The organism is Clostridium sp. OF09-36, assembly GCF_003481985.1.
Classification (GTDB): domain Bacteria; phylum Bacillota; class Clostridia; order Lachnospirales; family Lachnospiraceae; genus Brotaphodocola.
In genome coordinates, this window is the sequence record NZ_QUMD01000025.1 from 1 (window position 1) to 53,324 (window position 53,324).

Annotated in this window: 42 protein-coding genes, 9 pseudogenes and 1 riboswitch; of the genes and pseudogenes, 43 read left to right on the forward strand and 8 right to left on the reverse strand. The window is 47.7% G+C overall.

Annotation, left to right across the window (positions count from 1 at the left end; all coding sequences use genetic code 11):
- Positions 1-212: 212 nt before the first annotated feature.
- Entirely contained in the window at positions 213-608 is a 396-nt protein-coding gene (locus tag DXA97_RS15440) for a VOC family protein (RefSeq protein WP_118720991.1), read from the forward strand.
- Between the two features lie 163 nt (positions 609-771).
- Here the strand turns inward: DXA97_RS15440 and DXA97_RS22365 are convergent, their stop codons facing one another.
- Positions 772-894, reverse strand: coding sequence for a hypothetical protein (locus DXA97_RS22365; RefSeq protein ID WP_347561650.1), 123 nt, complete (start codon positions 892-894; stop codon positions 772-774).
- 83 nt (positions 895-977) lie between these two features.
- A complete protein-coding gene (locus DXA97_RS15445; protein ID WP_347561651.1) occupies positions 978-1,874 on the reverse strand; it encodes a DUF362 domain-containing protein in 897 nt (298 codons plus the stop codon).
- A 217-nt stretch (positions 1,875-2,091) separates the two neighbouring features.
- Positions 2,092-2,202: riboswitch (TPP riboswitch) on the forward strand.
- A gap of 191 nt (positions 2,203-2,393) precedes the next feature.
- Between DXA97_RS15445 and thiD the strand changes: the two genes are divergently transcribed.
- The 17 genes and pseudogenes from thiD (at position 2,394) to DXA97_RS15530 (ending at position 20,100) form a co-directional block, all read left to right on the forward strand.
- Complete coding sequence (gene thiD / locus DXA97_RS15450) at positions 2,394-3,203, forward strand: bifunctional hydroxymethylpyrimidine kinase/phosphomethylpyrimidine kinase (protein ID WP_118721018.1); 810 nt, start codon at positions 2,394-2,396, stop codon at positions 3,201-3,203.
- Positions 3,200-3,868 (forward strand): thiaminase II, encoded by a 669-nt coding sequence (tenA, locus tag DXA97_RS15455; RefSeq protein WP_347561652.1) that lies wholly within the window; start codon positions 3,200-3,202, stop codon positions 3,866-3,868. Before thiD ends, tenA begins: the two co-directional genes overlap by 4 nt.
- Position 3,869: 1 nt before the next feature.
- Positions 3,870-4,622, forward strand: coding sequence for an ABC transporter ATP-binding protein (locus tag DXA97_RS15460; protein ID WP_118720993.1), 753 nt, complete (start codon positions 3,870-3,872; stop codon positions 4,620-4,622).
- An 8-nt stretch (positions 4,623-4,630) separates the two neighbouring features.
- Positions 4,631-5,379: pseudogene (locus tag DXA97_RS15465) on the forward strand (ABC transporter permease).
- Between the two features lie 108 nt (positions 5,380-5,487).
- Entirely contained in the window at positions 5,488-6,600 is a 1,113-nt protein-coding gene (locus DXA97_RS15470; RefSeq protein WP_243107708.1) for an ABC transporter substrate-binding protein, read from the forward strand.
- Positions 6,601-6,713: 113 nt separating this feature from the next.
- Entirely contained in the window at positions 6,714-7,583 is an 870-nt protein-coding gene (locus DXA97_RS15475) for a DegV family protein (RefSeq protein WP_118720994.1), read from the forward strand.
- Positions 7,584-7,720: 137 nt separating this feature from the next.
- Complete coding sequence (locus tag DXA97_RS15480) at positions 7,721-7,978, forward strand: hypothetical protein (RefSeq protein ID WP_118720995.1); 258 nt, start codon at positions 7,721-7,723, stop codon at positions 7,976-7,978.
- A gap of 348 nt (positions 7,979-8,326) precedes the next feature.
- Positions 8,327-9,543, forward strand: a pseudogene (locus DXA97_RS15485) (iron-containing alcohol dehydrogenase).
- 188 nt (positions 9,544-9,731) lie between these two features.
- The gene (locus DXA97_RS15490) at positions 9,732-10,976 is read left to right on the forward strand and encodes an SLC13 family permease (protein WP_182436927.1); all 1,245 of its coding nucleotides are present in this window, start codon (positions 9,732-9,734) and stop codon (positions 10,974-10,976) included.
- 130 nt (positions 10,977-11,106) lie between these two features.
- On the forward strand, positions 11,107-13,026 hold the full coding sequence (locus tag DXA97_RS15495) for a DNA gyrase subunit B (RefSeq protein ID WP_118720997.1): 1,920 nt from the start codon (positions 11,107-11,109) through the stop codon (positions 13,024-13,026).
- Positions 13,027-13,046: 20 nt separating this feature from the next.
- Positions 13,047-15,280: pseudogene (locus DXA97_RS15500) on the forward strand (DNA topoisomerase (ATP-hydrolyzing)).
- A gap of 278 nt (positions 15,281-15,558) precedes the next feature.
- On the forward strand, positions 15,559-16,644 hold the full coding sequence (gene asd, locus DXA97_RS15505; protein WP_118530707.1) for an aspartate-semialdehyde dehydrogenase: 1,086 nt from the start codon (positions 15,559-15,561) through the stop codon (positions 16,642-16,644).
- 173 nt (positions 16,645-16,817) lie between these two features.
- Positions 16,818-17,878: pseudogene (locus DXA97_RS15510) on the forward strand (aldose epimerase family protein).
- 188 nt (positions 17,879-18,066) lie between these two features.
- Entirely contained in the window at positions 18,067-18,273 is a 207-nt protein-coding gene (locus DXA97_RS15515; protein ID WP_118540501.1) for an alpha/beta-type small acid-soluble spore protein, read from the forward strand.
- Positions 18,274-18,453: 180 nt separating this feature from the next.
- The gene (rsmD, locus tag DXA97_RS15520; RefSeq protein ID WP_118720998.1) at positions 18,454-19,008 is read left to right on the forward strand and encodes a 16S rRNA (guanine(966)-N(2))-methyltransferase RsmD; all 555 of its coding nucleotides are present in this window, start codon (positions 18,454-18,456) and stop codon (positions 19,006-19,008) included.
- A 1-nt stretch (position 19,009) separates the two neighbouring features.
- Positions 19,010-19,492, forward strand: coding sequence for a pantetheine-phosphate adenylyltransferase (gene coaD / locus DXA97_RS15525; protein ID WP_118720999.1), 483 nt, complete (start codon positions 19,010-19,012; stop codon positions 19,490-19,492).
- 23 nt (positions 19,493-19,515) lie between these two features.
- A complete protein-coding gene (locus DXA97_RS15530) occupies positions 19,516-20,100 on the forward strand; it encodes a vacuolar family H+-ATPase subunit H (protein ID WP_118721000.1) in 585 nt (194 codons plus the stop codon).
- Here the strand turns inward: DXA97_RS15530 and DXA97_RS15535 are convergent.
- Entirely contained in the window at positions 20,051-21,154 is a 1,104-nt protein-coding gene (locus DXA97_RS15535) for a hypothetical protein (protein ID WP_118721001.1), read from the reverse strand. The genes DXA97_RS15530 and DXA97_RS15535 overlap by 50 nt on opposite strands.
- Positions 21,155-21,259: 105 nt before the next feature.
- Here DXA97_RS15535 and DXA97_RS15540 point away from each other — a divergent pair, with 105 nt between their 5' ends.
- The 8 genes and pseudogenes from DXA97_RS15540 to DXA97_RS15575 all read left to right on the forward strand — a co-directional run bounded on the left by DXA97_RS15540 (position 21,260) and on the right by DXA97_RS15575 (position 29,390).
- Positions 21,260-22,642: an RsmB/NOP family class I SAM-dependent RNA methyltransferase gene (locus DXA97_RS15540; protein ID WP_118721002.1), complete on the forward strand. Its 1,383-nt coding sequence runs from the start codon at positions 21,260-21,262 to the stop codon at positions 22,640-22,642.
- Positions 22,642-23,433 carry a pseudouridine synthase gene (locus tag DXA97_RS15545; protein ID WP_118721003.1) on the forward strand — a complete coding sequence of 264 codons (792 nt, stop codon included), beginning with the start codon at positions 22,642-22,644 and terminating at the stop codon, positions 23,431-23,433. Before DXA97_RS15540 ends, DXA97_RS15545 begins: the two co-directional genes overlap by 1 nt.
- A 142-nt stretch (positions 23,434-23,575) precedes the next feature.
- Positions 23,576-24,223: an HAD family phosphatase gene (locus DXA97_RS15550; RefSeq protein WP_118721020.1), complete on the forward strand. Its 648-nt coding sequence runs from the start codon at positions 23,576-23,578 to the stop codon at positions 24,221-24,223.
- Positions 24,224-24,274: 51 nt separating this feature from the next.
- Positions 24,275-26,310: pseudogene (locus DXA97_RS15555) on the forward strand (YgiQ family radical SAM protein).
- Positions 26,311-26,399: 89 nt separating this feature from the next.
- A complete protein-coding gene (locus DXA97_RS15560) occupies positions 26,400-27,182 on the forward strand; it encodes an SDR family NAD(P)-dependent oxidoreductase (protein ID WP_118721021.1) in 783 nt (260 codons plus the stop codon).
- Between the two features lie 80 nt (positions 27,183-27,262).
- Positions 27,263-27,832 carry an O-linked GlcNAc transferase-like protein gene (locus tag DXA97_RS15565; RefSeq protein WP_118721004.1) on the forward strand — a complete coding sequence of 190 codons (570 nt, stop codon included), beginning with the start codon at positions 27,263-27,265 and terminating at the stop codon, positions 27,830-27,832.
- A gap of 34 nt (positions 27,833-27,866) precedes the next feature.
- Complete coding sequence (locus tag DXA97_RS15570) at positions 27,867-28,841, forward strand: RluA family pseudouridine synthase (protein WP_118721005.1); 975 nt, start codon at positions 27,867-27,869, stop codon at positions 28,839-28,841.
- Entirely contained in the window at positions 28,842-29,390 is a 549-nt protein-coding gene (locus DXA97_RS15575; protein WP_118721006.1) for a Holliday junction resolvase RecU, read from the forward strand.
- Between the two features lie 88 nt (positions 29,391-29,478).
- Here DXA97_RS15575 and DXA97_RS15580 read toward each other — a convergent pair.
- Positions 29,479-30,075, reverse strand: a pseudogene (locus DXA97_RS15580) (amidophosphoribosyltransferase); the annotation flags it as partial.
- Positions 30,076-30,221: 146 nt separating this feature from the next.
- Positions 30,222-31,019: pseudogene (locus tag DXA97_RS15585) on the reverse strand (amidophosphoribosyltransferase); the annotation flags it as partial.
- 346 nt (positions 31,020-31,365) lie between these two features.
- Here DXA97_RS15585 and DXA97_RS22370 point away from each other — a divergent pair.
- From DXA97_RS22370 to DXA97_RS15635, 12 genes and pseudogenes are all read left to right on the forward strand, one after another.
- Entirely contained in the window at positions 31,366-31,731 is a 366-nt protein-coding gene (locus DXA97_RS22370) for an ATP phosphoribosyltransferase regulatory subunit (protein ID WP_347561653.1), read from the forward strand.
- Complete coding sequence (locus DXA97_RS22375; RefSeq protein WP_347561654.1) at positions 31,680-32,129, forward strand: ATP phosphoribosyltransferase regulatory subunit; 450 nt, start codon at positions 31,680-31,682, stop codon at positions 32,127-32,129. Before DXA97_RS22370 ends, DXA97_RS22375 begins: the two co-directional genes overlap by 52 nt.
- A 41-nt stretch (positions 32,130-32,170) precedes the next feature.
- A complete protein-coding gene (locus DXA97_RS22380) occupies positions 32,171-32,644 on the forward strand; it encodes an ATP phosphoribosyltransferase regulatory subunit (protein WP_347561655.1) in 474 nt (157 codons plus the stop codon).
- 15 nt (positions 32,645-32,659) lie between these two features.
- Positions 32,660-33,303: pseudogene (hisG, locus tag DXA97_RS15595) on the forward strand (ATP phosphoribosyltransferase).
- A gap of 6 nt (positions 33,304-33,309) precedes the next feature.
- Positions 33,310-34,598, forward strand: a pseudogene (gene hisD, locus DXA97_RS15600) (histidinol dehydrogenase).
- 25 nt (positions 34,599-34,623) lie between these two features.
- Positions 34,624-35,211, forward strand: coding sequence for an imidazoleglycerol-phosphate dehydratase HisB (gene hisB, locus DXA97_RS15605; RefSeq protein WP_118721007.1), 588 nt, complete (start codon positions 34,624-34,626; stop codon positions 35,209-35,211).
- 61 nt (positions 35,212-35,272) lie between these two features.
- Positions 35,273-35,998, forward strand: coding sequence for a 1-(5-phosphoribosyl)-5-[(5-phosphoribosylamino)methylideneamino]imidazole-4-carboxamide isomerase (hisA, locus tag DXA97_RS15610; protein WP_118540515.1), 726 nt, complete (start codon positions 35,273-35,275; stop codon positions 35,996-35,998).
- 2 nt (positions 35,999-36,000) lie between these two features.
- Positions 36,001-37,266: a bifunctional phosphoribosyl-AMP cyclohydrolase/phosphoribosyl-ATP diphosphatase HisIE gene (hisIE, locus tag DXA97_RS15615; RefSeq protein WP_118721008.1), complete on the forward strand. Its 1,266-nt coding sequence runs from the start codon at positions 36,001-36,003 to the stop codon at positions 37,264-37,266.
- Between the two features lie 196 nt (positions 37,267-37,462).
- Complete coding sequence (locus tag DXA97_RS15620) at positions 37,463-38,836, forward strand: MATE family efflux transporter (RefSeq protein WP_118721009.1); 1,374 nt, start codon at positions 37,463-37,465, stop codon at positions 38,834-38,836.
- 92 nt (positions 38,837-38,928) lie between these two features.
- Positions 38,929-40,086, forward strand: coding sequence for an aldo/keto reductase (locus DXA97_RS15625; protein WP_347561656.1), 1,158 nt, complete (start codon positions 38,929-38,931; stop codon positions 40,084-40,086).
- Positions 40,087-40,240: 154 nt separating this feature from the next.
- On the forward strand, positions 40,241-41,218 hold the full coding sequence (locus DXA97_RS15630) for an EamA family transporter (protein ID WP_118721010.1): 978 nt from the start codon (positions 40,241-40,243) through the stop codon (positions 41,216-41,218).
- A 234-nt stretch (positions 41,219-41,452) separates the two neighbouring features.
- On the forward strand, positions 41,453-43,171 hold the full coding sequence (locus DXA97_RS15635) for a Na/Pi cotransporter family protein (protein WP_118721011.1): 1,719 nt from the start codon (positions 41,453-41,455) through the stop codon (positions 43,169-43,171).
- A gap of 1 nt (position 43,172) precedes the next feature.
- On the opposite strand, the gene DXA97_RS15640 is transcribed toward DXA97_RS15635, so the two are convergent.
- The 3 genes from DXA97_RS15640 to DXA97_RS15650 are packed head-to-tail and all read right to left on the reverse strand — an operon-like array spanning position 43,173 to position 45,174.
- The gene (locus DXA97_RS15640) at positions 43,173-44,216 is read right to left on the reverse strand and encodes a tyrosine-type recombinase/integrase (RefSeq protein ID WP_118721012.1); all 1,044 of its coding nucleotides are present in this window, start codon (positions 44,214-44,216) and stop codon (positions 43,173-43,175) included.
- A 6-nt stretch (positions 44,217-44,222) separates the two neighbouring features.
- Positions 44,223-44,978, reverse strand: coding sequence for a hypothetical protein (locus tag DXA97_RS15645; RefSeq protein ID WP_182436928.1), 756 nt, complete (start codon positions 44,976-44,978; stop codon positions 44,223-44,225).
- Entirely contained in the window at positions 44,932-45,174 is a 243-nt protein-coding gene (locus DXA97_RS15650) for a hypothetical protein (RefSeq protein WP_118721014.1), read from the reverse strand. The genes DXA97_RS15645 and DXA97_RS15650 overlap by 47 nt, the downstream gene beginning before the upstream one ends.
- 586 nt (positions 45,175-45,760) lie before the next feature.
- On the opposite strand from DXA97_RS15650, the gene DXA97_RS15655 reads away from it, so the two are divergent.
- The 5 genes from DXA97_RS15655 (at position 45,761) to DXA97_RS20315 (ending at position 52,943) form a co-directional block, all read left to right on the forward strand.
- On the forward strand, positions 45,761-45,979 hold the full coding sequence (locus tag DXA97_RS15655) for a hypothetical protein (protein WP_118530775.1): 219 nt from the start codon (positions 45,761-45,763) through the stop codon (positions 45,977-45,979).
- A gap of 131 nt (positions 45,980-46,110) precedes the next feature.
- Positions 46,111-47,391: a 2-hydroxyacyl-CoA dehydratase family protein gene (locus tag DXA97_RS15660; RefSeq protein WP_118721015.1), complete on the forward strand. Its 1,281-nt coding sequence runs from the start codon at positions 46,111-46,113 to the stop codon at positions 47,389-47,391.
- Positions 47,388-49,094 carry an acyl-CoA dehydratase activase gene (locus tag DXA97_RS15665; RefSeq protein ID WP_118721016.1) on the forward strand — a complete coding sequence of 569 codons (1,707 nt, stop codon included), beginning with the start codon at positions 47,388-47,390 and terminating at the stop codon, positions 49,092-49,094. Before DXA97_RS15660 ends, DXA97_RS15665 begins: the two co-directional genes overlap by 4 nt.
- Positions 49,095-49,239: 145 nt before the next feature.
- A complete protein-coding gene (locus DXA97_RS15670) occupies positions 49,240-52,488 on the forward strand; it encodes a response regulator (protein WP_118721017.1) in 3,249 nt (1,082 codons plus the stop codon).
- A gap of 305 nt (positions 52,489-52,793) precedes the next feature.
- The gene (locus DXA97_RS20315; RefSeq protein ID WP_182436929.1) at positions 52,794-52,943 is read left to right on the forward strand and encodes a hypothetical protein; all 150 of its coding nucleotides are present in this window, start codon (positions 52,794-52,796) and stop codon (positions 52,941-52,943) included.
- Positions 52,944-53,324: the final 381 nt, after the last annotated feature.

Here is a 53,324-nt window from a genome sequence, read left to right on the forward strand (position 1 = left end):
TGAGCAGTACAAAAACAATAAAAGTAGCTGTGTAACCCACCTGGGTAGCAGTAAGGGTGTCATGGACGCACCCCTGAAACTACGGAGCTATGCTTCGTAATCAGATGCTCGGTAATTCAATTGCCGATGTAGTTCACTAGAGGAGGCTGTAAATGGCCAGGAAGCGGTTGACAAGAAATTAGTAAATATGCATTGGGAAAAGGAGAAGGACTATGTTTTTAGGAAATGGAAAAGTAAAATTTGAATTTGCGCATGTAGGCATTAATGCACAGACTCCGGAAGAAGGGGCGCGGATGAAGGATTTCTTCACAGATGTCATGGGATACCATGATTACCGCGATAATCAGGTGGCCTATTTCACGGTAGATAATAAGATGGAGCTTATGAAGATCATGGGAAAAGGTACTATGGGACATCTTGGCTTCTTTGTGAACGATATGCCGGCCGCGATCGAATATCTGGAAGAAAAAGGATATCAGCTAGACTATGACACCGCACGTTATGACGAGGACGGCAAAACCATCCGCCTGATCTTTTTAAAAGAGGAGATCAATGGATTCCGTATCCACATTACCGTGAAAAAGGCACCGTTTTATGTAGAAGCATGACAACACACATCTGGAACGTGGCGCTGGTGTGTAAAATGAGAGCTATCTACAACATAAAACTGAACATGAACAAAAAGATGCTGCCGCATCGAAAGCCAGTCTGACTTTTGATGCGGCAGCTCCATTTTTAGCAGTACGCCTTGCGGCATACGTCTCATTCGTTTTAATTCCAGTTATCCTTCAAAAACTCTACAATATCTGCAGCCTTTGGCGGACAACCGGTGAGGCTCTTTTCACAGCACTTGGTGCAGCGGCCGACACCGATCTTGGCGCATCCTTCCGGCATATTCTGGTAGCCCTGGCCGATGGCAACAGACGGAAGACCGCGGCGCAGGTAACCAGCATCGTTTAAACGGTCCAGCGCATAGATCAGGGAACCGTAGCAGGCACTGCAGGCATCCTCGGTTCGGTGTAGGCTGCCAGCTTCTGGACGCGGTGGGTCATGCGGAATTTGACTCCGGCCTGATCTGGCTGGTTTAAGTAGATCATGTTCGCATGTGCGGTATCGCTGCTTCCGACACCAAGCTTTTCAGCAAGCGGAATGTACGGAACGTCCTGAATGGAATAGCCCATGCTGTCACAGACAAAGGAATCGCAGAGTACCGGGTCTTTAAAGCCAAGAACGCGGTTCATGACAACCGGGTTGCCGCCCTCCTCAAAGTCCAAATCTCCGCAGATGTTGTCCACCAAGATAAAGTCGTTACGTGCAATGGTATTTAAGTGTGCGATCGGTTTATGTAATCCCATGGTGTGGAAGTGACGTTTTTCCTGGTTCGGGATCACTCCCTTGTTGTTCTTTAAGGCACAGGTTACCGTAGTCTGGCAATGTCCCTTTAAGACTGGCATATTGATCATGTAATCGACAGCAGCCGCTTTGTCACAAAGCTTGATCTTCATGCCTGCTGCATCGTATTCTTTCCAGGTATCGCGCTGGAGGTCGACGAACGGAACATGGTAACGGTCGCAGACCATGTCATAGCCTGCTGCGCGGAACGCTTCCCCGGTACGGTCTCCAACCCAGGAGCCTTCCATGATGGTGATGTTCTCAAAACCATGCTCCTGCAGATATTCAATGACACCGGCAAGAAGCTCACTGTGGGTAGTTGCACCGCTGGAAGGAGCTTTTGCAGTAACCAGATTCGGTTTTAAAGCAATCTTTTTCTTCTTATCGCCGATATCCTCTGCGACGTTAGCAGCTTCCATGACTTTTTTCGCCATCTGTTTGTAATTGGTTCCGTGTATTAGGATAATGTCGTTCTTTTCCATTAGAATTTCCTCACTTTGTATTGAACTTTTTCTCAATTATTATACAGCGTTTCTTTATTTTTGCAAATGGAAAGTCGAAAGAATGCCTGCATGCTTTATTTGCCGGGCATGCAGGCGTGAACAGTAACAACAAATTTGGGACAATGCGTGAACAGCAACGTAATACTTGACAAAATGGCGTGGTGAGGGGTATAGTATAACTCGTAAAGAGAATAGAACATAAGTACCGGGGAGTCTGCGGAAGCAGACTGAGAGCTGGCTAGAGACCGCCAGGACCCGTATACCTGATTTGGATCATGCCAACGTAGGAAGTGACTGTGACTGGATAAAAACAGAAAGTGGTATTGCGTCCCTGCGTAGTTCCGCTTTTTTCTTTTGTCTAAATATCTCTAGCTGCCAAAGCTGCATGAATATGCTGCTGAAGATGCTACAGGTCATTCTCTTTGCGGCGGTGCATTGGGGGCACCACCTTGAGCCGCCTAAAAAATATGGATGCATGAGAGGAGTTTCATCATGAAAATGAAAACAGCATTAACGATCGCTGGAAGTGATTCCAGCGGAGGCGCCGGAATCCAGGCTGACTTAAAGACCATGACTGCAAATGGCGTTTATGCCATGAGTGCAATTACTGCGCTGACAGCCCAGAACACGACCGGAGTCCAGGGAATTTTTGAAGTAACCCCAGAGTTTTTGAAACAGCAGATCGACAGTGTCTTTACAGACATCCGCCCGGACGCGGTGAAGATCGGCATGGTTTCCTCTGCAGGCCTCATTCAGGCGATTGCAGAAAAAATGAAAGAATATAAAGCAGAAAATATTGTAGTAGACCCGGTGATGGTGGCAACCAGCGGCGCAAAGCTCATCAGCGACGATGCCATCGGAACCTTAAAGGAGTGTCTGTTCCCGCTTGCAACGGTTCTGACACCAAATATTCCGGAAGCGAAAGTGCTTTCCGATATGGATATCACCACGGCAGAGGAAATGATCGATGCAGCGAAAAAAATCAGTGAGACGTATCACTGCGCCGTTCTTTTAAAGGGCGGTCATCAGTTGAATGACGCGAATGACCTGTTATACCGGGACGGCGGATACCGCTGGTTTAACGGAAAACGGATCGATAACCCGAATACCCACGGTACCGGCTGCACCTTATCCAGTGCCATTGCTTCCAATCTGGCAAAAGGTTATGATCTGGATACTGCAGTAGAGCAGGCAAAGGCATACATCTCCGGTGCACTTGCTGCTATGCTGGATCTGGGCGCAGGCTCCGGACCGATGAATCATGCATTCGAATTCTGCGGCAAGGGCTTTGCAAAGGAGGAAGCATGAGCATGACACCGACCGAGAAACTTTTAGATTCCGTAAAAGACATCTGGACAGGCTACCACAACCATCCGTTTGTAACCGGGATCGGCGATGGCAGCCTGGACCAGAAGAAATTCCGCTATTATATGATACAGGATTATCTGTATCTGATCGATTATACAAGAGTCTTTGCCATTGGCGCGGCCAAGGCAAGGGACTTAAGCGTAATGAAACTGTTCGCAGCCTATACGCATAACATTTTAGATGGGGAGATGGACATTCACCGCACTTACATGAAACGCCTTGGCATTACACAGGAAGAGGCAGAAACCACCCCGGTATCCCTTGATAACTGTTCTTACACCTCTTATATGTTAAGGGCAGCTTATGAAGGGGGAGAAGCAGAGGTTATGGCAGCCATCCTTTCCTGCGCGTTAAGCTATGAAGCGATTGCAAAAGAGCTTGTGCAGCATAACCCGGACGCGAAGGATCATCCGTTTTACGGAGAATGGGTATCCGGTTATGCGAGCGATTCCTACCATGAGGAAAATGAAATCCTGATTGGTCTGATGGACCGCCTTGCTGCAGAGTATACTCCTGCACAGATGGACCATCTGACCGATATTTTCAAAGCTTGCTCCCGCTATGAAATGGCATTCTGGGATATGGCATGGGAAATGAGGGATTAACATGCTGGAATTTGACCATGTGTGTTTCCAGTACGATACCGATGCGTATCCGATCATGGACCAGCTGTCTTTTCAGGTACAGGACGGCGAATTTGTCTGTGTGATCGGTGCTTCCGGCTGTGGAAAAAGTACGATTTTCCGATTGGTTAACAAGCTTCTTTCCCCAGATCAGGGAACGATCCGCATCAACGGGAATCCGATCGAAACACAAAAAAACTATTGCGGCTATATGCCGCAGCATGACCTTTTATTTCCGTGGAGAACGGTAAGAGAAAATATCATGCTTCCGCTCGAGATCCAGGGTGGGATTTCAAAAAAAGAAATGGAAAAACAGGCAGATGAAGCATTGGCCTCGGTCGGTCTTTCAGACTGGGGGCAGAAAAGCCCGAGAGAGCTTTCCGGCGGCATGCGCCAGCGGGCAGCTTTTGCACGGACCGTTCTGACCGGCTCGGATCTGCTGCTTCTCGATGAACCATTTTCGGCACTCGACTATCTGACACGCCTTTCCATGCGGGAGTGGCTGTTAAAACAGTGGGAACAAGATAAGAAAACGGTATTATTTATCACCCACGATGTAGAAGAGGCGCTCTTTTTATCCGGCAGGATTCTGGTAGTTGAGGAAACACCGATGACCCACCTGCGCTCCATCGAAGTTCCGGCCGCCTATCCGCGGACCCGGGACGAACTGTCTCGTCCGGAAATCCTTACATTAAAAGAAGAACTGATCAAGATGTTAAGGAGGAACCAGGCGTGAAAAAGAAAATGAGAAACAATTCCAGCCTTCCGGCCCTGATCTTAATGTTTCTTCTGCTGTTTTTCTGGCAGGCAGCAGCAATGGGCGTAAATGCGGCTATATTCTCCCTTCCCCAATCCAGATCCTGGTACGGCTCTGGGAGCTTCGGGAGCTGCTTTTTACGGCACATTTGCCGGCAACCATGTCTGTGGTAGCGATTGGCCTTGGCATCTCTATTGTGCTTGGCTTAGGACTTGCTGTTTTAATGGATGCAAATGACACTGCAAGAAGGGCACTGTATCCGCTCATCATTGCATCACAGACCATTCCTACTACAGCCCTGGCTCCGCTTTTTGTGCTGTGGTTTGGCTATTCCATCTGGGGAAAGGTACTGGTTACAGTACTCATTACCTTTTTCCCGATCACCATCACGGTGTTTGACGGTTTTCAGTCCGTAAAGACAGAGATGGAAGAATTACTGTTTACCTTCGGGGCTTCACCGTCCCAGATTTTCTGGAAACTGAAGGTACCGGCAGTTTTGCCGTATTTCTTTTCCGCGATCAAGATGGCAGTACCGCTTTCCATTATCGGAGCAGCAATCGGAGAATGGCTGGGTGCCCAGAATGGACTTGGCTATTTCAGCCGCCGTATGATGACGCAGTTAGATGGTGCCGGAGTATTTGCACCGATTCTGTTATTGTCGGTAGTGGCAATGCTCTTTGTGTGGCTTGTCACACTTCTGGAAAAGCGGATGATCCGCTGGAGAAATGATTTATAGAGAATAAACATTACTGTGAAGACATGCATGCAAGAACAGTAATGACAAATGAACAACGATTGATGACACGAAAGATTGATAATACGTAAAAGTGAGGACTTTAACATTATGAAAAAAAGAATACTGATCGCAGCATTTACCGCAGCAGCTATGACTGTCGCAGCTCTTTCTGGCTGCTCAAACAGCGCAAAACCGGCAGAGACCTCTGCACAGGCTGAAACAGCAGACAAAGCAGACGCAAACGATACAGAGACCAAAGATGCAGAAAGTAAAGAGCAGGCTTCTGATGCTGCGAAGGATGAGAAAAAAGATCTCCGTGAAGTGAATGTGGTTCTGGACTGGTATCCGAATGCCATCCATACCTTCCTTTATACCGCGATTGAGCGTGGCTATTACGAGGAAGAAGGACTGGATGTCCAGATCCGTTTCCCGGCTAACGCAAACGATGCGCTTTCCATGGTAGCAGCAGGAAAAGCCGAGATCGGCATGTACTACCAGCAGGATTTGATCCAGGCAGTGGCAAACCAGAAGGCATCGATCCGTTCCATCGGAGCCATTGTACAGTCTCCGCTGAACATCATCCTTTCCCTGAAGGATAAAAATATCACCAGCCCGAAAGATATGGTTGGAAAGACCATTGGTTACGGCGGCACCGTATTAAGTGAATCTTTGGTAAAATGCATGATGGAGTATGTGGGTGCGGATGCTTCCGACGTCAATCTGGTCGACGTTGGTTTTGACCTGATGAGCTCCATGACGACCGGCAATGTCGATGCCACGATCGGCTGTCTGGTGAACCACGAGGTTCCGCAGATGGAAGAAGAAGGCTTCGAATTAAACTATTTCCCGGTAAGCGGATATGGAATCCCGAATTACTATGAGGAAGTCTTCCTGACTAACAATAAGCTGCTGGAAGAGGAGCCGGAAGTGGTAGAAGGATTCCTCCGTGCATCCAAGAAGGGCTTTGACGATTTCAAGGCTGACCCGGATGGCTGTCTTGCAATCTTAATGAACAACCAGAACGAAGCAAACTTCCCGCTGACCCAGAGCGTAGAGGAGCAGTCCTGCAAGACGCTGCTTCCGCTTATGGAGACAGACTCCGCTGAGTTTTTAAGCCAGACTGAAGAATGCTGGCAGGAGAACATCGACTGGATGTTAGAAAACGGACTGATCGACAAAGCAGTAGATGTCTCCGATGTCATGACCAATATCGAGTATTAGGAAAAATGTCCCTCCCTTGTCCTTTTCTGGAAATTAAGCTATAATGTATAAAATGTTTGATATGCAAAGGAAAACCAGACTGCGTCTGGTGGGAAAAGGAGAAGATTTTTCAAATGGGAACAACAGGAATTGTAACAGACAGCCATAGCGGCATTTCGCAGGAGGAAGCACAGAAGCTTGGGATTTTTGTATTGCCAATGCCTTTTTATATGAATGAAACCTGTTATTATGAGGGTGTGAATATTACCAGGGCGGAATTTCTGGAACGGCTGGGAAGACTGGAGAACATCAGCACCTCCCAGCCTTCCCCGGAAGCTGTGATGGAGCTCTGGGATAGGGCTCTGGAAACCTATCAGGATATCCTTTATATCCCGATCAGCAGTGGTTTAAGCGGCTCCTGCCAGACTGCCATGATGCTGGCCAGGGAAGAAAAATACGAGGGAAAGGTTTATGTGGTCGATAATGGAAGCGTGTCTACCCCGCTTCACCAGAGCATTCTGGATGCACTGGAGCTTCTGGAGACCGGCTGCAGTGCGGCAGAGGTAAAAACGCGCATGGAAGCGGTGAAGACCAGAGCCGGGATCTATATTGCAGTGGATGACCTGAAATACTTAAAGCATGGTGGTCGTATCTCTGCGGGTGTAGCCCTGGTTGGAGGTCTTTTGAATGTAAAACCGGTCCTTCATTTCGATATTGGCATTCTGGAGCTTTACAAAAACTGCCGAGGATTAAAACGGGCAAAGCAGACGATGATCGAGGAAGTCAAAAAAGTGATCGAACAATCTTACCAGAGGAAATATGAAGAAGGCCGGCTGCATATCGTGGCAGCGACAAGCTCTGGAAAGGAAGAAACAGATGCCTGGGTGAATGAAATCGAGGCTGCATTTCCGGGACACAAGATCCTCTGTGATGATCTGTCGTTTGGGGTAACCTGCCATATCGGACCTGGCGGACTTGGAATCGGCTATTCCTGCAAACCGTGAGAAAATGCTTTCCAGTAGTTCCCAGTAGATTTTCCATTCTCTGTATGCTAACATACTTTTGTAACATTTATGAAACATTTGTGTAACAAAAGGAGAATGACAACTATGAAAAAACACATCGTATCAACGCAGCAGCTATGGCAGTGACCGCCCTGATGGCATTTCAGCCGATGACCGCATTTGCGGCAGTTAGCAACTGCCCGGGCAACAGCGGATGTTATAGTTCCGGATGCTACAGTAATGGCTGTGCTACTTCCGTATGCCAGAGCCTTGGCTGTAAGACAGATGGCTGCAAACAAAGCAAAGCTTCATGCAGAACAAACCTGCCGGTGAAAGGCTGCAGCAGTCCAAAGCTGGTTTCCTGCAAGATTACTAATCTGGGATGCCAGAGATAACAGAAAACAAAAGAAACACAATCTGACGGATAACTACATAAGATTATACCTGCAGGCGCACCATGCTGGTGCGTCTGTTTTGCATTTGAATGAGATTAGGTGATGCGGTATGTATGCTGTAAAGATTTTTATTAAATCGTTGTTGGTTTTAAGTAAAATGTGACAAGACACTAACAAGTAAAATGTGAAATATAAATTAAAATTGAAAAAAATATTCAAAATCTATTGCAAAATATACAAAACGTGGTATAGTTAATGCAGAGTTAATGTTAATTAATTAACGAGATGAAACAGAAACCAAAATCAAAAAGGTGTCGCGACAAGACGCGGCAGAATGGAGGATTTGTTATGGCTAGATTCACATTACCAAGAGACTTATACCACGGAAAAGGTGCTTTAGAGGCATTAAAGACATTTGAAGGCAAAAAAGCAATGATCTGTGTTGGCGGCGGTTCCATGAAACGCTTCGGTTTTCTGGATAAAGCAAAACAGTATCTGGAAGAAGCAGGAATGGAGGTTCAGCTTTTCGAAGGCATCGAGCCGGATCCGTCCGTAGAGACCGTTATGAAGGGTGCAGCAGCTATGGAAGCATTCCAGCCAGACTGGATCGTAGCTATGGGCGGCGGTTCCCCGATCGATGCAGCAAAGGCTATGTGGATCAAATACGAGTATCCGGACATCACCTTTGAAGATATGTGTAAGGTATTCGGTATTCCGAAGCTGAGAAAGAAAGCTCATTTCTGTGCAATTTCCTCCACATCCGGAACTGCAACTGAGGTTACCGCATTCTCTATCATTACCGATTACCAGAAGGGTATCAAGTACCCGATCGCAGACTTCGAAATCACCCCGGATGTTGCGATCGTAGATCCAGATCTTGCAGAGACCATGCCGCAGAAGCTGGTTGCCCATACCGGTATGGATGCTATGACCCATGCGATCGAGCTTATGTATCTACCGCAAACTGCGACTTTACCGATCCGCTGGCTCTCCATGCGATCAAGATGATCCAGAGAGATCTGGTTGATTCCTACAACGGCGATATGGCAAAGCGTGACTCCATGCACAATGCACAGTGCCTGGCAGGTATGGCATTCTCTAATGCACTGCTTGGTATCGTTCACTCCATGGCTCATAAGACTGGTGCAGCATTTGCAGATTACGGCGCACACATCATTCACGGTGCAGCAAACGCTATGTACCTGCCGAAGGTTATCGCATTCAACGCAAAAGACGAAACCGCGAAAGAGCGTTATGGCGAGATTGCAGACTTCATGAAGCTGGGCGGCGAGACCTTAGACGAGAAGGTAGCTCTTCTGATCGCTTACTTAAGAAAGATGAACGATGACTTAAAGATTCCGCACTGCATCAAGAACTATGGCGCAGACAGCTATCCGACCGAGCAGGGCTTTGTACCGGAGGAGGTATTCTTAGAGAGACTTCCTGAGATTGCAAAGAACGCGATCGCAGACGCATGTACCGGTTCCAACCCGCGTCAGCCTAGCCAGGAGGAGATGGAAAAACTCCTGAAGTGCTGCTACTACGATACTGAGGTAGATTTCTAATTATTGTTCACGCATGCGTGCCAGCAACGATTTTTAATCAATAACATTACCTGTTACAGAAACAGAGCCCTGCCGGGTGAAAATCCGGCAGGGCTTTATTAGTGTTTCTTCCTATTGCCAGCTTTCGAAAAAATGGTTATAATAACACTTTGTTACTTTAAGAATAAATCAAGGGGATGAAAAGAATCATGAAAAGGCTGGTCGCATATTTCAAAAAGGAGACGGTGCTTTGCATTGCAGCAATTCTTGCCGTTATTTCTGTATTTTTTGTCCATCCGGACAGTCAGTATCCTGGATATCTGGACTACCGGACACTGGCATTGCTGTTTTCTCTGATGACGATCATGGAAGGGTTTAAACAGACCGGGTTTTTTGGAAAGGTGGCGCAGGCACTGCTTGCGAAGGTCCATACGTTCCGCCAGCTCTATCTGGTACTGGTGATGCTTTGCTTCTTTTGCTCCATGTGGATCACCAACGATGTGTCACTGCTGACGTTTGTTCCATTTACGATCCTGGTTCTGGAGCTTGCCGGCTTACAAAAAGAAATGATCCCGGTCATTGTCATGCAGACGATCGCAGCGAACCTGGGCAGCATGATGACACCGGTGGGAAATCCGCAGAATCTGTATCTGTATTCGGTTTCCGGTATGGGAATGGGGCAGTTTCTGATGATCATGGGACCGCTTAGCCTCCTTTCTTTTTTGATGATCCTTGGAGCCTGTGTGGCTCATAAAAACTTCCCATTAGATTCGGAACGGTTGAAGTCAGAAATGCTGGCCTCTCATACAGATACAAAAACGCAAAAAGCTACCGCAGACCATGCTTTTGCAAACGTAAAAACACAGGACCTCCCTGCAGGCAAACGACACAGTGAGAAGGATCAGTCCCGTTACCAGAATCTGCTGCTGGCAGTGCTGTTTTTGTTCAGCCTGCTTTCGGTATTCCGCGTGCTGGAATGGCCGCTTCTTCTGCTGATCGTATTGATCGGATGCCTGCTGTTAAGCGGACTTTTCCACAGCACGTTTCTGCCACGAAACGTCGATTACAGCCTTCTGCTTACGTTTATTGCATTTTTTATTTTTATCGGCAATATGAAGCGGATGGATCTGGTGCGGGATCTGCTAAACCAGCTCTTGACGGGCCGGGAACTGTTTGTTTCTTTTGCCTGCAGCCAGGTGATCAGCAATGTACCGGCAGCAATCCTGCTTTCCGGCTTTACCGACCAGTATGCTGCACTTTTGCGCGGCGTGAACATTGGCGGACTCGGTACGCTGATCGCATCGCTGGCCAGCCTGATCTCTTATAAGTTTTTTGCGGAAAGTCAGGAGCATTTTCCGGAAGCCGGAACGAAACAGCAGTACCTGATCCGTTTTACGACCTGGAACTTTGGAATGGCAGTCATTTTACTGCTTGCAGCAGTGATTTTTGGTTAGCAGACTGTTGGATGAAAACAGCATGAATAGGAACAGTCTGACATCGAATCATGAATTTTGGTTCTTGATTTTGATGGAAATTTTATTTATAATTTAGATTCGAACATTTGTTTTATAGTTGGAGGGAAACATGGCAAATACACAGTATAACGCAGACAGCATCACGGTCCTGGAAGGGCTGGAAGCGGTGCGCAAACGCCCGGGTATGTACATTGGAAGCGTTGGAACAAAAGGATTAAATCATCTGATCTACGAGATCGTGGACAATGCGGTAGACGAACATCTGGCTGGCTTCTGCGATACCATATGGGTTACCCTGGAAGCAGACGGCTCCTGCACCGTAAAGGACAGCGGACGTGGCATCCCGGTAGAAATGCATAAAAAAGGCGTATCTGCAGAGCGTGTGGTTTTATCTACACTGCATGCGGGCGGTAAATTTGACAACCAGGCTTACAAGACCAGCGGCGGACTGCACGGTGTCGGTTCCTCTGTCGTGAATGCCTTATCTGCCCATATGGATGTCAAAATCTATAAAAACGGTTTTATCCATCACGATGCGTATGAGCGCGGTATCCCCACCGTGGAACTGGAAAACGGATTGCTCCCGGTACTCGGAAAGACCAGACAGACCGGTACAGAGATCAATTTCCTGCCAGACGACGAAATCTTTGAAAAAACACGGTTTAAGGCGGACTGGTTAAAGAGCCGTCTGCATGAGACCGCTTATTTAAATCCGGGCCTTACCATTTATTATAAAAATGCACGTGCCAGCGAGAAAGAAGAGATCACCTACCATGAACCGGAAGGAATCGTGGCTTATGTAAAGGAATTAAACCGCGGCAAGACGGTGATCCACGAACCAATTTACTTTAAAAAGGAACTGGATCAGATCGAGGTGGAAGTAGCGATCCAGTTTGTCGATGCTTTTGAGGAAAATATCCTTGGCTTCTGTAATAATATTTTTACGCAGGAGGGCGGTACGCATCTGGTTGGATTTAAGACCCGCTTTACCCAGCTGATCAACTCCTATGCCCGAGAGCTGGGCATCTTAAAGGAGAAAGATCCGAACTTTACTGGTGCGGATACCCGAAACGGCATGACGGCGATCGTTGCAGTGAAGCATCCGGATCCGATCTTTGAGGGTCAGACGAAAACGAAGCTTGCAAGTGCAGATGCCACCAAAGCAGTCTTTACGGTATCCGGCGATCTGCTTTCGCATTATTTTGACCGCAATCTGGAGACTTTAAAAGCCATCATCGGCTGCGCGGAAAAATCCGCAAAGATCCGCAAAGCAGAAGAGAAGGCGAAGACCAACATGCTGACAAAGTCTAAATTTTCCTTTGACAGCAACGGGAAGCTGGCAAACTGCGAGAGCCGTGATGCCGAGCTTTGCGAAATCTTTATCGTAGAGGGAGATTCTGCGGGCGGTTCTGCCAAAACAGCCAGAAACCGCAAATACCAGGCAATCCTTCCAATCCGTGGTAAGATCCTGAATGTGGAAAAAGCATCCATGGACAAGGTACTGGCCAATGCCGAGATCAAAACCATGATCAATACCTTCGGCTGCGGCTTTTCAGAAGGGTATGGAAACGATTTCGATATCACCAAACTAAAATATAACAAGATCATTCTCATGACGGATGCCGATGTCGACGGAAGCCACATCGACACCCTGCTTCTGACGTTTTTATACCGGTTTATGCCGGAGCTGATCTACAACGGCCATGTTTACATTGCCATGCCGCCGCTTTACAAGGTCATCCCGTCCAGAGGACAGGAGCAGTACTTATACGATGATAAAGAGCTGGAGCGCTACCGAAAAAACCATATCGGCGATTTCCGGCTGCAGCGTTACAAAGGTCTTGGTGAGATGGACCCGGAGCAGCTCTGGGAAACCACGCTCGACCCGGAGCGCCGCGTCTTAAAGCGTGTGGAAATCGAGGATGCACGCATGGCATCCGAAGTGACCGAGATGCTGATGGGAAGCGAAGTGCCGCCAAGAAAACAGTTTATCTATGACCATGCAAACGAAGCAGAGATCGATGCGTAAGGGAGTGAAGGAGAAAAAACATGGCTGAGAAGATATTAACAACAGAATATTCCGAGGAGATGCAGCGCAGTTACTTAAACTACTCCATGAGCGTCATTACTGCCAGAGCGATCCCGGATGCGCGCGACGGCTTAAAGCCGGTACAGCGCCGTGTCCTTTACGATATGAGCGAGCTGCGCTTGGGACACGATAAACCACACAGAAAATCGGCGCGTATCGTCGGCGACACCATGGGTAAATACCATCCGCACGGTGACAGCTCCATCTACGAGACGCTGGTTGTGATGTCCCAGGACTTTAAAAAGGGAATGGCCCTGGTAGATGGTCACGGAAACTTCGGTTCTATCGAGGGAGACGGCGCCGCGGCTATGCGTTACACCGAGGCCCGCTTAAAGAAGTTTGCGGAAGAAGTGTATTTAAAGGATCTGGACAAGACCGTGCAGTTCGTATCCAACTACGATGAATCTGAAAAAGAGCCGGAGGTTCTTCCGGTCCGCGTGCCGAACCTTCTGATCAACGGTGCGGAGGGCATCGCGGTCGGCATGAGCACCAGCATCCCGACACACAATTTGGGAGAGGTGGTCGATCTGGTCAAAGCCTATATCGACCGTCCGGACATGTCACTTGAAGAGATGATGGAATATATGCCGGGGCCGGATTTTCCTACCGGAGGTATCATTGCCAATCAAAAAGATTTGCCGGCGATCTATGAAACTGGAACCGGAAAGATTAAGCTGCGCGGTAAGATCGAGGTGGAGCTGGGACGCCGGAAAAGTGACCGAGATAAACTTGTCATCAGTGAGATCCCATACACCATGATCGGCGCCGGCATCAATAAATTCCTGGTCGATATTGCGGAGCTGTAGAAAACAAGACTTTGTCCGATGTTGTGGACATTTCCAACCAGTCTAACAAAGAGGGAATCCGCATTGTCCTCGAACTGAAAAAGGATGCTGACATCGAGAAAATCCGCAACATTCTCTATAAGAAGACAAAGCTGGAGGATACCTTTGGCGTCAACATGCTGGCGATCGCCCACGGACGTCCAGAAACCTTAAACTTGCGCGGAATCCTGGAAAACTATCTGGAATTCCAGTATGAAAATACGACCCGCAAGTATCAGGCACTTCTGGAAAAAGAACTGGAGAAAAAAGAAATCCGCGAAGGTCTCATCCGTGCCTGCGACGTGATCGACCTCATCATTGCGATCCTGCGTGGTTCGAAAAACTTGAAAGACGCCAAAGCCTGCCTGATGACCGGTGACATTTCCAGGATCCAGTTTAAGCATCCGGGCTTTGAGGAGGATGCAAAGCAGCTTAACTTTACGGAAAAGCAGGCAAATGCCATTCTCGAAATGCGCCTTTACAAATTGATCGGTCTGGAAATCCTGGCACTGCAGAAGGACTATAAGGAATGCCTGAAGAAAATCGCAGAATATGAGAAGATCTTAAAGAGCCGCGACGGTATGAACCGGGTCATCAAGGAAGATCTGGACCACATTAAAGAAGAATTCGCCCAGCCGAGAAAGACCCTGATCGAAAACGGAAAAGAAGCCGTATACGAGGAATCTGCGGTAGCTGTGAGCGAAGTGGTGTTTGTCATGGACCGCTTCGGTTACTGCAAGCTTCTCGACCGTTCCACTTACGACCGGAACCGGGAAACCGTAGATACCGAATACAAGTATGTGATCCCGTGTCTGAATACCGATAAACTCTGTGTATTCACTGACACCGGAAACCTCCACCAGATCAAGCTGATGGAGATTCCATCCGGAAAGCTCCGCGATAAGGGAACTCCAATCGATAATTTAAGCAAATACGATGGAAGCAAAGAAGAAATCATCTTCCTGACCAATTTTGGCCGCCTGACCGGGCAGATTTTATTATTTGCCACGAAGATGGCCATGGTAAAGCAGGTCCCGGCAGAAGAATTTGTGACCAACAACCGCACGGTGGCGTCGACCAAGCTGCAGGAGGGAGACAGCCTGTTAACCGTCCGGATCGTGGGAACCGAGACCGATCTTGCCCTGCAAAGTGCCAGCGGCATGTTCCTGCGTTTCTCCATGGAAGATATTCCAGAGCTGAAGAAGAATTCCCGCGGTGTACGCGGTATGAAGCTGGGCGCGGGAGACGAGCTGGAAAACGTTTATTTTGTAACCCAGCAGCCACAGATCACTTATAAAGAAAAAGAAGTGCATCTGAACCGTCTGAAATTAGCAAAACGAGACGGCAAGGGAAGCAAGGTACGCCTATAATGTTACGATTCAAGAATTGATTTCAAACCATATAAATCCGTCTCTCACGTGCAGTTGTACTTATATCAAAGAAAATATCCGTGCAGCACGCACAAATGTATTTTTCTGACGAATAAGTATTGATTTTTTACAAAAATTGAGATAGGATAAGCGGGAACGAAAAAGCAAAAAGTGACAAACAGGTGAAAAATGTTTCTGCAGCGTGTGAACAGCCACAAAACAGTCACCGGTCAGAATCAGGAAAGAATTGTCACGAAGAAAATAAGGAGCTTATGATTATGGAAAAGAAATTGCGTGTTGGCGTGCTTGGCGCGACCGGTATGGTAGGACAGAGATTTATCTCCCTTCTGGAGAATCATCCGTGGTATGAGGTAGTTACCGTGGCTGCAAGCCCGCGTTCTGCCGGAAAAACCTACGAGGAGGCTGTCGGCGGACGCTGGAAAATGACCACACCAATGCCGGAAGCAGTAAAGAAGCTGGTAGTCATGAATGTCAATGAGGTAGAAAAAGTTGCTGCCAGTGTTGACTTTGTATTCAGTGCAGTAGACATGACCAAGGAAGAGATCAAGGCGATCGAGGAAGCGTACGCAAAGACTGAGACCCCGGTTGTTTCCAATAACAGCGCACACCGCTGGACTCCGGATGTTCCGATGGTTGTTCCGGAGATCAACCCGGAGCACTTTAAAGTAATCGAGTTCCAGAAAAAACGTCTGGGAACCAAGAGAGGATTTGTTGCTGTAAAGCCGAACTGCTCCATTCAGAGCTACGCTCCGGTCCTGACTGCATGGAAAGAGTTTGAGCCATACGAGGTCGTTGCTACCACCTACCAGGCAATCTCCGGTGCAGGAAAAACCTTCAAAGACTGGCCGGAAATGGAAGGAAACATCATTCCTTACATCGGCGGCGAGGAAGAGAAGAGTGAGCAGGAGCCGCTTCGTATCTGGGGCGAGATTAAAGATGGCGTGATCGTAAAGGCATCTGAGCCGAAGATCACCTGCCAGTGCATCCGTGTTCCGGTATTAAATGGCCACACTGCTGCAGTATTCGTAAAATTCCGCAAGAAACCGACCAAGGAAGAGCTGATCGACCGTCTGGTGAAATTCTCCGGACTTCCGCAGGAGTTAAAGCTTCCGAGCGCACCGAAGCAGTTTATCCAGTACTTAGAGGAGGATAACCGTCCGCAGGTTTCCTTAGATGTAGACTATGAGAACGGCATGGGCATTTCTGTAGGCCGTATCCGTGAAGACAGCATCTACGATTACAAGTTCGTAGGTCTTTCCCACAATACCGTCCGCGGTGCTGCCGGCGGTGCAGTGCTTTGCGCAGAGCTTCTGACTGCACAGGGTTACATTCAGGCAAAATAATCGGATTGGATTCAGGCAGTATTACAAAATAAAGGTTCAAAAACGAGGGTGCATTCAGTTCCTACTGGATTGCATCCTCGCTTTATGCTATAATTAAATAGAACATGCGTTGCTTTTTCGCAGCACATGAACAGTAACGAATTTCATACTGAAAACGTGGAGGGAATACGACTATGGCATGCAGCAAGGAATTATTTGGCACTCTGGAAAATGGGGCTAAGCTCACAAAATACATTCTTACAAATGAACACGGGTTAAAAGCTTCGTTTACAGATCTTGGCGCTATCTGGCTGGAAATGTATGTACCGGATAAAAACGGTAAGTTCAGCGATGTGGTGCTGGGCTTTGACGCACCGGAAAAATATCTGGACCAGGATGTGCATTTTGGCGAGATCGTCGGAAGAAATGCGAACCGGATCGGCACTGCAACCTGCACGATCGATGGCATCACCTATGCACTGGTCATCAACGATAACGGGGTTAACAATCTTCACAGTGGACCGGATTTTCTGCGTAACCGGATCTGGGATGCAGAGGTTTCCGAAACAGAGGAAGGAACGAAGATCACCTTTTCCCTCTTTAGCCCGGACGGCGACCAGAACTACCCTGCAATGCCGATATCCGTGTCAGCTACACCCTGACAAATGACGATGCACTCCGCATCGATTACCACATGACCTGCGACGAGGACACCATCGCAAACTTTACAAACCATGCCTACTTTAACCTGGCTGGCCAGGAATCTGGACCGGCCATGAACCAGAAGGTCTGGATCGATGCAGACCAGTTTACCATTGCAGACCAGTATTCCATTCCGACCGGAGAACTGGTTCCGGTCAAGGGAACGCCGATGGATTTCACACAGTTTAAAACCATTGCAGATGAGATTGATGCGGACTATGAGCCGTTAAAATTCGCAAAAGGCTATGATCACAACTGGGTTTTAAACCATAAGGAAGGCGAACTGTCACTGGCTGCGAAAGCCAAAGATGAAGCAAGCGGCCGTATCATGGAAGTTTATACGGACCTTCCGGGAATCCAGTTCTATACCGGCAATTTTCTCACATCTATGGAGGGCAAGAACGGAGCAGTCTATAACCATCGTCAGGGATACTGCTTTGAAACCCAGTATTTCCCGGATGCAGTCAATAAGCCGCAGTTTGCTTCCCCGATTTTAAAGGGCGGAGATATTTACCAGACTACCACGATCTATCAATTTAAAACAGAAGCATAACAGCTTTTGCCCGTGACTGTGAAGGCACAAAACAGTTATGAAAATAGCATAATTCTGTCAATTTACACAGAAGATGCCAGGGTAAGATTCTTTCTTAAGTACATACTAGGAATGTAACAAAAAACAAACCGGCCGTGATGCAGGAAAATGCCTGCCTTACGGCAGGCGCTTAAGAAAGGAGACCAATTATGGCAAGCAGATCTTCTAACAGGGCAGAGGTACCGGAAGCAAAGGAAGCACTGGACCGCTTTAAAATGGAGGTTGCAGATGAGCTTGGTGTTCCGTTATCCGATGGTTATAACGGAAACTTAACCTCTGCACAGAACGGTTCTGTCGGCGGTTATATGGTCAAAAAAATGATCGAGGCCCAGGAAAGACAGATGGCAGGAAAGTAAACATGCTGTAAAGGTCAGCGGACGCGAAACATGCGTCCGCTGATTCTTATGTACAAAAAAAGATACGAAACTACATAATAAACTGCTTGTATATAAGAAAAAATACAGTTATAATTGCTGTGATTATCATTGTGAAGGAACAGACAAATTTCAGATACCTTCAGATAAAGGGAGAATACTATGCGAGTAATAGCAGGGAGCGCAAGGCGGACACCGTTAAAGACACTGGAAGGCATGAATACCCGCCCTACGCAGGACCGCATTAAGGAAACACTTTTTAATATGCTTCAATATGACCTGGCAGACTGCACATTTTTGGACCTGTTTGCAGGAAGCGGCGGGATTGGCATCGAGGCGTTAAGCCGCGGAGCCGGTCAGGCTGTTTTCGTAGAGCAGAATGAGGCCGCTGTCCAGATCGTCCGGGATAATTTAAAGGCTACAAAGCTGGAGGACAGGGCAGTGGTCATGCATTGCGATGCACTTCTGGCATTGAAACGCCTGGAAGGAAAGCACCGCTTTAATCTTATTTTTATGGATCCTCCATACGATCATGAGCTGGAAAAGCAGATGTTAGATTATTTAAAAACCTCTTCCCTGATCGATAAGCAGAGCACGGTCATCATTGAGGCATCCCTCCAGACCGATTTTTCCTATCTGTCTGAAATGGGCTACATTACAGAGAAAATAAAAGAATACAAGACAAATAAGCATGTATTTGTCTATCGAGGTGAGTGATATGGCAATAGCAGTTTACCCTGGAAGCTTTGATCCGGTGACACTTGGACATCTGGATATCATTGAGCGGTCGGCCCATATGGTAGACCGTCTGATCGTAGGCGTTTTGCAGAATAATTCAAAAACGCCGTTGTTTTCTGTCGAAGAACGTGTTAAGATGTTAGAAGATGTGACCTCATATCTGCCAAATGTAGAAATCCGTTCCTTTGGCGGGCTTTTGGTGGACTTTGTGCACCAGTCCCAGGCAGACATTATTGTAAGAGGGCTTCGCGCGATCACAGATTTTGAATACGAGCTTCAGATGGCCCAGACCAACCGGGTCATTGCTCCCGACATCGACACGATCTTTCTCACAACAAACTTAAAGTATTCCTATTTAAGTTCCAGTATTGTCAAGGAGATCGCAGGCTACCAGGGAGATATCAGCGAGTTTTTACATCCTGCCATTGCAGAAAAAGTCAGAGAGAAGCTTGCAAATCAGTAACAAAGCATTAAGGAGAAGAAACCATGAGTAGAATCGAACAGTTAATCGGTGAGATTGAAGAATATATTGAAAGCTGTAAATTCCAGCCGCTTTCCAACACCAAGATCCTGGTAAATAAAGAGGAGCTGGAAGAGCTGCTGGTAGAGCTTCGTCTCCGTATCCCAGACGAAATCAAAAAATACCAGAAAATCATCAGCAACCAGGATGCAATCCTGAATGAGGCACGTGCCCAGGCCGATGCCATGGTGGCTGAGGCAACTGCCCAGACAAACGAGCTTGTGAACGAGCATGAGATCATGCAGAAGGCCTATGCAGAAGCAAACCGTGTCGTTGAGGACGCCCAGGCCCAGGCCCAGGCGATCATCGATGAAGCAGTAAATGAGGCAAATGGAATCCGTCAGGCATCCATCAACTATACCGATGATATGTTAAACAGCCTGCAGACCATTATCACCCATTCCATGGAGGGGGCACAGAGTCGTTTCGACGCATTTATTTCCTCCATGCAGTCCAGCTATGACATCGTATCCTCAAACCGTGGAGAGCTGGCAGGAAGCGTTACCAATGTAGAGGAAACACCAGAGGAAGAACCTGTCGAAGAACAGTAAGAATGATCACGGAAAAACCTGCATGCAGGAATTTCCACCCAATATAATGCCGGATGTCAAATCCGGCATTTTTATTGCATTGGATATCAGAAAAGCTCCTGTGGCCTGTCTGAGGATCGCACGATGTGACAGAAAGCGCTTGCCCGTGTGTCTGCTGATCACAGGACAAAGAATCCTGATATAACACACTCTTTACCTGGAAAATACCGGAGATCCCGCCAAACGAGGCAGCTGCTGCACATAGGGGAAGCTGAATGGAAGGTGGGAAGACCTGGCAGATCTGCCGGATCCCCGTAGTCATTTCCGCAATCCCGCATAACAGGGCAGCAGCTGGTCCGGGGATCCAGGCGGCATGACGGATAAAGCAGACCAGAATGGAAAACAGCATCAGATAGCCTCCGATCAGGACCATCGTATCACTTACCGAGTAGAGAACGGAATCAAGAACCGAGACTGCGCGGGCTTCCGGCTGTACGGATACCTGGGAGAAAGCCTTTTCCAGCACATCTGTACCGTTTTGTGGAGCCTTCTGACCGGGAGCACAGACTTTCGGATAATGCAGGATTTTTTTTGCTGCAGCGGACAAAAGAAAGACCGGAGCATAAACACTTATTAGTAATAGTGCGCAAGAGCTGCTTTCTGGAAGCTGCTGGCGGACATAACCAAGCAGGAACATCGGACTGGGATAGCTGCACAGGGCCAGCAGGTAAGCAGCCTCTTTTCGTGAGAGCTTTTGTTCTGTCAGAAGGCTGCTGCACAGGGATGGTCCGACCGGATACCCGCAAAGCATTCCGCCAAGGAGTGCAAAGGCACCCTGATCACTCAGAGAGAACACATGGGAGAGCAGCGGGTGAAACGGATGCATCAGAAGTGTTACGCCATTGGACTTAAGGATCAGCTGTGTCAGGATCATTGCAGGCGCCAGTGCCGGAAGCACCGTGTGAAACCAGAGCAAAAGACCATCTGCAGCACCCTCCACAGAATATTGCGGGAACAGGAGAAGCAGAAGAAAAACCAGGATAAACACCGGCGCACAAAACGATGCATCAGTCATAAGAGACTCCAGGAAAACAGGTTTTCACTTGAAGTAAATTATGCTATACTTAATGCAATTATGCCAATGTGGCAGTCATGACCGTATACAAGAGAAAGGAAGCTTATGCAGTTACCAGAAACATTTCTAAAACAGATGAAGCTGCTTTTGGGCGCGGATTACAATGAATGGCTGGAAAGCTATGAAAAAAAGCCTTTTGCAGGACTTCGGATCAATGCAGCAAAAATTACACCGGAAGAATGGGAGACTTCTCTTTGTCCGTTTCCGTTCCGGAAGGTTCCCTGGACCCCGAATGGATATTATATCAGTGAGGACAGCAGGGCATCCCGCCATCCCTACTATTATGCAGGGCTTTATTATCTGCAGGAGCCAAGTGCCATGGCACCTGCCTCTGCCCTTCCGGTTAAGCCGGGAGATAAGGTACTGGACCTTTGTGCCGCACCTGGCGGGAAGAGCACTGAGCTTGGCGTAAAGCTGCAGGGAGAAGGACTTCTGGTTTCCAACGATATCAGCAATTCCCGGGCTAAGGCGCTGCTTAAAAACCTGGAATTATTCGGAATCCCCAATCTTTGTGTAACCAGTGAAACGCCGGAAAAGCTGGCTTCTGTATTTGGCCCGTTTTTCGATAAGATCCTGGTCGATGCGCCATGCTCCGGGGAAGGTATGTTCCGGAAGGACCCGGACCTGATCAAAAGCTGGATGGAACGTGGGCCGCAGTATTATGCCCCACTCCAGCGTCAGATCTTAACCTCCGCAGTGCAGATGTTAAAGCCGGGAGGAATGCTTTTATATTCTACCTGTACGTTTGCAAAGGAAGAGGATGAGAACACGATCCAGTGGCTTCTTGATACGCACCCAGACATGAAGCTGGTGCCGCTGACCCCATGGGAGGGCGCCTGCAGCGGGTTAGATGGCATGCCGGTCATCCGCCTGTTTCCGCACAAAATAGAAGGAGAAGGGCACTTCCTTGCTTTACTCCAAAAGGATGCCGGGGCGGATGCCGAGCCGGATGCCGAGCCGGATACACAGGCTTACACTAACACCGTACCTGCTGAGGTACGCAGACTGGAAAAGGAAAGCGATTACCTGCAGTGGGAAGCAATGCTAAAGAGTCCGCTTGACCGAAGCCGTATGATGGTCCGGGATGGCATGGTATATTATCTCCCGGAATGCTTTGACCAGTCCTGGAAGCTTCGCTATCTGCGTACCGGATTGCTTCTTGGGGAGTGGAAGAAGAACCGGTTCGAGCCATCCCAGGCGGTTGCGATGGTACTGCAGCTGCGGGAGTTTTCCCAGAGCCTGTCCCTCACGGCCATCGATGAGCGAAGCATCCGTTATTTAAAGGGGGAGACAATTTTCCCGGATCCGGAGGAAACGCTCCAAAAGGGCTGGGTGCTGGTCGGCGTAGACGGCTATCCACTCGGCTGGGCCAAGTATACCGGAAGCAGCTTAAAAAACAAATATTATCCAGGATGGCGGTGGCAGTAATGGCAAAATTAATGAGACTGGACAAGTATCTGGCAGAAATGAATAAAGGAAGCCGTACCCAGATCAAGGATGCGGCAAAAAAAGGACGGATCCAGGTAAACGGAGCCGTAGAGAAAAAAACAGAACGGAAGATTGATCCAGATACCGATGAGGTGTCTTTTGATGGCACACCCGTCCGTTACCGTGCGATGGAATACATCATGCTCTATAAACCGCAGGGTGTTATTTCCGCAACAGAGGATAAACGCCATAAAACGGTGATCGACCTGCTAACCGGGGAAAACCGAAGTGATCTGTTCCCGGTTGGACGTCTCGATATTGACACCGAGGGGCTTTTGCTTTTAACCAATGACGGAGACCTGACCCACCGCCTGTTAGCGCCTGGAAAGCATGTCGATAAAGTGTATTTTGCCAGGATCGCGGGCACACTTCCTGACACAGCAGTGGAACAGATGGCGGCTGGGCTGACCCTAAATGATGGAACACCAGTCATGCCAGGAAAGCTCGAGATCCTGAAGCAGTGGACAGGGCAGACCCGCCAAAAAGCGCTGGAGCAGTTCAGTGCTGATGCGGAGACTGCAGACAGCGCTGAGGCGAATGCCGGAGCAGAGATCCTTTTGACGATCCAGGAGGGAAAATTCCACCAGGTGAAGCGGATGTTTGAAGCGCTTGGCTGCCATGTAGTGTTTTTAAAACGTCTTTCCATGGGAAGACTGAAGCTGGATCCAGATTTAAAGCCGGGGGAATACCGGGCTCTGACAGAAGGAGAATTAGAACTGCTTCAAAAATAGGATAGTACCCTGTCTGTGTATTCTTGCGATAAAATTGCGCTAATAAATAATAGAAGACAAAAGGAAGCTGTTTATGAATCAAAAAAACATAGAAAATGGAAATGCTATATCCAGCATACCGGCCGCCCTGGTACTTCCGACCATGGATGCCGTACTCTTTGACCTGGACGGTACACTGGTAGATTCCATGTGGATGTGGAAGGAAATCGATATTGAGTATCTGGGACGCTTTGGCCTGGCATGTCCGCCGGATCTGCAGAAGGTGATCGAAGGCATGAGCTTCTCAGAGACTGCAAGGTATTTTAAAAACCGGTTCGAAATTCCGGATTCCATCGATGAGATCAAGCATGCCTGGATCCAGATGAGTATTGAAAAATACCGGAGTGAAGTCCCGTTAAAGCCGGGTGCCAGACGGTTTTTGGAGTATCTGGCCTGCACAGGGAAAAAAGCAGGAATTGCTACCAGCAACGGGCAGGATATGGTAGATGCCGTGCTGGAATCATTAAAGATCCGCCCATATTTCCAGGTGATCGCAACGGCCTGTGAGGTGCCGGCCGGAAAGCCGGCCCCGGATATTTATTTAGAGGTTGCAAGACGTCTTTGCGTGTCTCCGGCACGCTGCATGGTTTTTGAAGATGTCCCTGCGGGAATCCTGGCCGGGAAACGGGCCGGCATGACTGTCTGTGCGGTAGAGGATGAGTTTTCTGCAGGGATGCGGGCAGAAAAGAAAAAGCTTGCTGATTACTATATCCAGGATTATAACAAACTATTTCAAACAGAAAAAGAATAAGGGTTACCGGCACGTGTATGCGCATGGTAACCAATAAGGAGAATCAGTTTTATGATACATGATTATTTACCAATCTGCCGGGAAGATATGGACCGGCGTGGCTGGGAAGAATGTGATTTTGTCTATGTATCCGGAGATGCCTATGTGGATCACCCATCCTTTGGTCCGGCTATCATCAGCCGCCTTCTGGAATCCCGCGGGTATAAAGTAGGAATCATTGCACAGCCGGACTGGAAGGATCCGCAGAGCATCCAGATCCTTGGAAAACCGCGGCTTGGCTTTCTGGTATCAGCAGGAAACATGGATTCTATGGTAAACCATTATTCTGTATCCAAAAAGCGCAGACAGCAGGATTCCTATACGCCGGGTGGTGTTATGGGCAAGCGCCCGGATTATGCGACCATTGTATATTGTAATCTGATCCGGTCTGTTTATAAGGATTCTGCCATCATCATTGGTGGAATCGAGGCCAGCCTGCGCCGTCTTGCCCATTACGATTACTGGTCTAACCGCCTGAAGCGTTCTATCCTGTTAGATTCCCAGGCAGACCTCATTTCTTACGGAATGGGCGAGCATTCCATTGTGGAGATCGCAGATGCCTTAAACAGCGGAATAGATGTAAAAGATATCACATTTATAGATGGAACCGTATTTAAAACGCGGAATCTGGAAATTGTATACGATTATAAGCTTCTGCCGGATTACCAGGAATTGAAGGACGATAAAAAGGTTTATGCAAAAAGCTTTTACGTCCAGTACAGCAACACAGATCCGGTTCTTGGAAAGCGCCTGGTAGAGCCATACTATGGAAAAGAATATGTTGTGCAGAATCCGCCGGCAAAGCCGCTGACACAGGAGGAAATGGATGAGGTCTACGCCCTTCCTTACATGCGTAATTACCATCCATGCTATGAAGCAGAGGGAGGAATCCCGGCGATCCGCGAGATCAAATTCAGCCTGATCAGCAACCGCGGCTGCTTTGGTGCCTGCAGCTTCTGTGCACTGACCTTCCACCAGGGCCGTATCATCCAGCAAGAAGCCATGAGTCTCTGGTTGAGGAAGCAAAGCTTCTGACGGAGGAGCCTGATTTCAAAGGCTATATCCACGATGTAGGCGGTCCTACCGCAAACTTCCGTTTCCCTGCCTGCGAAAAGCAGCTGACCAAGGGCGCATGCCCAAACAGACAGTGCCTGTTCCCGGAACCGTGTAAAAACATCCGTGCAGACCATAGCGATTATATTTCCCTCCTGCGCAAGCTTCGGGCAATCCCGAAGGTGAAAAAAGTGTTTATCCGTTCCGGTATCCGCTTTGACTATGTCCTGGCAGACAAAAACCGTGCATTCTTACGGGAACTCTGCGAATACCACGTCAGCGGACAGCTTAAGGTTGCACCGGAGCATGTGGCAGACGCAGTCTTAAAACGAATGGGCAAACCAAAAAATTCCGTATACATGCAATTTGTGAAGGAATATAAAGAGATGAACAAAAAAATCGGAAAGGAGCAGTATCTGGTTCCTTACCTGATGTCCTCCCATCCGGGTTCTTCTTTAAAGGAGGCGGTAGAGCTGGCTGAATACCTGCGTGATCTGGGCTATATGCCGGAGCAGGTCCAGGACTTTTACCCGACTCCATCGACGCTTTCGACTTGCATGTATTATACCGGCCTGGATCCACGTACCATGGAAGAGGTTTATGTTCCGCATAATCCACACGAAAAAGCCATGCAGCGTGCCCTGATCCAGTACCGGAACCCGAAAAACTATGACCTGGTAAAGGAAGCCCTGATCAAAGCCGGGCGCACAGATCTGATCGGATTTGACAAAAAATGCCTGATCCGTCCTAGAGAAATGCACTGGTGTGCGGGAGCATCATTTTCCGGCGGGACAAGGCAGCCTGGAAACAGGAATACAGACCGGAAATCATCTGGCTTTGGATCCGGAGCAGCGAAGACCGGTACATCAAATGCAGCGAAAAAGGCTACGGCTGGCAGTGTCCGCTCCGCAGGAAAACAAGCCTTCGGTACAGGATCTGAGAGCCGCAAGCCCGGAAAGAAAAAAACGATCCGCAATGTTCATAAGAAAAAATAAGGCTGTGCAATGCGTAAGCAGCAAAACAAGGCTATGTGATTATGTAAGATTCTTTTACTGAGTAGTGTTCAGGAGTGTGACGCATGAAAATGACAAAGAAAAAAATTGCCATCATAACCGGTGCATCCTCCGGCATGGGCCGGGAATGTGTAATACAGCTGGCTGACCGTTTTGCCGGTCTGGAGGAAATCTGGGTCATCGCCAGACGGAAGGAGCGGCTTTTTCGTCTTGTCAGTGAGGTTCCGGTCCCCTTAAAAATACTGGAACTGGACCTGCAAAGAGAGGAAGCCTTTGCAGCACTGGAGGAAAAGCTGGAGTGGGAAGAACCGGAGGTGAAGATTCTGGTAAATGCAGCCGGATTTGGAAAGATCGGGCAGGTATCAGAGCTTTCTCTTGATGAGGAAACCGGCATGACCGATGTAAATTGCCGTGCACTGGCCGCGGTTACCCGTCTAGTGCTTCCTTATATGACCAAAAACAGCAGGATCCTGCAATTTGCCTCGGCTGCTGCATTTCTTCCGCAGCCAGGGTTTGCCATCTATGCGGCAACAAAAGCGTTTGTATTAAGCTACAGCCGTGCTCTGTCCATGGAATTAAAAAGACGGCAGATCTATGTGACTGCAGTGTGCCCTGGACCGGTAAAAACAGAGTTTTTTGCGATCGCAGAGACAACTGGAAAGATTCCGCTTTACAAGCGACTGGCCATGGCAGATCCAAAACGGGTCGTGAAAAAGGCGCTCCGTGACAGCATGATGGGGAAGCCGGTTTCCGTATACGGACCACTTATGAAGGCGTTCTGGCTTTTGTCAAAGCTCTGCCCGCATGAGCTGATCCTGTCTCTTTTTGTTTCAATAGGGAATTGCGTTCTATGAAACAAAAAACGCTCCGCAAGGATCGCACTGCGGCACATTCTTTTATATATTGATTACGATACAGAGGAGAACAAACTACAATGAAGAAAATCCGAAAAGGGCAGTACGGTTACCGGGACCAGCATAAAAAATCAAGACTCCTGATGACCGGCCTCTTTGTGGCGGCGATCATCGCCCAGCTTGTGGCGAGACAGCTGACCGGGGACCAGGCTGCAAAAAATATCCTGACTGTTATGGCAATCCTGACGGTACTGCCAATGGCGAATCTGGCGTCCCCGCTTTTAGCATCCTGGAAATACCGCACGGGAGATCCGGCCTTTTATGAGCATGCGCGTAAATATGAGACAGCCTGTACGATGTTATATGACCTGATCGTAACGACAAAGGAGCAGATTCTTCCGCTCGATGTGGTAGCAGTTCATCCAAACGGCGTATTTGCTTTCTGCAGCAGCGAAAAGGCAGATCTTGCGAAGGCAGAAAAGGCTTTGAATACACTGTTTTCAGCAAATAAACTGGATCCAAATGTAAAGCTGATCTGCGATCCACACGCATTCTGGCGCAGAATGGACAGCTTAAAGCCGGCCTCAGAATATGAGGATGATGGTGTTGTGGATTATGCTGCTGCATTGATGAAAAACCTGTCTATGTAATATCTGGGAAAAACGAGAAAAGGAGATTTTCTTCATGAAATGCATTACCGTAAATAAAAATGAAGCAGGACAGCGCTTAGACAAGCTCCTTTCCAAATATCTGAACCTGGCAGGAAAGGGCTTTCTTTACAAGATGATGCGCAAGAAAAATATTGTGCTGAACGGGAAGAAATGTGACGGGTCTGAAAAGCTGTCTGAGGGTGATGAGATCAAGCTGTTCCTTGCAGATGAGACCATAGAGAAGTTTTCTGAGGTAAAGGTGCAGAAAGTAAAAAAAACAAAGCTGCACATCATTTATGAAGACGAGCATATCCTTCTGATCAATAAGCCATCCGGTATGCTTTCCCAGAAGGCAAAGGAGAATGATGAATCCCTGGTAGAATATCTGATCGATTACCTCCTTGATTCCGGAAAGCTGACAAAAGAAAACCTGCGCAGCTTCCGCCCATCGGTCTGTAACCGGCTGGACCGCAATACCAGTGGTCTGGTGGCAGCGGGCTGTTCCCTTGTGGGCCTTCAGAAGCTGTCGGCTATGTTTAAGGACCGTTCCCTGCACAAATACTATCTGTGTGTGGTTTACGGAGCAGTCCGGGAAAAAAAGAAGATTGAGGGATTTTTAAAGAAAGATGAAAAGACCAACCAGGTTACCATCAGCCAGAAAGAACTTCCGGACAGTGCACCAATTTGCACAGAATACGAACCATTGATGGAGAGCGGTGCATACACCCTTTTAAAGGTAACCCTGATCACCGGACGTACACACCAGATCCGCGCGCACCTGGCTTCCATCGGTCATCCGATCGTAGGAGATACCAAATACGGGACTCCACGGGTAAATGAAGAAGCAAAACGGAGCTATCACATTCATTCCCAGATGCTGCATTCCTGGAAACTGGTGTTCCCACAGATGGAAGCGCCGCTGGAATACTTAAGCGGGAAAAGTTTTACTGCACCTGTTCCGGGAGAATTTCAAAGGGTTCTTGGCATCCTTCCGGAAGGAGTGCGTTAGATGGGCACCTGGAAAAGCCGGGGGCTGCGTGGCTCCACGCTGGAGGATATGATTAATCACAGCAATGAGGTTTACCGCGAGAAAAAACTGGCCTTGATTCAGAAAATCCCAACCCCGATCACCCCGATCAGCATCGATAAATCCAGCCGCCATATCACGCTGGCGTACTTCGACCAGAAAAGTACGGTCGACTATATCGGGGCCGTGCAGGGAATCCCGGTCTGCTTCGACGCAAAGGAATGTGCCGTCAAAACCTTTCCGCTCCAGAACGTCCACGAACATCAGATCCGCTTCATGAAAGAATTTGAACAGCAGGGGGGAATCGCATTTATCATCCTCCACTTTACCGCGTTAGACGAACTCTATTATATTCCGTTTCGCGACCTGGAGCAGTTCTGGAAACGCATGGAAGAGGGCGGCCGCAAAAGCTTTACATATGACGAAATCGACAAAAGCTACCAGATCCACGCAAGCCGCGATATCCTGGTACACTATCTCGAAACCATCCAGAAGGATCTGGATGAGCGCGATAACAATATCTTACAGTAAACACAAATGGGCCGGAAGGTTCCGTCCCCGCCGAATGGCGGGACGAAACCTTTCGGCCCTCGTTCGTTACTGTGTGATATTGTTATATTTACTCTTGCCCATCCCAGCAGTACGTGCACAAACATTCTTTCGGAAGTCCGATGGACTTAACCAGGTCGTCCAGACGGTGGAATTTCAGGGTTGTGAAGTTTAAGCGCTTGCGGATCTCCTCGACCATTTCCTGATAATTTTTGCTGTCCGGGTTTGCGTAATCAGCTAATACTTCTGCAGATACGTCGTCGCCTTCCCGGTCGCGGATGATGCGGCGGGTGATCAGGTCTAACTCGGAATTGGAGCGGGAGAAGTTTAAGTATTTACATCCGTAAAGGAGCGGCGGGCATGCCGGGCGGATATGTACTTCTTTTGCACCGCTCTCATAAAGAAATTCGGTTGTTTCACCTAACTGTGTGCCGCGGACAATGGAATCGTCGATCAGAAGCAGGCTCTGGTCTTTGATCAGGGCGCCAACCGGGATCAGCTTCATTTTTGCGATCAGGTTGCGCTGGCTCTGGTTCTGCGGCATAAAGGAACGCGGCCAGGTAGGTGTATATTTGATAAACGGCCTTGCAAACGGGATACCAGATTCGTTGGCATAACCGATCGCATGGGCGATTCCGGAGTCCGGAACACCTGCGACGATATCCGGGTGGATCGTTTCCGTGTTAGCATTCTCAGAAGCTCCGTGGGCACGTTTTCAAAATGGTCTGCGACAGTGCTATCCGTGCCGGAAGTTTCTTCTGTGTGTGCAGCTGCGTGTCCCGGACAATGGGAGCAATGTCCGCAGCCTAAATCCCGGTCAGCCAGGATCTGTCCGCAGCGATAACGCATTTCTTCTACATTGATTCCTTCGTAGCTGGAGGTTGGGTAGCCATAGTATACCCATAAGAAGGAACAGATCTTCATTTCTTTTCTTGGGGCAGAAAGCTGCGTAACGCCGTCTGAGGTTACCCGCACAATCTCTCCAGGTCCCAGTTCATAGCAGTCATGATAGCCGAGATTGATATAGGCAAAGCTTTCAAAGGAAACACAGCAGGCATCTTCTTTTTGTCCTACGGTCAGCGGGGTACGGCCATAGCGGTCTCTGGATGCATAGATTCCTTCTGGTGTAAGGAGCAGGATCGTCATGGAACCCTGGATCATCTCCTGCGCGTAGAGCAGGCCATCGACCAGACTTTGCTTCTGGTTGATGATCGCAGCCGTCAGCTCGGTGGCATTGATCCGCCCGCCGCTCATTTCCATAAAGTGGATATGTCCGTTCTGGAAAGCATGCTGGATTAGCTCTTCCTCATTATTGATCTTGCCGACAGTTACGATCGCATAGCTTCCTAAATGGGAGTGGATCAGCAGTGGCTGTGGTTCATTGTCTGAAATCGAGCCAATTCCGGCATTTCCTTTCAGTTCTTCTACATCCCGTTCAAATTTCGTACGGAACGGGGAATTTTCTATATTATGAATACTTCTCTGAAAACCAGATTCTCCATATACAGCCATGCCGCCGCGGCGGGTACCCAGGTGAGAATGATAGTCTGTACCAAAAAACAGATCCATCACACAGTCATGCTTGGAAACAACTCCGAAAAAGCCTCCCATAGTCTCAAACTCCTTCCAAATCGATTATCATCATGCAAATTCACGTTACTGTCTGCGCAGGAAATGAGCAAAACCGTTACACGTGTTCTTTCTATCACAAATACAGAAATAGTGTATCATATATCGTCATATTTATACAACGGCTATTATATATAAAATATACTAATAAATAACAGATGAGGAATACTAGCCATAACCGGAGTCTATTTGACGTGTTTTTTGAAAAGTCGTAAAATGTTTAAAACAGTGGAAAGATATTGATTGACAATTCAGATACTTTCTCCTATAATTGGAATCACGTTATCGAATTAGCACTTTACCATAGCAAAGCATTGGAGACGGGATTATGAACATGAATAACCAGTTACTGCATACCCCCGATGGTGTGCGTGATATTTACGCAGAAGAATGTGCCAGAAAGCTTGCCGTGGAGCAGAAGATCCAGCATGTATTCGGGCTTTACGGATATCAGAGCATTGAGACACCGGTGTTTGAGTTCTTCGATATTTTCAAAAAGGAGCGCGGAAGCGTAGGCAGCCAGGGAATGTACAAGTTCTTTGACCGCGACAACAACACTCTGGTACTTCGTCCGGATATGACACCGCCCATTGCACGCTGCGTGGCAAAGTATTATATGGATGAGACAAAACCGCTCCGTCTGTGTTACCTTGGCCCTACCTTTATCAATGGGACCAGCTATCAGGGCGCTTAAAAGAATCCACCCAGACGGGAGCCGAGCTGATCGGTGATGATACCTCCGATGCTGATGCAGAAATGATCGCGATGGTTATTGACGCATTAAGAGAGACCGGCTTAAAGGAGTTTCAGGTGGAACTGGGGCAGGTGGAATTTTACCGTGGACTGGTTGAGGAGTCCGGAATGGATGAGGAGACCCAGGAAAAGCTCCGCGTCCTGATCGAAAATAAAAATTATTTCGGTGTGGAGGAGCTCTTATCCGAACAGACCATGAGTGAAGACTTAAAAAAGCTCTTTCTTAAGCTTCCGGAGCTCTTCGGAGACATTGACCAAATCCGCATCGCAAAAACAATGACAACGAATAAGCGGGCGCTTGATGCGATCAAACGTCTGGAAGAAGTACAGGAATCTTAGACAGCTATGGTCTTGGCGATTATGTTTCCTATGATCTTGGCATGCTGAGCAAATACTCCTATTATACCGGCATCATCTTTAAGGCTTACACCTACGGTACCGGCGAGTACATCGTTGCGGGTGGCCGTTATGACAAGCTGCTTGAACAGTTTGGAAAAAAGGCTGCCGCAGTCGGATTTGCCATTATGGCTGACCAGCTTCTTCTGGCTCTTTCCCGTCAGAAGATCCGTATCGATGTAAAAATGAACGATACCATTATTTTGTACGATCCGGCAGCGAGAGATAAGGCAATCCGCCTTGCCTGCCAGTTCCGCAATGCAGGAATCCCGGCGCAGCTGACACCGCGCACGGAAACAGAAGACGTGGATGCTTATCTGGATTATGCAAGGCGGTTCCAGATGCACCGACTCATCAGCCTTTTGGGTGACGGAAGCACTGCATCCGTCTATGATACAGAAACCGGCGTATCGGTAAATCAGGCTTACACGGAAACCGTCCGGGATTACATTCACTAAAGGAGACTGGCAATTATGAGATATCTTACCTTTGCGCTGGCGAAAGGAAGGCTGGCCAATAAATCCCTCGATCTTTTCGAAAGATCGGCATCACCTGTGAAGAAATGAAAGATAAAGATACGAGAAAGCTGATTTTTACCAATGAAGAGCTTGGCTACCGGTTCTTCCTCGCAAAAGCAAACGATGTTCCAACCTACGTGGAGTACGGAGCAGCCGATATTGGTATCGTTGGAAAGGATACGATCCTGGAAGAGGGAAGAAAGCTTTATGAGGTTCTGGACCTGAAGCTTGGCAAATGCCGCATGTGTGTGTGCGGGCCGGAATCAGCCAAAGAGCTTTTGCAGCATCATGAGCTGATCCGCGTTGCCACCAAATACCCGGCGATCGCGAAGGATTACTTCTATAATAAAAAGCATCAGACCGTAGAAATCATCAAACTGAACGGCTCCATCGAGCTGGCTCCGATCGTTGGACTTTCCGAAGTGATCGTCGATATTGTAGAAACCGGTTCGACCTTAAGAGAGAACGGCCTGACGGTCCTCGAAGAGGTTTGCCCGCTTTCTGCCCGCATGGTGGTAAACCAGGTCAGCATGAAGCGGGAGCACGAGCGCATTACCAAAATCATACAGCAGTTAAAGAATCTGATCCAGGAGGCATAACCAATCATGAGAATTGTAAAATTAGATGAACAAAGCAGGGCAAACATCCTTGCAGATTTATTAAAGCGTGACCCGAACAATTACAGTGCTTACGAGGGCACAGTCCAGGAGATCGTGGATGATGTACGCGCCAGAGGTGATGAAGCCCTGTTCGAGTATACAAAAAAATTTGACGGTGCAGAGCTCTCTGCAGACAATATTCGTGTAACCCAGGCAGAAATTCAGGAGGCACTGTCCCAGGTAGACCCGAATCTTTTGGCTGTCATGAAAAAATCCATGAAAAACATCCGCGAGTACCATGAAAAGCAGAAACGTTACAGCTGGTTCGACAGCAAACCAAACGGAACCATTCTTGGTCAGAAGGTAAGCGCACTTTCCAGTGTCGGTGTTTACGTTCCGGGCGGCAAGGCAGCCTATCCGTCTTCCGTATTGATGAACATTATCCCGGCTGAGGTTGCAGGAGTCGAGAAGATTGTTATGGTAACGCCACCAGGAAAAGACGGAAAAGTAAACCCGGTTACCCTGATTGCTGCACATCTGGCAGGCGCTACCGAAGTTTATAAAGTCGGCGGTGCCAGGCAATCGCAGCGCTGGCATTTGGAACCAAATCCATTCCGCGTGTCAATAAGATCGTTGGACCGGGCAACATTTTCGTGGCATTGGCAAAGAAGGCGGTCTATGGTCATGTGAGCATCGACAGCATCGCCGGACCGAGTGAAATTCTGGTCCTTGCAGATGAAACCGCCAATCCACGTTATGTCGCAGCGGATCTGTTATCCCAGGCAGAGCACGATGAGCTTGCATCTGCAATCCTGGTTACTACCAGCATGGAGCTGGCAGAAAAAGTTTCTGCTGAGGCAGAGGCGTTCGTTCAGCAGCTTTCCAGAAAAGCCATCCTGGAAAAATCTCTGGAAAACTATGGTTATATCCTGGTAGCTGATTCCATGGAAGACGCAATCGAAACCGCAAATGCCATTGCATCCGAGCATCTGGAAATCGTGACAAAGAACCCGTTTGAAGTCATGACGAAGATCCAGAATGCCGGCGCGATCTTTATGGGCGAGTACAGTTCCGAGCCGCTGGGCGATTATTTTGCAGGCCCGAACCATGTCCTTCCGACCAATGGAACCGCAAAATTCTTCTCCCCGCTGAGTGTAGACGATTTCATTAAAAAATCCAGCATCATCTACTATTCCAAAGAAGCACTGGAGCCGGTTCATAAGGATATTGAAACCTTTGCAGAGGCAGAGTATCTGACTGCACATGCAAATTCCATCCGCGTACGATTCGAGTAAAAAATAAGAACAGGAGGTAGTGCTCATGGCACGCTGTGCGACCATAGAACGCAACACAAAAGAGACGAAAATCCGTCTGACCCTGGACCTGGACGGAACCGGAAAAGCAGATATTCACACAGGCATTGGCTTTTTTGACCACATGTTAAACGGATTTGCAAGACATGGTCTGTTTGACCTGACCCTGCATGTAGACGGGGATCTGGAGGTCGATACCCATCATACGATCGAGGATACCGGTATTGTGCTGGGACGTGCGATCAAAGAAGCCGTAGGAGATAAAAAAGGCATTGTCCGTTACGGAACCATGATCCTGCCCATGGATGAGGCACTGCTTCTTTGTTCCCTGGATCTTTGCGGAAGACCGTATCTGGTTTATGACCTGAAGCTGGACCGGGAAAAGGTCGGGGATCTGGAAACGGAGATGATCCGCGAATTTTTCTATGCAGTGTCTTACGGCGCAGAGATGAACCTGCACGTAAAGCAGCTTGACGGAATCAATAACCATCATATTATTGAAGGTGCATTTAAGGCGTTTGCAAAGGCGCTCGACAACGCAACCCGATACGACGCACGGATCACCGATGTTTTGTCGACAAAAGGCGTACTGTAAGTGGCTAGGTTTCACGTCTGTGTGCCTGGCAACAGAAAACGTATAAAAAGGAGAGATTCCCATGCAGTTATATCCGGCAATTGACATGAAGGGCGGCAAATGCGTCCGCCTGACACAGGGATTATTTGATAATGTAAAGGTTTATTCCGACACACCGGCTGATATGGCAAAATTGTGGGTCAGCCAGGGTGCATCCTTCCTCCATATTGTGGATCTGGACGGTGCGCTGGCAGGACGTTCCGTAAATGAAGATGCGATCCGTGCGATCGTATCCAGTGTGGACGTTCCGATCCAGCTTGGCGGAGGCATCCGCAGCGTGGAAGCAGTGAAAAATATGCTGGAGCTTGGCATCACCCGCTGCATCATTGGAACGCGCGCCGTGGAGCGGCCGGAATTTGTGAAAGAGCTGGTTGCAACCTTTGGTGCCGACCGGATCGTAGCCGGTGTCGATGCGAAAAACGGCATGGTGGCAGTGGAAGGCTGGGAAAAGGTAAGCAGTCTTTCGGCTTTGGATCTTTGCCTGCAGATGAAAGAATTCGGGGTAAAACATATCGTTTATACCGATATTTCCAAAGACGGTACCTTAACCGGTCCGAACGTCGAGTACACAAAGCTTCTGACTAAGCAGACCGGACTGGATGTGATCGCCTCCGGCGGAGTTTCCTGTATGGACGATCTGGTCCGCTTAAATGACAGCCAGATCAAGGGCGCCATCATTGGAAAAGCATTATACGAGAAAAAGATCAGCCTGCCGGATGCGGTAGCGCGGTTTGAACAGGGAGAATAACTATGGCAGAATTTAAACGGTTACTTGCGCAGCTTTGCTGCGATGGAAAACAGGAAGAGGAAGTGCTTTCTTTTGCCTCTGCTGCCGGGAATGACGGAGCAGACGGTCTGGTATTTGCCGATGGTTCCAAAAACGATGAGGAGCATGATTACAACATTGGCCTGATCCGGAAAATGGCAAGGGCGATCGACATTCCGATCTATGCTGGCGGACGCGTAAAACGCCTGGAGGATGTGAAGAAATACCTCTACGCAGGTGCGAAGGGCGTATTTTTAGATGCATCTGTGGAAGAAAATGTGGATCTGATCAAAGAAGCGGCAGACCGCTTCGGCAGTGAAAAAATCTTTATCCGCTTAAACCAGAAAGACCAGACAAAACGGATCCCGGAGTATGCGCAGCTTGGAGCATCCATGGCACTGCTGGAAGATGCTGTTCTTCCGGAAGCTGTGGAAGTGATCCATACGATGGATGAACAGATGCATTATTATATAGTCAGCAATGCAGACGAAATCGCAAAACTGGCAGAAGAGCTGAAAGCAGACGCGGCTGCCGGTTTTGTCCTCGCCAGCCTGGCTCCGGAAAATGGAAATTATATGGAAAAGAAGCAGGAACTTGGCAGCCTTGGAATTGCGGTAGACATTCTGTGCAGCAGTGTTTCCTGGGGAGATTTTAAAACCAATTCCGACGGCCTGGTTCCGGTCATCGTCCAGGATTTCAAGACTTCCGAAGTGCTGATGCTTGCTTATATGAACGAACAGGCCTTCGCAGATACGCTCCGCACCGGCAAGATGCATTACTACAGCCGGAGCCGGAAGAGCCAGTGGTTAAAGGGCGAGACCTCCGGACATTTCCAGTATGTAAAGTCCCTGCACTTAGACTGTGACAACGATACGATTCTGGCGAAAGTCCATCAGATTGGTGCGGCCTGCCATACCGGTTCCCGCAGCTGTTTCTTCCAGACACTTGCTGAGAAAGAGACCAAAGAAACCAATCCATTGAAAGTATTTGAGGATGTCTTCTCTGTCATTCAGGACCGTAAGATCCATCCAAAGGAAGGCTCTTACACCAACTATCTGTTTGACAAAGGCATCGACAAGATCTTAAAGAAAGTCGGAGAAGAAGCGACCGAGATCGTCATTGCAGCCAAGAACCCGGATCCGGAAGAAATCAAATACGAGATTTCTGATTTCCTGTATCATGTCATGGTTCTCATGGCAGAGCGCGGTGTGACCTGGGAGGATATCACAGAAGAACTTGCAAACCGTTAGATTTGCTTATAAAATCACAGAGTGTTGGCATAAAAATTGCAGCAATGCAGTTACGGTATGCCAGCACTCTTTTTCTGCGTGACAAAAAGCCCTTGATTCGTCAAAAAAATAACTTATGAATATGTCAGAAGAGACATAGCCGACTGCTGAAAAACATGGTATACTTTTACATTATAAAAACAGGAGAGTTATGATCATGCAGCAGACAAAAGAATCACATGACCAATACTACGAAATGGCCAATGCGCCGGTCGGACGTGTCATCTCAAAGCTGGCTGTCCCAACCATCATCAGTATGCTGGTCACCTCGATTTATAACATGGCTGACACTTTTTTTGTAAGCCAGCTTGGGACCAGCGCTTCTGGCGCGGTCGGAATCATCTTTTCAGCCATGTCGATCATTCAGGCATTATCGTTTATGATCGGAATCGGATCCGGAAATTACATTGCCCGGCTGATCGGGGCAGGAAACCGGGAGCTGGCCGAGAAACTTGCTTCCATCGCTTTTTTTACCGGCTTTTTTATGGGACTGGTTATCACGGTCCTCGGAACTGCCAACATCCATGCGCTGGTTATGATGCTTGGATCTACCGTAACCATTGCGCCTTATGCCGAAGCCTACGCATCCTATATTCTGATTGCGGCACCGTTTATGATGACTTCATTTATCATGAATAACATTCTACGGTTTCAGGGAAAAGCCTTATTTGCCATGGTCGGCATCACAACCGGAGGTATTTTAAACATTGTCCTTGACCCGGTATTTATTTTCGGTATGGGTATGGGGACCGCAGGCGCTGCGCTTGCAACAGGCATTTCCCAGTTTGTCAGCTTTTGCATTCTGCTTGTGATGTGCAATTTCCGAAAGGACTGCATTTCCATCGATATCCGTAAGTTCCGTCCAACTGTAAAGCTTTACGGACAGATTTTGTATGGAGGTGTGGCATCACTTGGGCGTCAGGGAATTGCCAGTGTGGCAACCATCCTGATGAATGTCATGGCACAGCCATATGGGGATGCAGCCATTGCGGCTATGTCCATCGTGAACCGCTTTATGATGTTTGTTGGCTCGGCCATGATTGGTTTCGGTCAGGGCTTTCAGCCTGTCTGCAGCTACTGTTTTGGTGCCGGGTTATATAAGCGTGTGAAAGAAGCCTGTATTTTCTGCATCAAAGTCAGCACTGCTGTGCTTTTTGTATTTGCACTGGCTGGCCTTGCCTTTTCTGGAAATATTGTTGCGGTATTCCGGAAAGACGATCTGGACGTTATCCGGATCGGAACACTGGCACTCCGTATGCAGCTTTGCACCTTGCCGCTTATGGGAGTCACCGTTATGGGCAATATGACACCGCAATCCATGGGCTACGGAACCTGGGCAACCGTGGTTTCCACCGCCAGACAGGGATGGTTTCTGATACCGGTCCTTCTGTTTCTGACTCCGGCAGTCGGCATTCTTGGAATCCAGATCGCGCAGCCTCTGGCAGATGCAGGAACCTTCATTCTGGCCGCATGGGTACTTCACAAAATCTTTAAGGACCTAGAGCAGAAAGAAGAGGGCGCATTACCATAAAGAATGGATTCCAAAATGGAACATTCTATTTTCAGAAATGTATGCGTGAAACAGAATAAAGCGGCTGATATATTACAAAAGGAGTTTGAGAAATGGAAAAAACAATGAAAACACGCAGATTAGGAAAAACCAATCTTCAGGTCAGTGAGATAGGTTTTGGCGGCGAGTGGCTGGAGCGCCATCCGGAAGAAGAGGGCATTGAGCTGATCCGCTATGCTTCTTCCAAAGGAATCAATATTCTGGACTGCTGGATGGCAGATCCAAAATCCCGCGATGTCATCGGCAAGGGAATCAAAGAGAACCGCGAATCCTGGTATATCCAGGGACATATCGGTTCTACCTGGAAGGACGGGCAGTATTTCCGCACCCGCGATATGGCTTATGTGCGTCCGGCTTTTGAGGACCTCTTAAAGCGTCTGCAGACAGACTATATCGACCTTGGCATGATCCACTATGTAGATTCCGAAGAAGAGTGGGAAAGCATCCAGCATTCCGATTATCTGGATTATATCATGGAGCTGAAAAAGAATGGCGTGATCCGTCACATCGGTATGAGTTCCCACAATCCGAAGGTGGCCGCGAAAGCGGCAGAGTCCGGCTATGTGGAGATGATCCTCTTCAGCATCAATCCGGCGTTCGACATGCTTCCGGCCAGCGAGCAGATTGAGACGATGTTCGCGGATGAATTCGATGCAGACTTAAGGGGCATTGATGCAGACCGTGCGCGCCTGTATAAGCTGTGTGAGCAGCACGATGTCGGGATCACCGTTATGAAAGGCTTTGCAGGCGGGCGTCTTTTCGATGCAAAGCGTTCCCCGTTTGGCGTAACACTGACACCGGTGCAGTGCATCCACTATGCACTTACCAGACCTGCAGTCGGCGCGATCATGTGCGGATATGACACAAAGGAACAGGTCGATGCGGCTGTTGCTTATGAGACAGCATCAGAGGAAGAAAAAGATTTCGCATCCGTGATCGCCAATGCACCGCTTCATTCTTACCGTGGAGAGTGCACCTACTGCGGTCACTGCAAACCGTGCGTGGTCAATCTGGACATTGCTATGATCAACAAATTCTATGATCTTGCAACCATGCAGCCGGCCGTACCGGCAACGGTACGGTCCCACTATGAGCTTTTGGAACATCGGGCATCGGAGTGTATTGGCTGTCATGCCTGCGAATCCCGCTGTCCGTTCGGGGTTGCGATCGCAGAGCGGATGGAAAAGACCGCGAAGTTGTTTGGATGTTAGGCGTTTTCATAAGAATTTTTGCACAACAGGAGTCCTTGGCAAACGAAAGATTTCGTTTTATAATGGTCAGGTCTGTTTTTATGTTGCTGTTTACGCATTGCGCAAACAGCAACATTTTTGCAGATAGAATGAAAAAAGGAATGGTACAGAAACAATGTGGTTTTGGTTAGCTGTTACGGCACTCTTATTCTGGAGCGGTTCTGATCTGTTTTCCAAGATCGGCTGCCGCGGAAACGACAAATATGCCCATTTGAAGATGGTCATTGCAGTCGGCGTTGTCATGGGTGTCCATGCAATGTATGAAATTTTTGTGGGAGGAACGATTGTCACCTGGCATGTGATCCTTACTTACCTGCCGGTATCTCTGCTTTACATTTCCTCCATGACACTGGGCTATATCGGCCTGCGTTACATTGAACTTTCGATTTCTTCCCCAATCTGCAATTCCTCCGGTGCACTGGTAGCAGTTCTCTGTTTTCTGACCGGCACACTGGACGAGAGCATTGAGGGAACCATGCGTCTGGCCGTGATCGGTGCCGTGGCACTGGTATGTATCGGTGTGATCGGTCTTGGCATCGTAGAATCCAGGGAAGACGATGACCTGCGCCGCGCACGTCAGGAAGCATCCAACTACAAATATGCGAAGTCCTGGCTGGCTTTATTCCTTCCGGTGGCTTACTGTCTTCTAGATGCAGCAGGCACCTTTGCAGATACCTTTGTGCTGGATCTTCTGGCTGGGGAAGCAGAGGCAGCCGGACTGTTTGCAACCGCAGAAGAGTGCGCTTCCTATGCGGCATCTTCCGCAAACTGTGCTTACGAACTGACCTTCCTCTTTGCTGCAGTCTGCTGCGTGATCTACGTAGCGCTGATCAAAAAAGAACGATTTACCGTGAAACAGGAAGGACCGAAATACATTGGAGCACTCTGTGAGACGGCTGGTCAGTTTGCTTATATCTTCGCATTATCGGATACCGCACATGCAGCAATCTCCGCACCGATCATTTCTGCATACTGTGTCGCTTCCGTTGTATGGAGCCGCATCTTCTTAAAAGAAAAGCTGTCCTGGAAGCATTATGCGATGATCCTGCTGGTTGTGATCGGTATCGTAATGCTTGGGGTATTTGACATTTAACAATTCATAGAAATATTTTATCTGGTGGTCAGAATATTCTGGCCGCCTTTTTTTACACAAATTTTATGGAAATAAAGCAAAAAGCTTAAAATACAGTCGTACTTTGCTGATCGTATTTTACATGGATTTAACATTGCCTTTACGGGAGTATGGTAGATGCAAATGCCCTCAGCATTTATGATAATTAGGATAAATATTGAATGATGTAAGAACGATTACAAAGGAGAAGGTACGATGAATGAAAATGTAAAGATCTTTTTTGGTCTCATTGGCGGTTTGGCGCTGTTTTTATATGGCATGAACAGCATGAGTGACGCGCTTCAGAAAGCAGCGGGAGAGGGCATGAAAAAGATTCTCAGCTTTCTGACGAAAAATGCAGTCATGGGCGCGCTGGCAGGAGCCTTAGTCACTGCCGTATTGCAGAGCAGTTCCGCGACCACCGTTATGGTCATCGGATTTGTCAGCGCTGGCCTTATGAGTCTGCCGCAGGCGATTTCCGTTGTTTTCGGTGCTAACATCGGTACGACCATGACCGCACAGCTGATGGCATTTAAGATCAGCAACTATATCTATCCGATCATCTTTCTTGGATTTATGCTGAATTTTGCCAGCAAAAAAGAAAAGATCAAAAACATCGGTATGGTAATCTTCTCCTTTGGACTTCTTTTTGAAGGAATTGAAATTATGGGCGGCGTTATGAAACCGCTTGCAAGCAGCCCGTTTTTTGTAGACATGATGGGACGTGTTTCCCATATTCCGGTACTCGGGGTACTTCTTGGTGCCGGTATGACCCTTGTGGTACAGAGTAGTTCCGCAACGATTGCAGTACTTCAGAACTTCGCTTCCCAGGCGGGCCCGGATGGGGTAACCAGTGTGATCGGTCTGACCGGCGCAATTCCGATCCTGTTAGGTGACAATATCGGTACCACGATCACAGCACTGTTAGCTTCTATCGGCCAGTCAAAAAATGCAAAAAGGACGGCACTGGCACACAGCGTTTTCAATATTACGGGAAGTATTGTATTTCTGTTTTTGATTCCGGTTCTCGCTGGCTTTGTGCGTTTCATTTCCCCGAAGGGACCGGAGCTGGAAGTCATCTCCAGACAGATTGCAAACGCCCACACAACCTTTAACGTTGTCTGCACACTGATCTGGCTTCCATTGATCCCGGTCATGGTAAAAATTGTTACCTTTCTTGTTCGCGGACAGGATCAGCAGGAACGTCAGACTTACGAGCCGAAATTCCTTGAAAACCGTGTCCTGACTCAGCCGACCGCAGCTCTTTACCTTGTCTCAGAAGAGATTCAGAGAGTGGCCGGTTTTACTACACAGATGTTAGACAACATGAAGCTTTCTTTCGTTGGAGACGAACCGCAAGCTGCTTACCAGAACTTTAAGGATATGAACCTCGCGGTAAAGAAGCTTCAGGAGCAGATCGGAAGCTATATTGTAAAGATGTTTTCCAGAGGTGCCCTGACGGAACAGCAGTCCGAACAGGCAGCAGGACTTCTCTATATCAACAATAATATCGAGCGAATTGCAGACCGTTGTGAGGAAATCAGTGCTGTTGCGGAATTTTCACAGGAACATGGCGGAATCTTCTCGGAAGACGCAAAGCATGAGCTGGAGACTGGCATCGGGACACTGGAAAATCTCTTTTCCACCGCAATGCAGGCACTCGAAAACGGCGATAAGGATATTGTTGCCAAAGTAGCAAAAGACAAAAATAAGATCCGGAAGCTGCAGAAGCAGAACAATAAAGCGCATTTATCCCGTGTGAAGAAGAATACCTGCTCCTCTGATATGACAAAGCAGTATTCTAATCTGCTTTATAACATCGACCGTATCGCAGACAACTGCGTGAGCATTTCTGAAGAGGCGATGGATAACATTTCGTTCCAGAAATTGTACCAGAATAATGCAAATCAGGAAATGGCAGGAGAGCATGCTTAGCTTATACAATGTCGATCTTCTTCACGCTCTTTCTTCGTTCTTCTTCGATCGCCGCATAGAACTTCCGGGTGATGTTGACATCATTGTGCCCTAAGATATCCGCCACAAGGTAGATATCGTTCGTTTGCGCGTAAAGGGCAGAGCCATAGCTGCTCCGGAGTTTGTGCGGCGTGATTTTCTTTTTGGGTGTGACAATGGAAGCGTACTTTTTCACGAGATATTCCACGCTTCGCACGGCAATGCGCTTCCCCCGCAGGGAAAGAAAGAGGGCCGGTTCCTCTGCCGGATCGATACCGGCACCTTTTCGCTCCTCAAGGTAATGTTCCAGATGCCGTGTGACTTCATCGCTGAAATACACAGTTGCTTCTTTTCCGCCTTTCCGGTGGATGTGAATGCTCTGCTCTGTTAAATCTACATCCCCCAGATTCAGACCGACGCATTCCGAGACACGGATTCCGGTTCCAAGCATTAAGGCAAGGATGGCACAGTCCCTTGCCTTTGTTTTTTCGTGAAATTGCTTCTGCTTCGGTGAAAGGCCGTTACCATTCTGCGCTTCTTTGATCAGCTCCCGTATTTCCTCCTGGTTTAAGCGGACAATTTCCTTTTCCCGGATACGCGGCACCTGCATGGACAGCGTCGGATTGGTCTTGATCTGCCCCGTGCGGTAAAAGTAGCCGTAAAAGCTTTTCAGGGAGAAAAACTTGCGCTTGATCCCGGCCTCTTTATTCGTATTTTTATGGTCCGGGTCATCAGGCCGGTATTTTAAAAATTCCAGGTAACGCTCCAGATCCGTAACGCTGATTTCAGTGAAATCGTTCATGGAAATCTCACTTGTCTGCAGGTTCAACAATTCCGGTTTCAGGTCCCGGATAAACACAAAAAACATGTTGATATCGTAAGCATAGGAGAGTCTTGTCATAGAAGAGGTTGCAGGCTCGATTCCACGAAAGAAATCCGCACAGAAAGGCGGGAGAGAAGCAAGCAGCTCCTGCAGCTTCTTTTCATTTTTTAAGTCACGCTGTTCGTGATATTGCAGTTCTTCCATATGAAATTACTCCTTATTCGCCTGGTTCTGGTTCGGAGCTAATGAAGCTCTCAGTTGTTCCAGTTCTGTCTGCAACCGGACATTCTCCCGGTCGGACGTCCGCAACTCCTCCTGCAGTTCTCGCTCTTTGGCGATCACGGCACGTTCCAGCTTTAAGTCCGCTTCCATCTGAGCCTGCTTTAACTGGTTCTGCGTATCGGCATCCTTCTCCTGAAGCTGTCTTTTCAGGTCAGATACCTGCACCTTATACTCCAGCATATGGCTTTCCAGCTCCCGGAGTTTTTCCTGGTTCTGTCCGGCAATACTCTCTAAATTTTTCCTCTGCGCAGTTTCATGCGACAATGTCTGCTCCAGCTCCCTGGTTTTTAATTTCAACTCCGTATTTTCTGATTTCACCAAAGCTTCCGCTTTTTGCAGCTCGTGAAGCTTTTGCAGCTGTTTTTTCAATTCCTCATTCTGCGTCTGAAGAAGCCGGTTCACTTCCTCCTGGTCGGAGATTGCCTTTTTTGCGGAATTCATCTGGTTTGTTGCGTATTCGGCCTGTTCTCTCAAATGCTTCTGTTCTTCTTCCAACTTCTTTGAGACAGCCTCTAACTGTTCTTTTTCTGCATGCAAAGTTTCCATCTTTTCCCGCAGTTCATCAATGGTACGGTCCTTTCTTTTTAAGTCAGACTGAAATTGTTCGAGAACCCGTGCCTCTGCATTACTGCTCAATTCAATGCTGTTGATATACGCAGATAATAGCTCCTTGCAAACGTTCAAAATTTTCAATTTCCACAAGACGTCCGGGAGTAGCAGCCTTCGCATTGTTTAACTCCAGAACCTGCATCAGATGATCAAACCCCTGTGCCTGGTTCATTCCATGTGTGGTGCAAAACTGGCGGAAAGCCTCCGCGGAATCCGGATCAATACGGAAATTGACCTGTTTGCTTTCTTTGACGGTTCGTTCTTCTTTCATCTATTCAAATCCTCCAGGGAAATTAATCCTTTTTTACTTATATGATAGTATAGCATATCGAAAACATGTTCGTCAATTCTTATTGTGTAACAAACGCAAAAACGATATACATTGTTATACATGTAATCGCTATACATAACAACGTATAATGTGATAACAAAGGAAAAACTCGGAGAAGTATACGAAAATCAGTAAAAAAAGAGCATAGGGTATTGAGCGATAATTCTTAAAAATGTGCAGACAATTTAACAAAATACCCACATGGAAGGCAAAAAGCAGAACGGATATTCGAAAAAGTAGCTTTAACATTGCGCAAAACCTTAGTTTTACGCAATAATGGAGAAATATTCGCGTTTGTTCATATTGACAGTTAATAACATAATTCATCAGAATATTTGTTTTAATATGTATCATTCACCCTATATTGTACAAATAGTTTTTATCAATCAGTTTTAAAGCATCGATATCGCCTTATGTGTCTGATAAAAAGTAGAAGCATGGCTTATTACGCAGAATATTTACATTTAAGAAAAAAGTGATTATAATCCTATAGGATGAAATATTCTCAAGAGGAGATACTGAAACGATGTCAATTTTATTTGCGATCATTTTTCTGGTACTGATTTTCAAGTGCGTAGGCCTTGTACTTTCGATCTGCGGAAAACTATTGGGAGCAGTTCTTAGTGTACTCGGATTTATCATTTCCCTGGTGATCGGGGCAGTGGTGTTTGGACTTTCTACCGCATTTGCCATGGTGCTGCTGCTGATTGGAATCGTGTGGCTGGTCATCCGCATCATTCTGTAAGGCAAGGCAGAACAACGAAGCTTACACAGAAAAACTCCGCTTGTTTTCAGTCAGCTGGCACCATTTGACAACCTGGAAAACTGGGAAAACAAGCAAACGAAACTATTTATAGGAAAGAGTGAAACAAGTATATGAATATCATCGATCAATTTGGAACTGTTGTTGGTAACCAGTCCCTGAAAGATCCGGAAAAAGCCCGCCGTCTTCTTCTTACAGGTTACCGCCTGCAGGAGAAACGGCTTCAGTTTTTTCCGGACCGGGAACTTCCGCCGTCCGGCCAGTATGTGGCACGGGTGGTTATGAAAAATATCATTCAGTCTCTGACAAAGCCGGAGCAGGCAGCTATGGTCAGCATTTTTGTGCCGGGAGAGCTGGTGACAGCTGCCGGACTGACCCCATATTCCGTAGAGGCATTATCCTGCTTTCTGGCAGGAACAAAATGTGAGCAGGCTTTCCTGCGAAAAACCGAAGAGGAAGGCTTTCCGGAAACCATGTGTTCCTATCACCGGGTCTTTCTGGGAGCCGCACTGACCGGGATTCTGCCAAAGCCCAAATGCATGATCTACACCAACCTTGCCTGCGACGGAAATATGATGACATTTCCTTATTTAAAGGATTCCTACGATTGTCCTGGTTTTTACATTGATGTGCCGTATGAAAAGAACCAGGAATCGGTTCTGTATGTGGCAGACCAGCTTCGGAAACTGAAATTATTCCTGGAAGAAGTAAACCGGACCCAAATATCAGAGGAAGCGGTGCGTCTGGCCGTCGACAACAGCCGGAAAGCAGCTGATTATTATAAGAAGCAGCTTGCTCTGCGCAGCGAACACGATCCGGTTACATCCCTGACCAATGAACTGTATGCTCTTTTTATGTGTCATCTGCTTGCCGGTTCCGAATCAGCTGTCAAGTATACCAAAATGCTGCTGGAAGATGTAAAAAATGCTCCGAAGGGAGAGGGACTTTCAGTCCTGTGGATGCACACCCTGCCGTTTTTACAGGCACCGGTAAAGGAATTATTTAACTACAGCAAAAACATGCATATCCGCGCCTGCGATTTTATCGCGGATGGATTCCGGGAAATGCATTCCGAAGATCCGTATGAGGCCATGGCAGAGAAGATGGTTTACTGCATTTATAACGGCAATGTAAACCAGCGGATCCAGATGGCAGAGGAGCTGGCCGAGATTACCAAAGCAAATGGTGGTATCCTGTTTGCACACTGGGGCTGTAAGGGAACCATCGGCGCTTCCAGCCTGATCAAACGTTCTTTAGAAGATGCAGACCTGCCGACCATAATTCTGGATGGGGATGGATGCAATCCAGCCAATACCAGTGACGGTCAGGTTTCCACCCGTCTTCAGGCTTTCGTGGAGATGCTGGAAAAAGGAAAGGAGGAAGCACACGCATGATCCATTATGTTTGTAAATACACCCCGTTAGAATTATTTCGTGCATTTGGGGAGGACTGTGCTGTTCTGGAAGAAATGCCGGAAAACTTTGAATTGTCCGACCAGATCGCACATGCCAATCTGTGCGGATTTGGCAAATCCGTGATCCAGGCGGTTCTGGAAGGAAAAGTGGAGGAACTGGTCCTGGTAAACTGCTGCGATTCCATGCGCCGCGTTTACGATATCGTAGAAAGCACAGGAAGATGCAGATTTTTGTATATGCTGGATCTTCCACACGATGATAACGAATGTGAAAAAGAAAAATTTGCAGGTGCCCTCCGCAGATTAAAAGAATCCTACGAGGCTTATTCTGGAAAACAGTTCGATAAAGAGCGTTTCCTGCATTCTTTTGCCCTGCTTCACACAAAAAGCCGTCCTTACATCGGCGTGCTTGGCGTGCGGGTCAGCGGTGTTTTAGAACAGATGATCCGCGAAAACTTCCAGATGGACGTAGAAAACCTGACCTGTACCGGAGGGCGCAGACTGTCTGTGATTCCAAAAGAACTGGAACAGATGGAAGAAGACGCGCTTTTCCTGGCTTATGCAGATGCCCTTCTTAGCCAGATGCCATGCTTCCGCATGAACCACAGCGCACGCAGGAACCGCCTGTATCTGGACCCGGCATTAAAGGGGATTATTTATCATACGATCAAATTCTGCGATTACTATGGTTTTGAGTATGCAAGCATCAAACGGGAAATCAAAGTCCCGATTTTAAAGATTGAAACCGATTTTACCAGTCAGAGTGCCGGACAGCTTTTAACCAGGATCCAGGCATTTTCAGAAACCATCGAGGGTTCCGCAGATATGGACCCGGGAAAAGGAATCAGTGAGGAGGCTAAAAAGCAGATGGAATCAGGAGTATATTATGTAGCAGGAATCGACAGCGGTTCCACCAGTACCGACGTTGTGATTCTGGATCAGGACGGAAAGATCAAGTCCTCCATGATCATTCCGACCGGCGGCGGAGCCATGATGAGTGCCGAAAAGAGTCTGGATCTGGCAATTGAAAAAGCCGGGATCAAAAAAGAAGAAATCGTGCGGATCGACACCACTGGCTACGGACGCGCTTATATTGAAGGCGGGGATGACAGCATTACCGAGATTACCTGCCATGCGAAGGGCGCCAACTACTTAAATCCAAACGTGCGCACGATCATCGATATCGGCGGTCAGGACATCAAGGCGATCAGCATCGATGAAAACGGAGCCGTAAAAAACTTCCTGATGAACGACAAGTGCGCTGCCGGAACCGGCCGTTTCCTGGAGATGATGGCAAAGACGCTCGGTCTTTCCCTGGAAGAAATGAGTACTCTGGGATTAAAATGGAAGGAAAACATTGTCATTTCCAGCATGTGCACCGTATTTGCAGAGTCTGAGGTTGTATCCTTAGTGGCCCAGAACAAGGACGTGTCAGACATTATTCACGGACTGAACGTGTCGGTTGCTTCCAAGGTCGGCGCACTGGCTGCCCGGCTTGGCAAAGATCATCCGGGTGAATATATGATGACCGGCGGGGTTGCCAAGAACCAGGGTATTATCCAGGCGCTGGAAGAAAAGCTTGGCGCAAAGCTCTATATCTGCGAGGAAGCTCAGCTTTGCGGAGCACTTGGTGCCGCATTGTTTGCATACGAAAAATGCAAAGGGGAATCTGTCCAGAAATAGAAATTATGACGTTGCCGGACACGCACGCGCGAACAGTAACATTATGATGATCTGTACCATGGAAAGAACTTGATTAACCGGCTGAAATTAGGTAAGATTTTATAATAAGGATACGCCATTATTCATTTTATTTCAGGGGGAGAACATGAATCAGAAGAAAACACGATCAAACCGGTATCTTCACTTTTTGCTATGTTTTGTCTTGTTCATACTTGCATTGTTTCCATCTTCTGCACTGGCAGCGGAAGAAACAGCGACAAAGGTTGTCCGGGTTGGGTGGTACGAGGATTCCTACCACATCACCGGCGAAAACGGCATCCGCAGCGGCTATGGCTATGAATACGAACAGGCTGTAGCTGCTTATACCGGCTGGGATTACGAGTATGTAAAGGGCGACTGGTCCGAACTGCTCAGCATGCTGCAGGAAGGAAAAATTGATCTTATGGCAGCAATTTCCTACACCGATGAGCGTGCAAAGACCATGCTGTTTTCCGACATTCCAATGGGAGAGGAAAAATATTACCTGTATGCAGACCTTACCCATGCGGACATTTCCGCCTCGGATCTTTCTACCTTAAATGGCAAACGCGTGATAGCCATGGAAAAAAGCATTCAGGCAACGCAGTTTTCCGTATGGGAAGAAAAGCATAACATCAAAACAGAGCACGTCAATGCGGACAGCATCGAAACTGCAAAAGAAATGATCGCTTCCGGCGATGTTGTGGGTGTTATCTCTACCGAAACACCAGAATGGGTAGAAGCAGGCATGTCTGCGATCGCCACAACCGGTGGTTCCAGCATTTACTATGCGATCAACAAAAACCGGCCAGATTTAAAAGAAGAACTGGATATCGCCATGCGCAACATGGAATATGACAAGCCGTTTTACGCAGACGAACTCTACCAGCGCTATCTGACTGCAGAGTCGGTTGCCGTTCTTTCTGGCGAGGAGAGCGACTGGTTATCGCAGCATGGCGCGATCCGGATCGGTTTTCTAAAGAATGACCCTGGCGTGAGTTCCATTGATGCATCAAGCGGTAACCTGACCGGCATCATCAACGATTATATGGAATACACTGCAGACTGTCTTAACAATTATACGCTGCAGTTTGAGCCGGTTGGTTTTGATTCCCAGGAAGCAGAGATCCAGGCCTTAAAAGCCGGAGACATCGACATGATCTTCCATGCAGCCCAGAATCCATATGCCTCCCAGGAAGAAAAATTATCCCTGTCCAACACGGTCTGGACATTCAATCTGGCTGCAATCACAACACAGGATTATTTTGATGAAAATGCAGAAAACACCGTCGCGATATCCAATGATAATCTTTCCTTAAAGCAATACGTATCCTACAACTATCCACAGTGGAAGATATTGGACTGTTCCTCACGGGAAGATGCCGAAAAGATGGTCTGCCGAGGCGAAGCAACCTGCTTTATCACAAGGGCAAACCAGGTGACGCCTTATATCAAAAACACACGGTTTCACAGCATCTTTCTGCTCAAAGCAGATAACATTTCTTTTGCTGTAAAACGTGGTGATTCAAAGCTCTTGTCGATTCTGAACAAGACGTTAAAGACCATGCCGGCATCAAAATTGACTGGTGCTCTGTCTTTCTATAATAATTCAGCAAGAAAAGTCACCCTGATGGACTTTATCCGTGACAATATGCTGATTGTGATCTTTATAGTTACTTTGACTTTCGCCGGAATCCTTCTGATCATTTTGGGATTTTTGCGTAAAGCAATGAAAGCAGAAGCAAAAGCAAAAAAAGCAGCCAGTCAGTCACAGGAGCTGAACAAAAAGCTGAAAGAGAGTCAGGATGAATTAAAAGCAGCTTTAATCCAGGCAGAAAGCGCAAACTCTGCCAAAACGACATTCTTAAACAACATGTCGCACGATATCCGGACACCAATGAATGCAATCATTGGCTTTACATCGCTGGCGGCATCCCATATTGACAATAAGGAGATGGTGAAGGACTATCTGGCAAAGATTGGGACATCCAGTGAGCATCTGCTTTCCCTGATCAATGATGTTCTTGATATGAGCCGTATCGAAAGCGGAAAAGTAAAAATCGAAGAGAAACCGCTGCATCTTCCGGACCTGCTGCACGATATCCGGACCATCATCTGCCCGTCCATCAGTTCCAAACAGCTCGATTTTCTGATCGATACGGTCGATGTGGTTGATGAGGATATCATTGCAGACAAGCTGCGCCTGACACAGATTCTGCTGAACATTTTGAGCAACGGTGTCAAATACAATAAGACAGGCGGTACCATCAGCCTGAGAGTGAAGCAGGAAAAGAAAGCACCGAAAGGCTGTGCAACCTATCACTTTATCATCCGTGACACCGGAATCGGCATCAGCAAGGAATTCCAGAAGCATATTTTTGAGAATTTCTCCCGCGAAGAGACTGCAACCGTCAGCGGCATACAGGGAACCGGTCTCGGCCTTTCCATCACAAAAAAAATCGTAGAAATGATGGGCGGCACCATTCATCTCGAAAGCGAAGAGGGCGTGGGCAGCGAATTCGATGTATGCCTGACCTTTAAGCTGAGCGGTGAGCGAAAAGTTTATCAGAGGATCGAATCACTCCGGGGGCTTCGTGTTCTGGTAGCTGACGATGATACCGATACCTGCCTGAGCATTTCCTCCATGCTGACCGAAATCGGAATGCGCTCTGAGTGGACAGTTTCCGGAAAAGAAGCAGTTATCCGTGCGAAGCACGCAGCCGATATGGGTGATGACTTCTATGCCTATATCATCGACTGGCTGATGCCGGATATGAACGGAATTGAGACGGTACGCCGGATCCGCAGAGTCATTGGCGACAGCAGCCCGATCATTATCCTTACCGCGTATGACTGGTCCGATGTGGAAGAAGAAGCAAGAGAGGCGGGAGTTACTGCTTTCTGTGAAAAACCACTGTTTATGTCAGAACTGCGTGACATCCTTACAAAACCAATAGAACTGAAAAAAACAGGTGAAAACACATTGCCTGTCATTCCGGCAGGGAAAAAGATTCTTCTGGTCGAAGATAATGAACTCAACCAGGAAATTGCCACAGAAATCTTAAAAGATGCCGGATTTGTAGTCGATGTTGCAAACGATGGTTCTGTTGCAGTACAGAAGATGGAAGCTTCCACAGCCGGACAGTATGACCTGATCCTGATGGATATACAAATGCCGATCCTAAATGGCTATGAAGCAACCAGAAAGATCCGCGCCATGGAAGCGCCGCATTGCAAACAGATTCCGATCATCGCCATGACTGCAAATGCATTTGACGATGACCGCGAACTGGCACTGCAGTGTGGTATGAACGGATATCTGGCGAAGCCGATCCAGATTAAACAAATGTTAAAGCTGATCGGCTCGATGTTATAAAAATACTAGAATAAATTCATAAGGAAGGCGAAGATTATCGAGTTACTGCGTAGATAATCTTCGCTTTTTGAGCATTTTTAATATAATGAGTGCAAAGTAAATCTGGAAGACGAAGAACAGACTTGCACAAAAATAAGAAATACCTTATAATGACTTGGTTACTTTGCACTGTGCCATAAAATGTGGTTTTGCATGACCTAAGATAAAATTCCGTTTATGACACAAGTTCAAAAAGAAAAATACGATGGAAGAGACAGAAAACGGAGTCTCAAAAAATCGAAGAAATGTAGGTAAAATAAGGCTTTATGAGAAAATTAGCATTAAGCGACGAAATATTATTGAGCGTCCAGCAGCCCGCCCGCTACCTCGGAAACGAGATGAATGTGGTGGTCAAAGATCCGTCCACCACGGATATTCGTTTCTGTATGTGTTTCCCGGACGTTTTCGCGAAATAAGGTGATATATTGTGATATATGCACAAAATTATGCGAACGGCATACGGATATAATTGTGCATAGTGCAAAAGAAAACGGACAATCCAACACAAATCAACGCTGTCGTAATGCCTGCAAAAAACCTGTTTTGTCGTAATGAAAGAAAGGAAAAAGCGCAGAAATCGCTTCGTAGCCATTGGAGGCTGTCGCACTAGCAAATATTTTTTGCTGGGCGGCAGCCCTGCTTTATGCCCAAATGGGGGCGAAATCGGTTGTGTTTTCGCCCCCATCCTTTATAAACACAGTTCATTCCCAGACATCCCTTTCGGCATGCCTGATTTCAAACTGTTTTGTTTTCAACCATTAAAATCTATGCTGTCTTTAATGAAAAAAGATGACTCC

Bases quoted from the DNA above. Each gene is read 5' to 3' on its own strand.
- DXA97_RS15440 (WP_118720991.1), top strand. From the start codon at position 213: ATGTTTTTAGGAAATGGAAAAGTAAAATTTGAATTTGCGCATGTAGGC.
- DXA97_RS22365 (WP_347561650.1), bottom strand. From the start codon at position 894: ATGCCGGAAGGATGCGCCAAGATCGGTGTCGGCCGCTGCACCAAGTGC.
- DXA97_RS15445 (WP_347561651.1), bottom strand. From the start codon at position 1,874: ATGGAAAAGAACGACATTATCCTAATACACGGAACCAATTACAAACAG.
- thiD (WP_118721018.1), top strand. From the start codon at position 2,394: ATGAAAACAGCATTAACGATCGCTGGAAGTGATTCCAGCGGAGGCGCC.
- tenA (WP_347561652.1), top strand. From the start codon at position 3,200: ATGAGCATGACACCGACCGAGAAACTTTTAGATTCCGTAAAAGACATC.
- DXA97_RS15460 (WP_118720993.1), top strand. From the start codon at position 3,870: ATGCTGGAATTTGACCATGTGTGTTTCCAGTACGATACCGATGCGTAT.
- DXA97_RS15470 (WP_243107708.1), top strand. From the start codon at position 5,488: ATGAAAAAAAGAATACTGATCGCAGCATTTACCGCAGCAGCTATGACT.
- DXA97_RS15475 (WP_118720994.1), top strand. From the start codon at position 6,714: ATGGGAACAACAGGAATTGTAACAGACAGCCATAGCGGCATTTCGCAG.
- DXA97_RS15480 (WP_118720995.1), top strand. From the start codon at position 7,721: ATGGCAGTGACCGCCCTGATGGCATTTCAGCCGATGACCGCATTTGCG.
- DXA97_RS15490 (WP_182436927.1), top strand. From the start codon at position 9,732: ATGAAAAGGCTGGTCGCATATTTCAAAAAGGAGACGGTGCTTTGCATT.
- DXA97_RS15495 (WP_118720997.1), top strand. From the start codon at position 11,107: ATGGCAAATACACAGTATAACGCAGACAGCATCACGGTCCTGGAAGGG.
- asd (WP_118530707.1), top strand. From the start codon at position 15,559: ATGGAAAAGAAATTGCGTGTTGGCGTGCTTGGCGCGACCGGTATGGTA.
- DXA97_RS15515 (WP_118540501.1), top strand. From the start codon at position 18,067: ATGGCAAGCAGATCTTCTAACAGGGCAGAGGTACCGGAAGCAAAGGAA.
- rsmD (WP_118720998.1), top strand. From the start codon at position 18,454: ATGCGAGTAATAGCAGGGAGCGCAAGGCGGACACCGTTAAAGACACTG.
- coaD (WP_118720999.1), top strand. From the start codon at position 19,010: ATGGCAATAGCAGTTTACCCTGGAAGCTTTGATCCGGTGACACTTGGA.
- DXA97_RS15530 (WP_118721000.1), top strand. From the start codon at position 19,516: ATGAGTAGAATCGAACAGTTAATCGGTGAGATTGAAGAATATATTGAA.
- DXA97_RS15535 (WP_118721001.1), bottom strand. From the start codon at position 21,154: ATGACTGATGCATCGTTTTGTGCGCCGGTGTTTATCCTGGTTTTTCTT.
- DXA97_RS15540 (WP_118721002.1), top strand. From the start codon at position 21,260: ATGCAGTTACCAGAAACATTTCTAAAACAGATGAAGCTGCTTTTGGGC.
- DXA97_RS15545 (WP_118721003.1), top strand. From the start codon at position 22,642: ATGGCAAAATTAATGAGACTGGACAAGTATCTGGCAGAAATGAATAAA.
- DXA97_RS15550 (WP_118721020.1), top strand. From the start codon at position 23,576: ATGGATGCCGTACTCTTTGACCTGGACGGTACACTGGTAGATTCCATG.
- DXA97_RS15560 (WP_118721021.1), top strand. From the start codon at position 26,400: ATGACAAAGAAAAAAATTGCCATCATAACCGGTGCATCCTCCGGCATG.
- DXA97_RS15565 (WP_118721004.1), top strand. From the start codon at position 27,263: ATGAAGAAAATCCGAAAAGGGCAGTACGGTTACCGGGACCAGCATAAA.
- DXA97_RS15570 (WP_118721005.1), top strand. From the start codon at position 27,867: ATGAAATGCATTACCGTAAATAAAAATGAAGCAGGACAGCGCTTAGAC.
- DXA97_RS15575 (WP_118721006.1), top strand. From the start codon at position 28,842: ATGGGCACCTGGAAAAGCCGGGGGCTGCGTGGCTCCACGCTGGAGGAT.
- DXA97_RS22370 (WP_347561653.1), top strand. From the start codon at position 31,366: ATGAACATGAATAACCAGTTACTGCATACCCCCGATGGTGTGCGTGAT.
- DXA97_RS22380 (WP_347561655.1), top strand. From the start codon at position 32,171: ATGCTGAGCAAATACTCCTATTATACCGGCATCATCTTTAAGGCTTAC.
- hisB (WP_118721007.1), top strand. From the start codon at position 34,624: ATGGCACGCTGTGCGACCATAGAACGCAACACAAAAGAGACGAAAATC.
- hisA (WP_118540515.1), top strand. From the start codon at position 35,273: ATGCAGTTATATCCGGCAATTGACATGAAGGGCGGCAAATGCGTCCGC.
- hisIE (WP_118721008.1), top strand. From the start codon at position 36,001: ATGGCAGAATTTAAACGGTTACTTGCGCAGCTTTGCTGCGATGGAAAA.
- DXA97_RS15620 (WP_118721009.1), top strand. From the start codon at position 37,463: ATGCAGCAGACAAAAGAATCACATGACCAATACTACGAAATGGCCAAT.
- DXA97_RS15625 (WP_347561656.1), top strand. From the start codon at position 38,929: ATGGAAAAAACAATGAAAACACGCAGATTAGGAAAAACCAATCTTCAG.
- DXA97_RS15630 (WP_118721010.1), top strand. From the start codon at position 40,241: ATGTGGTTTTGGTTAGCTGTTACGGCACTCTTATTCTGGAGCGGTTCT.
- DXA97_RS15635 (WP_118721011.1), top strand. From the start codon at position 41,453: ATGAATGAAAATGTAAAGATCTTTTTTGGTCTCATTGGCGGTTTGGCG.
- DXA97_RS15640 (WP_118721012.1), bottom strand. From the start codon at position 44,216: ATGGAAGAACTGCAATATCACGAACAGCGTGACTTAAAAAATGAAAAG.
- DXA97_RS15650 (WP_118721014.1), bottom strand. From the start codon at position 45,174: ATGAAAGAAGAACGAACCGTCAAAGAAAGCAAACAGGTCAATTTCCGT.
- DXA97_RS15655 (WP_118530775.1), top strand. From the start codon at position 45,761: ATGTCAATTTTATTTGCGATCATTTTTCTGGTACTGATTTTCAAGTGC.
- DXA97_RS15660 (WP_118721015.1), top strand. From the start codon at position 46,111: ATGAATATCATCGATCAATTTGGAACTGTTGTTGGTAACCAGTCCCTG.
- DXA97_RS15665 (WP_118721016.1), top strand. From the start codon at position 47,388: ATGATCCATTATGTTTGTAAATACACCCCGTTAGAATTATTTCGTGCA.
- DXA97_RS15670 (WP_118721017.1), top strand. From the start codon at position 49,240: ATGAATCAGAAGAAAACACGATCAAACCGGTATCTTCACTTTTTGCTA.
- DXA97_RS20315 (WP_182436929.1), top strand. From the start codon at position 52,794: ATGAGAAAATTAGCATTAAGCGACGAAATATTATTGAGCGTCCAGCAG.